55 protein-coding genes and 1 pseudogene (1 of these 56 running past the window's edge) are annotated in these 54,545 nt (G+C 70.8%); 26 read left to right on the forward strand and 30 right to left on the reverse strand.

What is annotated here, in order from left to right; genetic code table 11:
* Positions 1 to 145: 145 nt before the first annotated feature.
* On the reverse strand, positions 146 to 796 hold the full coding sequence (locus ACIBLC_RS30325) for a TetR/AcrR family transcriptional regulator (RefSeq protein ID WP_399214506.1): 651 nt from the start codon (positions 794 to 796) through the stop codon (positions 146 to 148).
* A gap of 116 nt (positions 797 to 912) precedes the next feature.
* Here ACIBLC_RS30325 and ACIBLC_RS30330 point away from each other — a divergent pair, with 116 nt between their 5' ends.
* From ACIBLC_RS30330 to ACIBLC_RS30345, 4 genes are all read left to right on the forward strand, one after another.
* A complete protein-coding gene (locus tag ACIBLC_RS30330; protein WP_399214507.1) occupies positions 913 to 1,476 on the forward strand; it encodes an NAD(P)H-dependent oxidoreductase in 564 nt (187 codons plus the stop codon).
* A 105-nt stretch (positions 1,477 to 1,581) separates the two neighbouring features.
* A complete protein-coding gene (locus ACIBLC_RS30335; protein WP_399214509.1) occupies positions 1,582 to 2,259 on the forward strand; it encodes an AIM24 family protein in 678 nt (225 codons plus the stop codon).
* Between the two features lie 131 nt (positions 2,260 to 2,390).
* Positions 2,391 to 3,290: an aminoglycoside phosphotransferase family protein gene (locus tag ACIBLC_RS30340; protein ID WP_399214510.1), complete on the forward strand. Its 900-nt coding sequence runs from the start codon at positions 2,391 to 2,393 to the stop codon at positions 3,288 to 3,290.
* Positions 3,291 to 3,330: 40 nt separating this feature from the next.
* On the forward strand, positions 3,331 to 3,957 hold the full coding sequence (locus tag ACIBLC_RS30345) for an alpha-ketoglutarate-dependent dioxygenase AlkB (protein ID WP_399214511.1): 627 nt from the start codon (positions 3,331 to 3,333) through the stop codon (positions 3,955 to 3,957).
* Between the two features lie 12 nt (positions 3,958 to 3,969).
* Here ACIBLC_RS30345 and ACIBLC_RS30350 read toward each other — a convergent pair whose 3' ends face one another.
* From ACIBLC_RS30350 to ACIBLC_RS30360, 3 genes are all read right to left on the reverse strand, one after another.
* Entirely contained in the window at positions 3,970 to 4,569 is a 600-nt protein-coding gene (locus ACIBLC_RS30350; RefSeq protein ID WP_399214672.1) for a TetR family transcriptional regulator, read from the reverse strand.
* Positions 4,566 to 6,011 carry an MFS transporter gene (locus ACIBLC_RS30355; RefSeq protein ID WP_399214512.1) on the reverse strand — a complete coding sequence of 482 codons (1,446 nt, stop codon included), beginning with the start codon at positions 6,009 to 6,011 and terminating at the stop codon, positions 4,566 to 4,568. Before ACIBLC_RS30355 ends, ACIBLC_RS30350 begins: the two co-directional genes overlap by 4 nt.
* Positions 6,012 to 6,111: 100 nt before the next feature.
* Positions 6,112 to 7,314 (reverse strand): FAD-dependent monooxygenase, encoded by a 1,203-nt coding sequence (locus ACIBLC_RS30360; RefSeq protein ID WP_399214513.1) that lies wholly within the window; start codon positions 7,312 to 7,314, stop codon positions 6,112 to 6,114.
* A gap of 325 nt (positions 7,315 to 7,639) precedes the next feature.
* On the opposite strand from ACIBLC_RS30360, the gene ACIBLC_RS30365 reads away from it, so the two are divergent.
* On the forward strand, positions 7,640 to 8,008 hold the full coding sequence (locus tag ACIBLC_RS30365; protein WP_399214514.1) for a tyrosinase cofactor: 369 nt from the start codon (positions 7,640 to 7,642) through the stop codon (positions 8,006 to 8,008).
* A gap of 33 nt (positions 8,009 to 8,041) precedes the next feature.
* Positions 8,042 to 8,866 carry a tyrosinase family protein gene (locus tag ACIBLC_RS30370; RefSeq protein ID WP_399214516.1) on the forward strand — a complete coding sequence of 275 codons (825 nt, stop codon included), beginning with the start codon at positions 8,042 to 8,044 and terminating at the stop codon, positions 8,864 to 8,866.
* A 24-nt stretch (positions 8,867 to 8,890) separates the two neighbouring features.
* Here ACIBLC_RS30370 and ACIBLC_RS30375 read toward each other — a convergent pair whose 3' ends face one another.
* From ACIBLC_RS30375 to ACIBLC_RS30385, 3 genes are all read right to left on the reverse strand, one after another.
* Positions 8,891 to 9,592, reverse strand: coding sequence for a ribonuclease H (locus ACIBLC_RS30375; protein WP_399214673.1), 702 nt, complete (start codon positions 9,590 to 9,592; stop codon positions 8,891 to 8,893).
* Between the two features lies 1 nt (position 9,593).
* Complete coding sequence (locus ACIBLC_RS30380; protein WP_399214517.1) at positions 9,594 to 10,613, reverse strand: winged helix-turn-helix domain-containing protein; 1,020 nt, start codon at positions 10,611 to 10,613, stop codon at positions 9,594 to 9,596.
* Positions 10,614 to 10,718: 105 nt separating this feature from the next.
* On the reverse strand, positions 10,719 to 11,516 hold the full coding sequence (locus ACIBLC_RS30385) for a VOC family protein (RefSeq protein ID WP_399214518.1): 798 nt from the start codon (positions 11,514 to 11,516) through the stop codon (positions 10,719 to 10,721).
* Between the two features lie 468 nt (positions 11,517 to 11,984).
* On the opposite strand from ACIBLC_RS30385, the gene ACIBLC_RS30390 reads away from it, so the two are divergent.
* Both ACIBLC_RS30390 and ACIBLC_RS30395 read left to right on the forward strand, forming a co-directional pair.
* Complete coding sequence (locus ACIBLC_RS30390; RefSeq protein WP_399214520.1) at positions 11,985 to 12,929, forward strand: SGNH/GDSL hydrolase family protein; 945 nt, start codon at positions 11,985 to 11,987, stop codon at positions 12,927 to 12,929.
* 118 nt (positions 12,930 to 13,047) lie between these two features.
* Positions 13,048 to 14,811 carry an ABC transporter ATP-binding protein gene (locus ACIBLC_RS30395; protein WP_399214521.1) on the forward strand — a complete coding sequence of 588 codons (1,764 nt, stop codon included), beginning with the start codon at positions 13,048 to 13,050 and terminating at the stop codon, positions 14,809 to 14,811.
* A 59-nt stretch (positions 14,812 to 14,870) separates the two neighbouring features.
* Here the strand turns inward: ACIBLC_RS30395 and ACIBLC_RS30400 are convergent, their stop codons facing one another.
* Entirely contained in the window at positions 14,871 to 15,353 is a 483-nt protein-coding gene (locus ACIBLC_RS30400; protein WP_399214522.1) for a VOC family protein, read from the reverse strand.
* A gap of 420 nt (positions 15,354 to 15,773) precedes the next feature.
* Between ACIBLC_RS30400 and ACIBLC_RS30405 the strand changes: the two genes are divergently transcribed.
* On the forward strand, positions 15,774 to 16,427 hold the full coding sequence (locus ACIBLC_RS30405) for an ATP-dependent Clp protease proteolytic subunit (RefSeq protein WP_399214524.1): 654 nt from the start codon (positions 15,774 to 15,776) through the stop codon (positions 16,425 to 16,427).
* Between the two features lies 1 nt (position 16,428).
* Entirely contained in the window at positions 16,429 to 17,031 is a 603-nt protein-coding gene (locus ACIBLC_RS30410) for a ClpP family protease (protein ID WP_399214525.1), read from the forward strand.
* A 69-nt stretch (positions 17,032 to 17,100) separates the two neighbouring features.
* Here ACIBLC_RS30410 and ACIBLC_RS30415 read toward each other — a convergent pair whose 3' ends face one another.
* Together ACIBLC_RS30415 and ACIBLC_RS30420 are read right to left on the reverse strand one after the other, a co-directional pair.
* Positions 17,101 to 17,556, reverse strand: a complete 456-nt coding sequence (locus ACIBLC_RS30415; RefSeq protein WP_399214527.1) for a helix-turn-helix domain-containing protein — start codon at positions 17,554 to 17,556, stop codon at positions 17,101 to 17,103.
* A 208-nt stretch (positions 17,557 to 17,764) separates the two neighbouring features.
* Complete coding sequence (locus ACIBLC_RS30420; RefSeq protein WP_399214528.1) at positions 17,765 to 19,141, reverse strand: DUF6777 domain-containing protein; 1,377 nt, start codon at positions 19,139 to 19,141, stop codon at positions 17,765 to 17,767.
* A 163-nt stretch (positions 19,142 to 19,304) separates the two neighbouring features.
* Here ACIBLC_RS30420 and ACIBLC_RS30425 point away from each other — a divergent pair, with 163 nt between their 5' ends.
* Positions 19,305 to 20,618, forward strand: coding sequence for a streptophobe family protein (locus ACIBLC_RS30425; RefSeq protein ID WP_399214529.1), 1,314 nt, complete (start codon positions 19,305 to 19,307; stop codon positions 20,616 to 20,618).
* A gap of 164 nt (positions 20,619 to 20,782) precedes the next feature.
* On the opposite strand, the gene ACIBLC_RS30430 is transcribed toward ACIBLC_RS30425, so the two are convergent.
* From ACIBLC_RS30430 to ACIBLC_RS30450, 5 genes are all read right to left on the reverse strand, one after another.
* Positions 20,783 to 22,267, reverse strand: a complete 1,485-nt coding sequence (locus ACIBLC_RS30430; RefSeq protein WP_399214530.1) for an alpha/beta hydrolase — start codon at positions 22,265 to 22,267, stop codon at positions 20,783 to 20,785.
* A 90-nt stretch (positions 22,268 to 22,357) separates the two neighbouring features.
* The gene (locus tag ACIBLC_RS30435) at positions 22,358 to 23,365 is read right to left on the reverse strand and encodes a serine/threonine-protein kinase (protein ID WP_399214532.1); all 1,008 of its coding nucleotides are present in this window, start codon (positions 23,363 to 23,365) and stop codon (positions 22,358 to 22,360) included.
* A 38-nt stretch (positions 23,366 to 23,403) separates the two neighbouring features.
* On the reverse strand, positions 23,404 to 23,979 hold the full coding sequence (locus ACIBLC_RS30440) for a hypothetical protein (protein WP_399214533.1): 576 nt from the start codon (positions 23,977 to 23,979) through the stop codon (positions 23,404 to 23,406).
* Between the two features lie 5 nt (positions 23,980 to 23,984).
* Positions 23,985 to 26,318 carry an FHA domain-containing protein gene (locus tag ACIBLC_RS30445; RefSeq protein WP_399214535.1) on the reverse strand — a complete coding sequence of 778 codons (2,334 nt, stop codon included), beginning with the start codon at positions 26,316 to 26,318 and terminating at the stop codon, positions 23,985 to 23,987.
* 115 nt (positions 26,319 to 26,433) lie between these two features.
* Positions 26,434 to 26,844: a hypothetical protein gene (locus ACIBLC_RS30450; protein WP_399214536.1), complete on the reverse strand. Its 411-nt coding sequence runs from the start codon at positions 26,842 to 26,844 to the stop codon at positions 26,434 to 26,436.
* Positions 26,845 to 27,179: 335 nt separating this feature from the next.
* Between ACIBLC_RS30450 and ACIBLC_RS30455 the strand changes: the two genes are divergently transcribed.
* Positions 27,180 to 27,560 carry a nuclear transport factor 2 family protein gene (locus tag ACIBLC_RS30455; protein ID WP_399214538.1) on the forward strand — a complete coding sequence of 127 codons (381 nt, stop codon included), beginning with the start codon at positions 27,180 to 27,182 and terminating at the stop codon, positions 27,558 to 27,560.
* Between the two features lie 73 nt (positions 27,561 to 27,633).
* Entirely contained in the window at positions 27,634 to 27,921 is a 288-nt protein-coding gene (locus tag ACIBLC_RS30460) for a DUF1905 domain-containing protein (protein WP_399214539.1), read from the forward strand.
* Positions 27,922 to 27,999: 78 nt separating this feature from the next.
* On the opposite strand, the gene ACIBLC_RS30465 is transcribed toward ACIBLC_RS30460, so the two are convergent.
* Positions 28,000 to 28,929, reverse strand: coding sequence for an AraC family transcriptional regulator (locus ACIBLC_RS30465; protein WP_399214541.1), 930 nt, complete (start codon positions 28,927 to 28,929; stop codon positions 28,000 to 28,002).
* Between the two features lie 98 nt (positions 28,930 to 29,027).
* Here ACIBLC_RS30465 and ACIBLC_RS30470 point away from each other — a divergent pair, with 98 nt between their 5' ends.
* On the forward strand, positions 29,028 to 30,026 hold the full coding sequence (locus ACIBLC_RS30470) for an oxidoreductase (RefSeq protein ID WP_399214542.1): 999 nt from the start codon (positions 29,028 to 29,030) through the stop codon (positions 30,024 to 30,026).
* On the opposite strand, the gene mgrA is transcribed toward ACIBLC_RS30470, so the two are convergent.
* Positions 30,007 to 31,005, reverse strand: a complete 999-nt coding sequence (gene mgrA, locus ACIBLC_RS30475) for an L-glyceraldehyde 3-phosphate reductase (RefSeq protein WP_399214543.1) — start codon at positions 31,003 to 31,005, stop codon at positions 30,007 to 30,009. The two genes, ACIBLC_RS30470 and mgrA, sit on opposite strands and share 20 nt — an antisense overlap.
* Positions 31,006 to 31,154: 149 nt before the next feature.
* Between mgrA and ACIBLC_RS30480 the strand changes: the two genes are divergently transcribed.
* Positions 31,155 to 32,048, forward strand: coding sequence for a LysR family transcriptional regulator (locus ACIBLC_RS30480; protein WP_399214544.1), 894 nt, complete (start codon positions 31,155 to 31,157; stop codon positions 32,046 to 32,048).
* Positions 32,049 to 32,100: 52 nt separating this feature from the next.
* The gene (locus ACIBLC_RS30485) at positions 32,101 to 32,601 is read left to right on the forward strand and encodes a DinB family protein (protein WP_399214545.1); all 501 of its coding nucleotides are present in this window, start codon (positions 32,101 to 32,103) and stop codon (positions 32,599 to 32,601) included.
* Here the strand turns inward: ACIBLC_RS30485 and ACIBLC_RS30490 are convergent.
* Complete coding sequence (locus ACIBLC_RS30490; RefSeq protein ID WP_399214546.1) at positions 32,598 to 33,668, reverse strand: adenosine deaminase; 1,071 nt, start codon at positions 33,666 to 33,668, stop codon at positions 32,598 to 32,600. The two genes, ACIBLC_RS30485 and ACIBLC_RS30490, sit on opposite strands and share 4 nt — an antisense overlap.
* 33 nt (positions 33,669 to 33,701) lie before the next feature.
* Positions 33,702 to 34,115, reverse strand: coding sequence for a VOC family protein (locus ACIBLC_RS30495; protein WP_399214547.1), 414 nt, complete (start codon positions 34,113 to 34,115; stop codon positions 33,702 to 33,704).
* Between the two features lie 258 nt (positions 34,116 to 34,373).
* Between ACIBLC_RS30495 and ACIBLC_RS30500 the strand changes: the two genes are divergently transcribed.
* The gene (locus tag ACIBLC_RS30500; RefSeq protein WP_399214548.1) at positions 34,374 to 35,084 is read left to right on the forward strand and encodes a dienelactone hydrolase family protein; all 711 of its coding nucleotides are present in this window, start codon (positions 34,374 to 34,376) and stop codon (positions 35,082 to 35,084) included.
* A 36-nt stretch (positions 35,085 to 35,120) separates the two neighbouring features.
* On the opposite strand, the gene ACIBLC_RS30505 is transcribed toward ACIBLC_RS30500, so the two are convergent.
* Both ACIBLC_RS30505 and ACIBLC_RS30510 read right to left on the reverse strand, forming a co-directional pair.
* Positions 35,121 to 36,140, reverse strand: a complete 1,020-nt coding sequence (locus ACIBLC_RS30505; RefSeq protein WP_399214549.1) for an NAD-dependent epimerase/dehydratase family protein — start codon at positions 36,138 to 36,140, stop codon at positions 35,121 to 35,123.
* Complete coding sequence (locus ACIBLC_RS30510) at positions 36,137 to 36,787, reverse strand: NAD(P)H-binding protein (RefSeq protein WP_399214550.1); 651 nt, start codon at positions 36,785 to 36,787, stop codon at positions 36,137 to 36,139. The genes ACIBLC_RS30505 and ACIBLC_RS30510 overlap by 4 nt, the downstream gene beginning before the upstream one ends.
* 124 nt (positions 36,788 to 36,911) lie before the next feature.
* On the opposite strand from ACIBLC_RS30510, the gene ACIBLC_RS30515 reads away from it, so the two are divergent.
* The gene (locus tag ACIBLC_RS30515; protein WP_399214551.1) at positions 36,912 to 37,514 is read left to right on the forward strand and encodes a TetR/AcrR family transcriptional regulator; all 603 of its coding nucleotides are present in this window, start codon (positions 36,912 to 36,914) and stop codon (positions 37,512 to 37,514) included.
* A 15-nt stretch (positions 37,515 to 37,529) separates the two neighbouring features.
* On the opposite strand, the gene ACIBLC_RS30520 is transcribed toward ACIBLC_RS30515, so the two are convergent.
* The 4 genes and pseudogenes from ACIBLC_RS30520 to ACIBLC_RS30535 all read right to left on the reverse strand — a co-directional run bounded on the left by ACIBLC_RS30520 (position 37,530) and on the right by ACIBLC_RS30535 (position 41,685).
* The gene (locus ACIBLC_RS30520; protein WP_399214552.1) at positions 37,530 to 38,435 is read right to left on the reverse strand and encodes an aldo/keto reductase; all 906 of its coding nucleotides are present in this window, start codon (positions 38,433 to 38,435) and stop codon (positions 37,530 to 37,532) included.
* A gap of 72 nt (positions 38,436 to 38,507) precedes the next feature.
* Positions 38,508 to 39,398 carry a glycoside hydrolase family 19 protein gene (locus ACIBLC_RS30525; RefSeq protein WP_399214553.1) on the reverse strand — a complete coding sequence of 297 codons (891 nt, stop codon included), beginning with the start codon at positions 39,396 to 39,398 and terminating at the stop codon, positions 38,508 to 38,510.
* Positions 39,399 to 39,748: 350 nt separating this feature from the next.
* Positions 39,749 to 41,086: pseudogene (locus ACIBLC_RS30530) on the reverse strand (aldehyde dehydrogenase family protein); the annotation flags it as partial.
* Positions 41,087 to 41,238: 152 nt separating this feature from the next.
* The gene (locus tag ACIBLC_RS30535; RefSeq protein WP_399214554.1) at positions 41,239 to 41,685 is read right to left on the reverse strand and encodes a MarR family winged helix-turn-helix transcriptional regulator; all 447 of its coding nucleotides are present in this window, start codon (positions 41,683 to 41,685) and stop codon (positions 41,239 to 41,241) included.
* A 113-nt stretch (positions 41,686 to 41,798) separates the two neighbouring features.
* On the opposite strand from ACIBLC_RS30535, the gene ACIBLC_RS30540 reads away from it, so the two are divergent.
* The 7 genes from ACIBLC_RS30540 (at position 41,799) to ACIBLC_RS30570 (ending at position 49,379) form a co-directional block, all read left to right on the forward strand.
* Positions 41,799 to 42,911 (forward strand): substrate-binding domain-containing protein, encoded by a 1,113-nt coding sequence (locus tag ACIBLC_RS30540; protein ID WP_399214555.1) that lies wholly within the window; start codon positions 41,799 to 41,801, stop codon positions 42,909 to 42,911.
* A gap of 269 nt (positions 42,912 to 43,180) precedes the next feature.
* Complete coding sequence (gene urtA / locus ACIBLC_RS30545) at positions 43,181 to 44,491, forward strand: urea ABC transporter substrate-binding protein (RefSeq protein WP_399214557.1); 1,311 nt, start codon at positions 43,181 to 43,183, stop codon at positions 44,489 to 44,491.
* 63 nt (positions 44,492 to 44,554) lie between these two features.
* Positions 44,555 to 45,451, forward strand: a complete 897-nt coding sequence (gene urtB, locus ACIBLC_RS30550; protein ID WP_399214558.1) for an urea ABC transporter permease subunit UrtB — start codon at positions 44,555 to 44,557, stop codon at positions 45,449 to 45,451.
* Entirely contained in the window at positions 45,448 to 46,596 is a 1,149-nt protein-coding gene (gene urtC, locus ACIBLC_RS30555) for an urea ABC transporter permease subunit UrtC (protein WP_399214559.1), read from the forward strand. Before urtB ends, urtC begins: the two co-directional genes overlap by 4 nt.
* Positions 46,593 to 47,459: an urea ABC transporter ATP-binding protein UrtD gene (urtD, locus tag ACIBLC_RS30560; protein WP_399214560.1), complete on the forward strand. Its 867-nt coding sequence runs from the start codon at positions 46,593 to 46,595 to the stop codon at positions 47,457 to 47,459. The genes urtC and urtD overlap by 4 nt, the downstream gene beginning before the upstream one ends.
* Positions 47,460 to 47,468: 9 nt before the next feature.
* A complete protein-coding gene (urtE, locus tag ACIBLC_RS30565) occupies positions 47,469 to 48,161 on the forward strand; it encodes an urea ABC transporter ATP-binding subunit UrtE (protein ID WP_399214674.1) in 693 nt (230 codons plus the stop codon).
* A gap of 117 nt (positions 48,162 to 48,278) precedes the next feature.
* A complete protein-coding gene (locus ACIBLC_RS30570; RefSeq protein WP_399214561.1) occupies positions 48,279 to 49,379 on the forward strand; it encodes an acyl-CoA dehydrogenase family protein in 1,101 nt (366 codons plus the stop codon).
* Here ACIBLC_RS30570 and ACIBLC_RS30575 read toward each other — a convergent pair.
* The 5 genes from ACIBLC_RS30575 to ACIBLC_RS30595 all read right to left on the reverse strand — a co-directional run bounded on the left by ACIBLC_RS30575 (position 49,369) and on the right by ACIBLC_RS30595 (position 53,741).
* Entirely contained in the window at positions 49,369 to 50,511 is a 1,143-nt protein-coding gene (locus ACIBLC_RS30575) for an LLM class flavin-dependent oxidoreductase (protein WP_399214562.1), read from the reverse strand. The genes ACIBLC_RS30570 and ACIBLC_RS30575 overlap by 11 nt on opposite strands.
* A 13-nt stretch (positions 50,512 to 50,524) precedes the next feature.
* The gene (locus tag ACIBLC_RS30580; RefSeq protein ID WP_399214563.1) at positions 50,525 to 51,709 is read right to left on the reverse strand and encodes an SfnB family sulfur acquisition oxidoreductase; all 1,185 of its coding nucleotides are present in this window, start codon (positions 51,707 to 51,709) and stop codon (positions 50,525 to 50,527) included.
* Positions 51,710 to 51,713: 4 nt separating this feature from the next.
* Positions 51,714 to 52,268 carry an NADPH-dependent FMN reductase gene (ssuE, locus tag ACIBLC_RS30585; RefSeq protein WP_399214564.1) on the reverse strand — a complete coding sequence of 185 codons (555 nt, stop codon included), beginning with the start codon at positions 52,266 to 52,268 and terminating at the stop codon, positions 51,714 to 51,716.
* An 87-nt stretch (positions 52,269 to 52,355) separates the two neighbouring features.
* The gene (gene sfnG / locus ACIBLC_RS30590; protein WP_399214565.1) at positions 52,356 to 53,474 is read right to left on the reverse strand and encodes a dimethylsulfone monooxygenase SfnG; all 1,119 of its coding nucleotides are present in this window, start codon (positions 53,472 to 53,474) and stop codon (positions 52,356 to 52,358) included.
* A gap of 183 nt (positions 53,475 to 53,657) precedes the next feature.
* The gene (locus ACIBLC_RS30595; RefSeq protein ID WP_399214675.1) at positions 53,658 to 53,741 is read right to left on the reverse strand and encodes a putative leader peptide; all 84 of its coding nucleotides are present in this window, start codon (positions 53,739 to 53,741) and stop codon (positions 53,658 to 53,660) included.
* A 137-nt stretch (positions 53,742 to 53,878) separates the two neighbouring features.
* Between ACIBLC_RS30595 and ACIBLC_RS30600 the strand changes: the two genes are divergently transcribed.
* Positions 53,879 to 54,545, forward strand: the 5' portion of a protein-coding gene (locus tag ACIBLC_RS30600; protein ID WP_399214566.1) for a LysR family transcriptional regulator. 269 nt of this gene lie beyond the right edge of the window; only the first 667 of its 936 coding nucleotides appear in the window; the start codon lies at positions 53,879 to 53,881; its stop codon lies off the right edge, out of view.

The following is a 54,545-nucleotide window of genomic DNA, read 5'->3' on the forward strand; positions in this document are numbered from 1 at the left end:
TGGGTTGGGGGGGGCCCCCGTCTGGGGGGGGTTGTGGGTGTCTCGCGGGGGGCCCGGGTTCTTGTACCGCGTCCCCCCACCCCGGGGCCCGGGGGGGGGGGGGGGGGGGCGGGCCCCCCCCCCCCCCGCCCACTGCCGTTCCGGCTCAGACCGAGCAGGTGGTCCGGTTCACCAGGTCGTGCCAGCCGGACTCCAGCCGCTCGATGGGCATACCGCACTGGCGGGTCAAGTGGTTGATCAGCGCCGGGTCCAGATACCCCATCAGGGTCTGTGCGAGCAGGTCGGTGTCCGCGGCCGGGACGGCCTGCCGGAGCAGCATGGTGACGTGCATGAGCCGGACGCGGTACGGGGCCGAGCTGAAGCGGCGACTGGCGTCCGGTTCGGCGGCGAGATACAGGTCGAGCTGCTCGGACGCCTGCCGCAGGGTGGCGCAGCCGAAGGCGTGCAGACGCTCCACCGGTGAGGCGCCGGGGCCCAGCGGCGGCGGACCGCTCAGGAACCCGGCCTGGAAACGCTGTTCGGTGTGGTCGAGGAGCGCCATCAACAGCCCGGTGCGGTCGCCGAACCGCCGGAAGACGGTCCCCTTGCCCACCGCCGCCGCACAGGCGACGGCCTCCATCGTCACATTGGCCACCCCGTGCTCCTCCACCAGCCGGGTGGCGGCCTCCAGCAGACGCGCGCGGTTACGCGCGGCGTCCGCGCGGAGCTGTGGCGCGTCCCGGGGGGCGAGCTCCATCAGGACCGGCTCGTCGGACGGATCCTGTCGCTTCGGAAAGGGCGGCAGCGGGGTCGACATGAAGCCAGCGTAACGGCACGGGAGGACAACTGGACCGCGGTCCACTTCGGTGATACAACTTTAAACGGACCTCGGTCCGCTTTATTGCAGCAATGTTTCAGCTTCGGGAGTTATCCATGTCCGTACACATCCTCGCGCTCGTCGGCAGCCTGCGTGCCGGCTCCCACAACCGCCAGCTCGCCGAGGCGGCCGTCAAGCTCGCGCCCGAGGGCGCGGAGGTGGAGCTTTTCGAGGGCCTGGCCGAGATCCCCTTCTACAACGAGGACATCGACGTCGAGGGCGACGTGCCCGCCGCCGCGGCCCGGCTGCGCGAGGCCGCGGCCCGCACCGACGCGTTCCTGCTCTTCTCGCCGGAGTACAACGGCACCATCCCGGCCGTGCTGAAGAACGCCATCGACTGGCTGTCCCGTCCCTACGGCGCCAGCGGCTTCAGCGGTAAGCCGACCGTCGTCGTCGGCACCGCGTACGGCCAGTTCGGCGGCGTGTGGGCGCAGGACGAGGCCCGCAAGGCGGTGGGCATCGCCGGCGGCACCGTCCTCGAGGACGTCAAGCTCTCCGTCCCCGGCTCCGTGGTCCGCTTCGCCGAGATCCACCCGGTCGACGACGCCGAGGTCGCGGGGCAGCTCACCGAGGTCATCGGCCGTCTCTTCGGTCACGTCAGCGCGCCCAGCGCCGCCTGACAACTCCATGAGGGGCCGGTCCGGGTTGACCCGGGCCGGCCCCTCATGTCGTTCCAGGTCGCACGGATCCTGGCGGAACGCCACCCTCCGGGACAGGATGCCCGCATGAAGGGTGATCTCTTTTCCAGTGACCACATGGTGCAGCCCGCCTACGCGCCGGGCATGACCATCCAGAACACCAAGTCGATCAAGTACGCCGTGAACGGCGACATGTTCGCGCGCCAGGGGGCGATGATCGCCTATCGGGGGAACCTCCAGTTCGAGCGCAAGGGCCAGGGGGTCGGCGGCCTGCTCAAGCGGGCCGTCACCGGCGAGGGGCTGCCGCTGATGACCGTCCGCGGCCAGGGCGAGGCCTGGTTCGCGCACGAGGCGCAGAGCTGTTTCATCGTCGACATCGAGCCGGGTGACGTGTTCACCGTCAACGGGCGCAATGTGCTGTGCTTCGACGCCTCGGTGTCCTACGAGATAAAGACCGTGAAGGGCGCGGGCATGTCCGGCGGCGGCCTCTTCAACAGCGTCTTCACCGGACAGGGCAGAATCGGCCTGATCTGCGAGGGAAGTCCGCTGGTCATTCCCGTCTCGCCGCAGCAGCCGGTGTTCGTCGACACGGACGCCATCGTCGGCTGGACCGCCAACCTGCACACCTCCCTGCACCGTTCGCAGTCGATCGGCTCGATGATCCGCGGCGGCTCCGGTGAGGCCGTGCAGCTCAAGCTGGAGGGCGAGGGGTATGTCGTCGTACGGCCCAGCGAGGTGACACCGCAGAAGGCGCAGCAGCACTGAGACCGGGATCGCGAAGGGTGCCCCGCCGCGGCGGGGCACCCTCGTGTCCGCCCGGTTTCCCGTTGTTGCGGCGGGCCCGAACCGGCATCAGGATGCCCGGAGTCGATCTCCGCGACCGGAAGCAGGCACTGATGTCCGCAGGCCCGATGCACGCCCATGAAGCGCCGATCGACGAGGCGCTCGTACGGGAGTTGCTGGCCGCACAGTTCCCGGTCTGGGCGGACCTGCCGCTCAAGCGCGTCACGTCGGCCGGGACCGTCAACGCCCTCTACCGGCTCGGCGACGACATGGCCGTACGCCTCCCCCGCATCCCCGAGGGCGCCGGTGACGTGGAGAAGGAACGGCGGTGGCTGCCGCTCCTCGCCCCGCTGCTCCCGCTGCCCATCCCCGAGATCCTCGCCACCGGTGTCCCCGGCGCGGGGTACCCGTGGCCCTGGAGTGTGCTCCGCTGGCTGGAGGGCGAACTTCCGGTACCTGGCGGCCTCACCGACGCGGACCGGCTCGCCACCGACCTCGGCCTGTTCGTCGCCGCGCTGCGAGGGGCCGACCTGCCTGAAGGACCACCCGCCTACCGGGGCGGACCGCTGGCGTCAGCGGACGCCGACACGCGCTCCGCGCTCGGCGGACTGGACGGCCTGATCGACACCTCCGCGGCCACGACGGCCTGGGAGGCGGCACTGGTGGCCCCTGTCTGGACCGGTCCCCCGGTCTGGCTCCACTCCGACCTGATGCCCATGAACCTCCTCACCCGCCGGGGCCGCCTCAGCGCCGTCCTCGACTTCGGCACCCTCGGCACCGGCGACCCGGCCTGCGACCTCATCCCCGCCTGGAACCTCCTCCCCGCGGCGTCGCGACCCTCCTTCCGGCACGCCGCGGGCGCCGACGACGACTCCTGGGCACGCGGCCGCGGCTGGGCCCTGTCGATGGCCCTGAACCAGCTCCCGTACTACCGCACCACCAACCCCGTGATGGCCGCGAACGCCGAGCACGTGATCCGCGAGGTCCTCGCCGATCCCGGACGCAGGGTCTAACGTATGGAACAGGTATTCGATTACGGAGTACGCTGCACACATGTCCACGCACCTCCAGGGCTCGCTCTTCGACCAGACCGACGAACTGCGCCTCACCCCGTTGCAGGGGACGCGCCGGACCGCACTGGGCGACGGCGCCTGGATCGACCTGCTGCCCGGGTGGCTCACCGGGGCCGACGCCCTTTTCGCGCGGCTCGTCGCCGAAGTGCCGTGGCGTGCCGAGCGGCGCCAGATGTACGAGCAGGTGGTGGACGTACCGAGACTGCTCGCGTACTACGGCGCCGGCGCCCCGCTGCCGCATCCGGTCCTCGACAGGGCGCGGGACACGCTCTCCGCCCACTACGCCGAGGAGCTCGGTGAGCCGTTCAGCACGGCCGGGCTCTGCTACTACCGCGACGGCCGCGACAGCGTGGCCTGGCACGGGGACCGGATCGGGCGGGGCGCCCGCGAGGACACCATGGTCGCGATCCTCTCCGTGGGCGCGCCGCGTGATCTGCTGCTGCGCCCGCGCCGCGGCGGAGAGGTCGTGCGGCGCCCGCTCGGGCACGGCGACCTGATCGTGATGGGCGGCTCCTGCCAGCGCACCTGGGAACACGCCGTCCCCAAGTCGGCGCGCGCGGCGGGGCCACGGATCAGCGTGCAGTTCCGCCCGCACGGGGTGAACTGAGCCGTCGGTTCCTCACCCGGGGCGGGTCAGGTGGGCCTGCACCGTCGGGCCGTACCGGTCGACGATGTCCTCGATCGCGGTCGCGCGCAGACTGGTGCCGCGGGCGATGCCGTACATGACACCGAGGCCGAGCAGCGTGCTGACGGTGAGTTCGGCGCGCAGGCCGGCGTCGGGGCCGGTGAGGCGTTCGGCGAGGCGATCGCTGACCTGGGTGCGGAAGTTGGCGCGCAGTATGTCGCCCTGTTCGCCCTGGAGCGGGGCGAAGACAATGCGCAGGACGGGATCGGCGCCGCGCTCGGTCTGGCCGATCAGCAGGTGGCGGACCATGTGCCGGCCGAGGTCCTCCAGCGGCGCGTCCAGCAGCGCGGCGGCATCGGTCTCGAAGGACATGACGCGTGCGAAGAGTGCGTCCTTGTTGCCGAAGTACTTCAGGATCAGCGGCGGGCTCACCCCCGCCCGGTCGGCGACCGCCTTGAGTGTGATGTCCGCGTGGGCGCGGCGGGCCAGCAGATGGCGGGCCGCGCGGAGGATGGCCGCCTTCGTCGCCTCGGCGTCGCGGCGCGGCGAGCCGGTGACCGCAAGAACGGGGGGCGGGGTGGTCACGGTGGTCAGGCTCCTTCCAGTGCCTCGTCGCGGGTCGCCGCCGTACGGCCGGGGGACTGTCCGGTGTCGTGGGAGGCGGGGTCGGCGGGAATGGCGAGCGCGGCGGCGCAGGCCACCAGAGCGACGGTACCCGCCATGGCGAAGGCCAGGAGATAGCCGTGCAGCGTCGCTGTGGAGACGCCGCCGACGAGGCTGGTGTGGTGGACGAGTACGGCGGCCACGGCGGCGCTGCACACGGCCTGGCCGATGGTCCGCATCAGGACGTTGACGCCGTTGGCGGAGGCGGTCTGCCCGGCGGGGACGGCACGGATGATGAGGGTGGGCAGGGCCGAGTAGGCGAAGGTCGTTCCGGTCGACACGACCGTGGCGCCCAGGATGATCACCCACAGGTCGCGGCTGTCCGCGATGCGCACGACGTAGCCGAGGGCGATGATCGCGGCGCCGATGGCCAGCGTCACTCGGGGGCCCCGGGACACCGAGATGCGCGCCGAGACGGGCGAGAGCAGCAGCATCGTCACCCCGCTGGGCAGCAGGCACAGACCGGTCGCCACGATCGACAGCCCGAGCCCGTAGCCGGTGGCCTCGGGCGCCTGTACGAGCTGTGCCGTGACGAGTGTGTTGGCGTAGAAGGCGAAGCCGGTCAGGAGCGCGGCCACATGCGGCAGCGCGACCCGTGGGCGGGTGGCCAGCCTCAGGTCGACCAGCGGCCGTTCGGCGTGCAGCTGCTGCGTCCACCACAGGGCCAGGACGACCACGCAGACCGCGAACAGCCCCAGGATCCTGGGGCTGCCCCAACCCCACTGGCCGCCCTGCGACACGCCCAGGAGCAGTGAGACGAGACCCGCGGCCAGCCCCACGGCGCCCAGCGTGTCGAAACGGCCCGGCTCGCGGACCGGCGACTCGCGCACCGCCCACCAGGCGACGGCGAGAGCGGCGGCACCGAGCGCGGTGGTCACCCAGAACATGACGTGCCAGTTGGCGTACTGGACGATCAGCGCGGCGAGCGGCAGGCCGAGGGCGGCGCCGATGCCCAGGGTGGAGCTCATCATCGCGACGGCCGAACCCGTGCGCTCCGGCGGCAGCTCGTCGCGCAGGATGCTGATCGACAGCGGTACGACGGCGGCAGCCGCGCCCTGGAGCGCCCGCGCCGCGATCAGTACGCCGATGTCGGAGGTGAGGGCGCACACGAGCGAGCCGAGCGTCATCAGCCCGAAGGCGATCAGCAGCACGCGCCGCTTGCCGTACATGTCTCCCGCCCGGCCCAGCACGGGAGTGAGCACCGCGCCGGACAGCAGGGTCGCCGTCACCATCCAGGAGACCGTGCCCGCGGAGGCACCCGTCAGTCGTGGCAGGTCCGGCAGCAGCGGCACGACCACCGTCTGCGTGACCGCCATGAGGATCCCGCCGAACGCCAGCACGGGGACCGTCAATCGTTCACGCAGGGCCGCCACAAGTACTCCAGAAGTCCATGAAAAATGGGTGAATAGCAATTCACTCTAGTTAGTGAATTGCTATTCACCCAAGGAAACAAAGGAAAATATTGGCAAACGGCTACCGGTGGGAGCGGGCCTGCACGGTACGGGCCAGCCGGGGTCCCAGCCAGCGCTTGAACCGGCGAAGCGCTTCGAGCTGCCCGGCCGCGCGGTCGATCCGGTAGTAGAGCTGCGGCGGGATGTACGGCAGCAGCGGCGAGTGACGCTGGCCGAGCAGGGCGAACATCTGCGCCGGCGGGAGGTGGATGTAGCGCGGGAGGTTCTCGTACCACTGGGCACTGTGGCGGGCCGCGCTCTGGATCGACAGGAGTGCGGCCCTGCGCTCGCGCTCGTAGTGGGCCAGGGCCGCGTCCAGGTCCGGGATCTCGCGCAGCGCCCCGGCGAGCGACAGGGCGTCCTCCAGGGCGAGGGTGGTACCCGCGCCGATCGAGTAGTGCGTGGTGTGGGCCGCGTCGCCGATCAGGACCAGGTTGCCGCGGCGCCAGGTCCGGTTGGTCAGCGTGCGGAAGTTCAGCCACTGAGCGCTGCCGTCGCGCTGCGACCGCCCGATCAGCCCGTGTCCGTCCAGGAGGTCGGCGAACAGTTTCTCGAGCAGCGCCAGACCGTCACCCTCGCTCGCGGTGTCGAGCCCCAGGCCGGTCCAGGTCTCGGGGGAACACTCGACGACGCAGGTGCTGTGCTCCCCGCTGAACGCGTAGGCGTAGCACCAGATCCAGCCGTGCCCGGTCTCCACGAAGGAGAAGGTGAAGGAGTCGAAGACCTTGGTGGTGCCGAGCCAGAGATAGGTGTTGCGGCCCAGCTTGACGTCGCTGCCGAAGTGATCGGCATGACGCTCGCGCAGCGCGCTGTTGACCCCGTCGCCCGCGACGACGAGATCGGCGTCGGGCAGCAGGTCGGCGGTCACCTCGTGCTCGAACTCGACGCGCACGCCGAGGGATTCGGCCCGTTCGGCGAGCAGGTCCAGGAGCCGGCGGCGGCCGATGCCGAACCCCTCGTCGCCGGGGTGCACGGTCGCGTGCCCGCCCACCTGGGCGACCCCCTCGCTCCAGCGGACGGAGTTCTCACTGACGGCGAGCGCGGACTCGGGGTCCCCCTCGCGGAGCTTGTCGAGCAGTCCCGCCCAGTACGTGACACCCCAGCCGTAGGTCGACCCGGCCGGATTCCGTTCGTAGACGGTGATGTCGTGGGACGGGTCCTGGCGCTTCATCAGGATCGAGAAGTACAGGCCTGCAGGTCCGCCGCCGACGCACGCGATCTTCACGCGCACTCCCTTTGTTGCACAGAGCGGTCAATTGACTGCGAAGCGTAACAGTGGACTTCGCGTCGGCTTGCGCTCGTGAGCCGCGCCACTCGATGACGGGCAACTCCGCAAGATCATCGGCAGCAGGCTCCCCGACGGAAGGAATTCCGCCTTCCGGTGAAGCGGGACGACCCTTCACAGCAAGATCATCTTTGTTCAATCTTGCATGACATTTACTCAATTGTCCGGATCACGCCCAACCGGCGTTCATCGATTTCTCCCACTCTCCGACGAACCGATAGGCATACCGAGTCGTTCAACAGAGCCCGACACAGAAGGACTTCGTATGCCAGAACTCACCCGTCGCCGCGCCCTCGGCGCGGCGGCCACGCTGGCCGCCGCGGCCGCGTCCCAGCCCCTCACCGCTCCCACGGCTTCCGCCGCCGGACACGACCACGGCATGCCCGAGGCCTTCGACGAGGTCTACCGGGGCCGTCGCATCGCGGGCCGTCCGGCCGGCGGGAGCGGGCACCATCACGGCGCCGGGTACGCCGTGTTCATCGACGGCGTGGAACTGCACGTGATGCGGAACGCCGACGGCAGCTGGATCAGCGTCGTCAGCCACTACGACCCGGTCGCCACCCCGCGCGCCGCCGCCCGCGCCGCGGTCGTGGAACTGCAAGGGGCCCCGCTCGTCCCGTTCGACGCCAACTGACCCGCCCCGCAAGCAGACCGTGGAGTCCCGCACATGACCGTACGCAAGAACCAGGCGAGCCTGACCTCCGAGGAGAAGCGGCGTTTCACCGACGCGCTGGTGGGGCTCAAACGCAGTGGCCGTTACGACGACTTCGTCACGACGCACAACGCCTTCATACTCGGCGACACCGACAACGGCGAGCGGACGGGCCACCGTTCACCGTCCTTCCTGCCCTGGCACCGCAGATTCCTCATCGAGTTCGAGCAGGCACTCCAGTCCCTCGACTCCGCCGTCGCGCTGCCGTACTGGGACTGGAGCACCGACCGCTCGGCCCGCGCGGCCCTGTGGGCGCCCGACTTCCTCGGCGGCACCGGGCGCAGCCGGGACGGCCAGGTGATGGACGGCCCCTTCGCGGCCTCGGCAGGCGACTGGCCGATCAACGTGCGCGTCGACAGCCGTACCTACCTGCGCAGGTCGCTGGGCGGGAGCACCCGGGAGCTTCCCACCCCGGCCGAGGTGGAGTCCGTGCTCGCGATGACGACGTACGACATGGCGCCGTGGAACAGTTCCTCGGACGGCTTCCGCAACCACCTCGAAGGCTGGCGGGGCGTCAACCTGCACAACCGCGTCCATGTCTGGGTGGGCGGCCAGATGGCCACCGGAGTCTCCCCCAACGACCCGGTGTTCTGGCTCCACCACGCCTATATAGACAAGCTGTGGGCCGAGTGGCAGCGCCGGCACCCCGGCTCCGGGTATCTGCCGATCAGCGGGACCCCGGACGTCGTCGACCTCGACGAGACCATGAAGCCGTGGAACGACATGCGGCCCGCGGAACTGCTGGACCACACGGCGCACTACACGTTCGACACCGCCTGACGATCCGGGTCCGGGATCCGAGGGCTACGCGTCCGCGGGCTGGGCCGCGGCGCAGTCGGGGTGTCCCCAGCCGGAGCCGTTCTTGCTGATGGGCTCGCCCGCCGCGTAGGAGCGGCCGCACAGGCAGCGGCCGGGGAACTTCGCCTTGATCGTGCGGGCGGGGCCGCCCTGCCGTGCGGTCTTCGCGGGGGCACGCCGACGGGCGGCGGCCGGGACGGCGTCGGGAGCGGCCGGCGGCTGCGGGGACCCGAGGTCGCTGCCCGCGGGCTCCTGGACGATCGCCGCCTGGCTCGCCGCGCGGTCCGCGAAGTCGTTCAGGCGGTCGCCGTCGACCTGGTGCGCGGGAACGTAGCGGAACTCCACGGTGCGGCCGGCGAGGAGCTCGTCGATGCGGGCGACCAGTTCCTGGTTGGCGACGGGCTTCCCCGAGGCCGTCTTCCAGCCCTTGCGCTTCCAGCCGGGCAGCCAGGTGGTGACCGCCTTCATCGCGTACTGGGAGTCCATCCGGATCTCCAGCGGGACGTCCGGGGCGATCGCCGTCAACAGGCGCTCCAGCGCGGTGAGTTCGGCGACGTTGTTCGTCGCCGTACCCAGCGGGCCCGCCTCCCATCGGGTGGGGATCTCGTCCCCGTCGGCCACGACCCAGGCCCATCCGGCGGGTCCCGGGTTCCCCTTCGAGGCTCCGTCACAGGCGGCCACAACGCGTTCAGGCATGGCCCCGATGATGTCACGGTCCGACGGCTGCTCCCGTACCGGGTCGAAGGCCGCTGTCGCCCCCGAGGAGCCGCTGGCCCAGCGCGGTGGCCGTGTGCAGGACGCACTTGCCCTCACGACGGCTGGCCACGAGTCCCCCGTCGCGCAGCACGCCGATCTGGTAGCTGGCGCTGGGCAGCGCGATCCCCACGGCCGCGGCGACCTCGGAGGTGGTCCGGGCGTGCCGGCCCGCCACCTCGGCCAGTACGGCGCAGCGGGTGCGGCCAAGGAGCCGTACCAGGCCGTCGTCCGCGGCGCGCGCGACGGTGAGGGGTGCCTTGCCGACCGGGTAGACGAGTACCGGATCGAGGCCGGGGTCGGCGAGCGCGGTCGGCCGGCGCCAGCAGAAGAACGAGGGGACGAGGAGCAGGCCGCGTCCCTCCAGATGGAGATCGCGCTCGATCGGGTACTCCACCTCGAGCACGGGCGGATTCCAGCGCGCCAGGGGACGCAGCCCGTCCAGGAGTGCCTGGGTGCCTCCGTCGAGGAGATCACGGGAGCGCAGGTCCACGTCGTTCGCGACCGCCGTGCGGATGTGCGGCCAGTACGGCTCCAGCAGGGCGCGGAAGTAGATCCCGAGAGCGTTAGCCAGGGATCTCAGCGAGTCGCCGCCCGGCCTGCCGAGCGAGCCGGCCCAGTCCGGGACGGGCCGGGAGTCGGCCAGCCGGGTCAGGTCGCGCACCAGCCGGGTGCGCGGGGTGTGCCGCAACTGGTCGAGGCCGGCCGGCAGACCGCCGCCGGTGACCGGCGGCGTGAGGAAGTCCGGGATGTAGCCCGCCGCGGGAATCAGCGTCCGCAGCGGGCGCAGCGCACGGCTCGCGACCGCGTCCCCGGAGAGCCGTTCGCGGGCCGCGCGCCGCCAGTGGCCGAAGTCGAGCGGCCCTTGCCCGGTGTCCAGCCGGCAGACGCTGCAGACCAGTTCCCACAGCGGATCCGGTTGCCGTGCCACACGGATGTTCTGGAGATCGTGCGACGTGAAGTGAATGCGGAGCATGCGGTCACTCGCGATTCTTGTGGGGGGTCGGTCACCCGGAGGTGCGGTAGCCACAAGAAGGGACGAGCAACGGCGTCCGCACGGTTGCTCACACGAACGGCGATTTCAGGACACGTCGGTCAACTTGGGCATGTCGCCTTCGGTCGTGGTGAGGTCGATGACGGAGAACGACGCGCCCTGCGGGTCGGTCACCGCCGCGAACCGGCCGAACGGGCTGCTCATGGGGCCGAAGCGCAGCACGGCGCCGAGCTCGGTCGCCTTCGCCACCGCGGCGTCGCAGTCCTCGACGGTGAAGTACACGTTGACGTAGCTGGGGACCTCTGGCGGGAAGTCGTCCGTCATCTTCATCCGGCCCAGGACCGCGTCCTCGCCGACGTCGAAGATCCTGAAGTCGTACTCGGAATCCTCCATCTGCTTCGCACGGAACGGGAAGACGGCGGGGAGGAACGCGTCGGTCTTCCCGGGCTCGCGGGTGAAGACCTCGGCCCACGCGTACGCGCCGGGCACCGAGGTGGCTTCGAAGCCCTCGTGAACGCCCGCCTGCCAGACGCCGAAGACGGCGCCGCTGGGCTCGCTGGCCAGGGTCATCGTGCCGAAGTCACCGACCCGCATCGGGTCCATCAGGACCGTGCCGCCGTTGTCCCGGATCTTCTGGGCGGTGGCCGCGGCGTCGGGCGAGGCGAAGTACAGACACCAGGCGGACTGACCCTCCTGCCCGGGCATCGGCGGGACGACGGCGGCCACCGCCTTGCCGTCCTTGTACGCCTGCGTGTAGTTGCCGAACTCGCTGGACGACTCGCCGAACGTCCAGCCGAGCACGTCACCGTAGAAGCTCTTGGCTCCCTCGACATCGCTGAACATCGCGTCCGCCCAGCAGGGCGTTCCCTCAGGTTGTACGGCCATGACGTCGACCTTCTCCGGTTGGGTGTCTGGTTCCGGGTTTCACGCTAGTCAGCCCCGGCCCGGGTCGCGCGCCGAGAGGGATGTTCCGGATGAAAACGGACAGCGGGCGGTGGCGGTCGGCGCGACCGTGCACGTACTGACGCGGCGGGCCCGGCGGCCGGCGCTGGACCTCGGCGCGGCGTCGCCCGCGGGGCCCAGGGGGAGCCCTCCGCGCCGCTGGACAGCGCGATCCTGTTCGCTCCGGCCGGTGACCTGGTCCCGGTGGCCCTGCGGGCGCTCGACCGGGGCGGGGTGCTGTCGGTCGCCGGGATCCATCCGAGCGACACGCCGCCGACCGGGGTGCGGGCCCGCCTCGCCCGTGCGCGGATGGACCCAGGCGTGCGCGGTGATGGAGGTGGGTGTCTTCCGCCGCGCGTCCGGCTGTGCTTGCCTGGGGGCTCTTTCGGTGGGCGGGACGGGAGTTGCCGAATGCGCGAACGGTGGATCGTGGGTGCGCTGTTGGCCGGGCTGCTGCTCGGCGCGTGCGGCGACCCGGCCTCGGACACCGCCGCGCCACCACCCGCTCGCGCGACGCCCGAGGCCTCGGGCGCACCGACCTCGACGACGCGGCAGCGGCCCGCTGCCTCCCCGGACGCCACCGGCGCCAAGGGCTCCCCCGCGAAGGCGCCCACCAAGGCCCCCACGGTGCTCTACCTCGGGGACTCGCTCGCCATGGAGAACCAGGACGTGCTCGGGAATCTGCTGCGCGACCGGCTGGACGCCCGGTACACGAGCGCCCCGTATGCGGGCACCACCCTGTGCGACTACCTGGAAGGCACCGCGGAACCCTCCCTCGTGCCGCCCGCGGACAAGGCCGCCGCTCTCGTGCGCTCACTGCGGCCGGACTTCGTGGTGCTCCAGTTCTGGGGCAACTCCTGGGGCTACACGCCGTGCATGGACGGCATCACGTACGACAGGGCGAGGAAGACGTACCTCGCGCGGTACGAGTCCGACATGACGCGCCTGGCCGGGCAGATCACGGGTGCGGGCGGCGCGCGGGCGCCGAGAATCGTGTGGGTGCTCCAGGGCCCCGACGCGGTCACCCCCGACCGGGTGCGCGCCGTCAACGCACTGTACGAGGAACGAGCGAGCGCCTCCGGCGAGTTGGCCGCCGACGCCGGGCGGACCGTGAGCCCGGTGTCGGCACGCGGCACCTGGGTCCAGTACCTGCCGTGCACGGCGTACGAGCACGAGCATCCCGCCTACTGCACCCAGCCGGACCGCGACCGCACCGCCCTGCACCGCGACGACGACTCTCTTCACTTCTGCCTGGCTCCCATGACGTCCAGGCCGAAGCCGTGCCCGGTCCGCTCACCCGGGATCCTGCGCCTCACGCGTGAGATCACCCGGGTGATCGCCGGGCAGGTCGGCTGACGGTCCCCCGCTCGCCTCGCCCTCCCCCGACAGCTCCTCGGCCTGTTGGGTGTACTCAAGTACCGGATGGGCAGTAAGCGCTTGCCCATCACCTGGCCACCGAGGAGGACCAACGCCGATGGCGTCGTCCGAAAGACCGCTCGACCATCGCTACCGGGGCGAGCACCCGATACGCACCCTCATCTACCTGTTCCGCGCCGACCGTCGGCGGCTCGCCGTGGCGTTCCTCGTCTTCACCGTCAAGCACAGTCCGGTCTGGCTGCTGCCGCTCATCACCGCGTCCATCATCGACACCGTCGTCCAGCACCAACCGGTCGGCCGGGTGTGGCTGAGCGCCGGGGTCATCCTCTTCATCCTGCTGGTCAACATCCCCCTGCACCTGCTGTACGTACGCCTGCTCTACGGCAGCGTGCGCCGCATGGGCACCGATCTGCGGTCGGCCCTCTGCACGCGGATGCAGCAACTGTCCATCGGCTACCACTCGCGGGTCAGCGCGGGCGTGCTCCAGGCCAAGGTCGTCCGGGATGTGGAGACCGTCGAGCAGGGCGTGCAGCAGACCGCCGAGAACGGGCTCGGCGCCCTCACCGTACTGACCGGCGGCCTGGTCATCATCGCCATCCGCACACCGGAGTTCCTGCCCGTCTTCCTCCTCGTCGTGCCGGTCGCAGCCCTGCTCGTGGCGCGGCTGCGGTCCCGACTGCGCTCCCACAACGAGCACTTCCGGCACGAGGTCGAGCATCTCTCCACACGGGTGACCGAGATGACCCGGCTCATCTCCGTCACACGGGCGCACGGTCTCGAGGGCAAGGCACTGTGCCGCATGGACGGCACGCTGCGGCAGGTGCTCAGCTCGGGGCTGCGCCTGGACCTCCTCAACGGGCGGTTCGCCTCGCTGGCCTGGGTGTTCCTGAACGTCGTCGGCGTACTCTTCCTCACCGGCGCGGCGCTGGTGTCGTACTACGGGTACTGGGGTGTCACGCCCGGCGACGTCGTCATGCTCAGCGCCTTCCTGACGACGCTCACCAACTCCACGACGACGCTCGCGGCACTGGCGCCGGTGATCACGAAGGGCTTGGAGTCCGTGCGGTCCATCGGCGAGGTCCTCCAGGCGCCCGAACTGGAGGACAACGAGGGGAAGTCGGAGGTGACGTCGGTGCGCGGTTCCGTCACCTTCGAGGGGGTGGGGCACGCGTACGACGAGAACCGGCCCGCTGTACGGGACTTCAGCCTGACCGTCTCCCCCGGCGAGACCGTCGCCCTGGTCGGCGCGTCGGGGGCCGGGAAGTCCACGGTGCTCAATCTCGTGATCGGCTTCATCCGTCCGACCTCGGGCCGGCTGCTGCTCGACGGCACGGACATGGCCACCCTCGACCTGCGCACCTACCGGCGTTTCGTCTCCGTCGTGCCGCAGGAGTCGATCCTCTTCGACGGCACGGTCCGGGAGAACGTCGCGTACGGCATGGACGACGCCGGGGACGCGGCGGTGCGTGAGGCGTTGCGGGACGCGAACGCGCTGGAGTTCGTGGACCGGCTGCCGCAGGGGCTCGACACCGTGGTGGGCGAGCACGGCGCACGGCTCTCCGGGGGACAGCGGCAGCGGCTCGCGATCGCGCGGGCGCTGATCCGCGATCCCCGGGTACTCATCCTGGACGAGGCGACCTCCGCGCTGGACACCCGCTCGGAGGCTCTCGTCCAGCAGGCCCTTGCCCGGCTGCTGCACGGACGTACCACGTTCGTGGTGGCACACCGGCTGTCGACCATCCGTGGCGCGGACCGCATTGTCGTGATGGGGGACGGGATGATCCAGGAGATCGGCACGCACGAGGAGTTGTTGCGGCGGGGCGGCGCGTACACGGCTCTGCACAGCGGTCAGCTCGCCTGAGCGCCGGACGGGCAGGCGGGCCGGGCGCTGTGCAGAACCGCGAGCGGGTCGCCGGTCCGCTACTCGCCCGCGTACGCCTTCTCCAGCGCCGCGACGTCGAGCTTGCCCATCTTGAGCATCGCCTGGGTCGCGCGGGACGCCTTCTCGGGGTCCGGGTCCATGACCATGTCGATGAGCTTCGCCGGGACCACCTGCCAGGAGAGGCCGAACTTGTCCTTGAGCCAGCCGCACGGGCCTGCTTCGCCGCCGCCCTCGATGAGCTTGTTCCAGTAGAAGTCCACCTCGTCCTGGTCCGCGCAGTCGATCTGGAAGGAGATGGCCTCGTCGAACTTGAACTGCGGGCCTCCGTTCAGGGCGACGAACTTCTGGCCGTTGGCCACGAACTCGACGGTCAGCACGGAATCGGCGGGGCCGGGCCCCGCCTGCGTGTAGCGGCTGATCCGGCCGAGCTCGGAGTTCTTGAAGACCGAGACGTAGTAGTGCGCGGCCTCCTCGGCCTGACCGTCGAACCACAGACAGGTGGTGAATCCATCGGCGGGCATGAGTACCTCCTCGGGCGGGGAAACGTCGTCACTTCTGTCGACCGATCCTCGCCCGGAAACTCATCGGTGGCGCGGCGGGGGCGGGGTTGGCGTCGCGGGACCGTCAGCGCGACCGTCGACGCCCGCCCGTCGATCCTCGTGGCGCAGGGGCGGTCCCGCGCTCCTGCCGGGCACGGGCGGCGGCTGGTCGCGTCCGTGCGGCCCGTCCTCCGTTCGCTCCGTGAAGCCGGCTGAGCCGGGACGGCCGAGCGCGGGCGACAGCCCGGACCACGCCACTTCCGGCCCGTCCCCTGCCCGGTCGTCTCCTTCCGCTCTGCCCACAGCGAATCTGCTGTCGGCCAAGAACCCCGACCTCATGGCGCCCTCGGTCCGAGAGTGGAGATCGCGGCGACGGAAGCCGCGCCACGACGAGGAGGACCGATGACGCCACTCATGACCGGTTGGAACCCGGGCCGCGCACCGCGGGCCGAGGAGGGCGACACCCCCGCTACCCGCTTCGACGACCATCTGGCCGCGCAGTTGCTCGCGCAGCGGATCGTCCTGCTCGGCACGCAGGTCGACGAGGTCTCCGCGAACCGCGTCTGCGCCCAACTGCTCCTGCTGTCCGCGGAGGACTCGCGGACCGACATCAGCCTCTACATCAACAGCCCGGGCGGATCGGTGACCGCGGGCCTGGCGATCTACGACACGATGACGCTGATCCCGAACGACGTCTCCACGCTCGCCATGGGATTCGCGGCGAGCATGGGGCAGTTCCTCCTCAGCGTCGGCGCGCACGGAAAACGCTTCGCGCTGCCGAACGCGCGGATCATGATGCACCAGCCCTCGGCCGGTATCGGCGGAACCACCGCGGACATCGAGATCCAGGCGCAGAACCTGGAGTTCACGAAGCAGGCAATCGAGCGGATCACCGCGGAGCACACCGGCCAGAGCGAGGAGACGATCTCCCGCGACGGCGACCGCGACCGCTGGTTCACGGCCGAACAGGCGAAGGACTACGGCATGGTCGACCGGGTCGTGGAGTCGCTCGACGACGTCCGGCCGGCCGCGTCACGACGACGGATGGGGCTCTGACATGGGTGGGTACACGATTCCGAACGTGGTCGAACGGACCCCGCAGGGCGAACGCTCCTACGACGTCTTCAGCCGGCTGCTGTCCGAGCGGATCATCTTCCTCGGCACGGAGATCGACGACGGGGTCGCCAACGTCGTCATCGCGCAGCTCCTCCATCTGGAGTCGTCGAGCCCGGAGAACGAGATCGCGATCTACATCAACTCGCCCGGGGGATCGTTCACTTCACTGATGGCGATCTACGACACGATGACCTTCGTCCAGGCGCCGATCTCGACGTTCTGCGTCGGACAGGCGGCCTCCACGGCGGCGGTGCTGCTCGCCGGCGGCGATCCCGGACGGCGGTTCGTGCTGGAGCACGCGCGCGTGCTGCTCGGGCAGCCGGCGAGCGGCGGACGGCAGGGGACGGTCTCGGACCTCGCCCTCCAGGCCAGGGAGATGCTCCGCATCCGCTCGCAGGTCGAGGAGGTCCTCTCGCGGCACACGCGTCACGACGTCACGACGCTGCGCGCGGACATGGACCGCGACAAGATCTTCACGGCGCGGGAGGCCGTGGCGTACGGGCTCGCGGACGAGGTGCTGAGCCGGCGGCTCGCGCTGGTCTGAGGCCCGGGCGACCACGACCGGCCGCCGCGGGCCGGTCGGCCCTCTCCGTCTCGTGCCCGGTCGTCGGCGTCAGGCGGCGAGGCACATGCCGTCGTACCGCGAGGTGCTGGTGGCGCGGTTCCGTCCGTGCCTGACCTGGGCGACTCGCGTGAGCTCGTCCTGGGCGAGCGAGAGCAGGTCGCCCAGGCCCAGGCCGAGGGCCCGGGCGGCGGCCGCGAGGACTTCGGACGAGGCCTCTTTGCGGCCGCGCTCCAGCTCCGAGAGGTACGGCATGGAGATCCGGGCGGCGTCGGCCACGTCCTTGAGCGTGCGCTCCTGGGCGAGCCGCTCGCGCCGCAGAACGTCACCCACGAGGTCGCGCCACAGCGGCTCCCGCTGCGCGGGGGCCGGCGGCGTCCGGCGGGGCGCGAGGACCGGACGGGGCCGCTGCGGCACCCGCGCCGGTGCTGAGGCCGGTGCCGGGGCCGGCGTCGCCGCCGGGCGCAGAGGGATGACACGGGCTTCGTTCGGCGCTTGGTTGCTCACCCCTTCAGCCTAGAAGCGCTGGGCCGCGGGGGAAGGCACCTGCGTTCCGCTCTCGGTGGAATCGCTCGTCGGCCGTACGCCTGCCCGCGGTGAAGTCCGGAGCCGGTAGCCCCGGCGGATCAGCGACCCCGGAGCGGAGCGTCGCGCCCCGCCCGACTCGGCTACTGCCTTACCCGCCCGTCGAATCCGTTCACGCATCGACTTGCTTTCAGAGCCCCGGGGAGGACGACCCCGGCGCGCTGGAGAGGGAGGAGGCTTCCGTCACCGAAGTGGTCGTCGTCTCCGTCGTCGTGTCGGAGGACGCCGGGTCGGGTGACGAGGCGGAGTCCGAAGCCGTCGTCGGAGGCTCGGAGGACGGGGACTCGGACTCGGATTCCGATTCGGACTCCGACGGTGCGGACGAGGACGACGAGGGCGACGAGGAGGACGGCGCCGGGGAGGTGGACGGACACAGGCTCGGGCTCGGCGTCGTACCGGGAGGTGAGGAGACGCACGGCGACTGGGAGTTCGGTGTCGAGGACGAGACGCTCGCCGACGGGAAGGGCAGGTGCTCCGGCGGGCGCGTCTTCTCGTCGCGGTCACCGGTGTCGCCCTTGTGCCGGGCGATCCACTCGTCGTTGTCGGGGTCGAAGATGACGAACACGTTGATGACCGTCGTCGAGGGCGCGACCACCACGACGTTCTGCGTCCGGTAGGACGGCCACGAGTCGCCGGTCGGCTTGGGGGTGGTCTTCTGCGGGACCGGCTCTCCGAGCGGGTTGCCGCAGGCGCAGCGCACCCGGGGCACTCCGTGGTCGTCGACGAGAACGGCGGTGCCCGCCTGGAGGACCGCCTGGTAGCTGGTGGCGGCGCCGTCGCGGTAGCCGTGGTTGGTGACCCGGGTGTCATAGCCCAGTTGCACCGGGGTGAGGGCCCGCAGATAGCCGGGGATCTGGGATGTCCGCAGGCCCACGACCGAGGCGAACGCGTTGTTCCTCGCCGGGTCCTTCTGGAGGAATCCGATCTGCTTCTCCACGTCGCAACTGGAGACGTTGCGGGTGCCGCCGTACAGGCCGGGGGCCGAACCGTCCACACCCCGCGTCACGTTGGCGGATTCCGACGCCGTGGAGGTGGAGGGTGCCTCGGACGGGGTGGAGCTGTCGTTCGCCGTCGACTCCGTGAACGGGTCGGGTCCCGACTTGCTCGCGGCCTGGAGGAAGACCTCACCGCCGCTCGCGGACGTGTCGCTGCCGCCGTTGTCGCGGGTGAAGACCAGGCCGAGGACCACGGCGGCGACCACGACACCGGTGATGAGCGCGACGCGGGGTGCGGATTTCCACCAGGGCCGGTCCGGACCGCTGCCCTTCCCGTCCGGTCCTCCCGGCCCGGAGGGTCCAGCCGGTCCGGGGGGACCTCCGCCGCTGGAGGACCCACCCGTGCCTCCCCCGCCGGCATCCCTTCCGCCCGCCCCGCTCGGCGGTCCCGAGGGCGCGTGGCCGCTGGGCTGGGCCGGACTCGGCTCGGACGGACCCGGCTGGGACGGGCCCGACAAGGGGCCCGAAGGCGGGCCGGTGGGGCGGCCGGAGGACGGCGGTTCGACGCTCACGAGCTCTTCTTCCCGGTGTAGGAATCCCGCGGACTTCAAACACTTTGTGCCACTTTCCTGCACAACGAGCCCATTGTGTGCTCCGGTCCCGTACCGTCCGCAAGCCGACGCGGTCGGCCCCTCCCGGCGGGCGGACCGTGTCGGCGCTGCTTAGCGTGACAACGTGAGCACCAAGACACCGTCCGAACAGGCAGTTGTCCGCCCCGGTGGCCGGACGGCCGACCGCCACGGCTGGATCCAGGCCGTCCTGGCGGTGCTGGCCGGGCTGATCGTCATGGGGGTGGTCGCCGCGCTCGGGCTGTGGGCGGCCGGTGCCGCGGACCTGCCCGACAACGCGTTCTGGCGGGTGGTCGCGGCCACCGTCGTCACGGCCGTCGGGGGCACCATCGAGCTCTCGGGCGACGCCGGAGCGATCGCGGACACGCGGGCGGGCCTGACGGTGATTCCCCTGTCGGTCACCCTCGCGGGGGCTCTGGTCATCGCCGCCGGATTCCTGCGGCCACTGCGCCACCGGGCCGTCGCCGGAGCCACCGAACTGGCCGGATGGGCCGCCCGCATCGCCCTCCTGTGGCTGCTGGCCCTGATCGGCGTCGCGCTCCTCGCCCGGCAGGACTTCCGCATCTCCCTCGGGGACGGAACCATCGGCGACATCGGCGACCTGTTCGGCGCCTCACCCAAGGTGGGTTTCACGACCGACGTGCCCCTGACGCTCGTCTTCGGCGTGCTGTGGCTCGCGGGCGTCCTCGTGCTCGCCCTGCTGGTCTCCCGCGGCGCCCCGCTGCCGCCCCGGCTGCTGCGCTTCCAGGAGTCGGTACGTCCGGCCGCGTACGCCATGGTCGCGCTGCTGCTCGCGTACGTCGTCCTGGGCGTCGTCATCGCCCTGGTGACCGCGGTGACGCGAGGCCACGCCACCGAGACGTTCGCCGTGGTCCTCCTCGGTCTGCCCAACCTCGTCTGGCTCGCCTTCACGCTGGGGCTCGGTGCCACCTGGACCGGACGGGTGGACGGGCCCTTCGGGCTGCCGATGCCGGATCTGCTCGGCCAGGTGCTGCGTACGCCGGACATCTCCTCGCTCAACCTGCGCACCCTCGCCGAATACGACGGCAGGGTGTGGTGGCTGCTGGTCGTCGACGCCGTGCTGCTCCTGGCGGCGGCGTTCCTGATGGCCGCCCGCTCACCGGCCCGGATGCGGCTGTGGCAGCACGCCGTGCACATGGCGGTCGCCCTCGCGCTGACCGTGCTCATGATCTGCCTCGTCGGCCGGATCTCCGCGCACTACGGGCTGTCCCTTCTCGGCATCGGCGACCTCGGCGACGGTCTGAGCGGTGAGCTCTTCCTGCGGCCCGAGGTGTGGACGGCGCTCGGGTTCGCCGTGCTGTGGGGGCTGGTCACCGGGTTCCTCGGCGGTCTGCTGGCGAAGCGCGTCCACCGACGGGGCAGGGTCGGCGCCGAGGAGCCCGGAGTCCGGGCCGGCTAAGGGGTGTCGTTCGGATAGCCCGGATCAGGCCGCGGCGTCCGGTGCGGTGCGGTGCGTCGCGAGGCGGAGCGTCATCCGCGTACTGGGCGTACTCGGGTGACGCGACAACGCGGCGAGGTGCCGTGCCAGGCGCCGCGGACCCGGGCCGATCCGAACGGCACCTTCTAGGCGCAGTAGGTGTCCCGGCCCGGGCGCTCCCCCGTGGCCAGGTAGTGCGAGACGGTCCGGTCGCCGCACTCGTTGCCGTTGGCGAGGTAGGCGTCGTGGCCGGTGGCGTTGACGGTGACCATGGTGGCGCGCCTGCCCAGGGCGTGACGGAGCTTGAGGGCGCCGCTGAGCGGGGTGGCGACATCGCGTTCGTTCTGGACGAGCAGGATGTTGGAGGGGCCGCGGCCGGTGATGCGTACCGGGGGCTCCTTCGGCGGGAACGGCCAGGCGGCGCAGACCATCGCGTTCCTGGGCATCCCCGCGGTCAGCGGGTACTTCGCCCGGCTCCGGGCGACTCCCTCCTCGTACCCGGCGGCGTCCCTGGGCCAGGCGATGTCGTTGCAGAGGGTCCCGGCGCCGACCGCGGTGACGTTCTGCAGCACCTCCTCGGGCGGCGAGGAGGGCGCCGGCGGTACGGTGCCCCGCTGCGCGGCGAGGATCAGCTTGGCCAGGCCCGGGAATCCGCTGGGGGCGTAGAGGCTGTCCAGCATGGTCTGGCGCAGCACGTTGCCGTTCAGCTCCTGCGGGTTCGCACCGGGCCAGGGGATCGGGTCGCGGTCGAGCTTCGCGGCGAGGTTCAGGAAGAGCGGCCGTACCTCGTCCGCCGTGTCGGCCAGCCGGTCCGGGTTTCCGGGCGCCGAGGACCACTCGGCGAACTCGGGGAAGGTGTCCTCGACGCCCTTCTCGTGACCGGCGAGCCAGGCGCGGGCGACCCGGGTGGGGTCGGGGTCGTCGTTGCTGTCCAGCACGATGCGGTCGGTGCGCTGTGGGAACAACTGGCTGTAGACGGCGCCGACATACGTTCCGTACGAGACACCCCAGGCGGACAGTTCGCGTTCGCCGAGCGCCGCTCGGACGCGGTCGATGTCGCGGGCGTTGTCGGCGGTACTGATGTGCTGGATCAGCTCGCCGCCATTGCGCGCGCAGGTGTCCGACAGTCGTTGTGCGGTGGTCAGGTTCTCGGTGATCGATCCGTCGGGGGCGGGCCAGGGGCGCAGTTTCGAGGTGGCGAGGTCGCTGTGGTCGAGGCCGCAGCTGACGGGGGTGGAGCGGCCGACTCCGCGGGGGTCGAACCCGATCAGGTCGTAGGCGTCGCGCACCTCCTTAGGCAGCTTCTGCCCTTTGCCCGAGGGGTTGTTGAGGCTGGAGCCGCCGGGGCCGCCGGGGATCAGCAGGAGAACACCGCGCCGCGCCCGTGGGTTCTCGCTGGGGATCCTGGATACGGCGATGCCGATCTTCCGGCCCCCGGGGTCGGCGTGGTCGAGCGGCACCTCGACGGTCGCGCACTGTTGTCGCGGATCGAGGCCGCTTCCCTCGCACTTGGCCCAGTCGAGCGGTTCGGGGGCACCGGCGGTCGATGCCGACGCGGTGAGCGGTGCGGTGAGACCGAGTACGAAGGCGGAGGCTGCGAGCAGGGCGGCGTTTCGCTTGGTCTTCGTCATGCGGACGAGCTTCGCCGATCTCCTCCCGCCGTCACATCCTGCCAACCGGCCTGTACGCAGGGGGGTTTGCCCCAGCGGACGCGGAGCCGCTCATCGGGCCGGGAACATCGGACGGGCCCAGACCGGCGGCTCCGGGGGCGGGCCGAACTCGGGGGCGCCGACAGCCCGCCCGTCCACCCGGGTCGGCGCGTGGCCGGCTGCCGCGGCACCGGTCGCGGCGACCCGCAGCGCCGCGACGAAGGCGAGGCAGGAGTCGTACCGGCCGTCGGGGCTCTTCGCCAGCGCCTTCGCGAGGACGTCGTCGACGGGGGCGGCGATGTCGGGCCGCTTCTCGGTCAACGGCGGCGGCTCGTCGTACTGGTGGGCCCACAGCAGCGCCATGTCGTCGTCGCGCTGGAAGGGCGGTTTCCCCGCCATCGTCTCGTAGACGACGCAGGCGAGGCTGTAGACGTCGCACCGGCCGTCCACCGGCTTGCCCGAGATCTGCTCGGGGGCCACGTAGTCGAGCGTGCCGACGAACTGGCCGACGCTCGTGAACCCGGTGAGCGACAGCGACTTCTTCGTCAGGCCGAAGTCGGTGAGGTACACGTGCTCGGGGTGGTCGCTGTCGGTGCCCTGGGCCACCAGGATGTTGCCGGGTTTCACGTCCCGGTGCACCAGACCGTGGTCGTGGGCAGCGTCGAGCGCGGAGGCGACCTGGACAGCGATCCGGGTGGCCACCTTGACCGGCAACGGGCCCTCGCGGTCGAGCAGATGTCGCAGGTCGCGCCCCGCGACGTACCGCATGGCGATGTAGAGGACGCCGTCCGTCTCGCCCGCCTCGAAGACCGGCACGATGTTCGGGTGGTCGATCGCGGCGGCCACCCGGGACTCATGGGTGAAGCGGCCGCGGAAGGTGTCGTTGCGGGCCAGCTCCGGCGCGAGCAGTTTGAGGGCGACGGTCCGGTCCAGCCGAAGGTCCTTGGCCCGGTAGACGACGGCCATGCCGCCGCGGCCGATCTCCCGCTCGATCCGGTAGCCGGCGATCCGCCGGCCGATCAGGTCGGACGGACGCCCGGAGAAGAGACTGGTGTCGTGGCGCCCGCCGTCGTCGTCCATGAGCCCTCACTCCGGTCGTCCAGGTCCTCCGCGGGCACTCAGCCACGCCGGCCGTCTTCGTCGTACGTCACCACCCGCGTGGGTTCACGGCCCACCGGAGCCTCTTCCCGTACGGGCTCCGAGACCGCCGCCGGACCCTGCCCGGTGGCGTACGTGCTCAGCCGCGTCCCGTCGCAGTACACCCACCGCTCGTGCTCGCCGTCGTACAGCCAGAGGGACTCGCCGTCGACGACCACGCCGATCCGCTGCCCCTGCGTACGGCCGCGGAAGGCCTGCCCGTCGAGCCGCCCGGCGGCGAGATCCTCGGCGGCGCTCCGATAACCGGAGAGCGCCTCCTCCACGCGGGCGAGGAGCGGTCGCGGATCCGCTGTCCGCGTGAGCGGGCTGCCCGCGGCGGGCGGTACCTGCGGTACGGCGATCAGCAGGCGGGCGTCGACCCAGGCCGACCAGCCGTTGGCGCACAGGGCCCGGCCCCAGTCACCGGCCCTTTCGATCAGCTGAACCGGCAGCAGCGCGTCGAGCGGCACCGCGGGCCGGGAGGAATCCGGGGTCTCCCAGGCGGACAGGCCGTCCCGTGGGATCACGTGGGTGGGGCGGAATTCGGGTGTCGTCATCGCACCTACTTCCGCATGACGGCGGGTTCGTGCCGCCGCAGCAGGCGGATCACCACGAACCCGAAGACGACCGACAGCACGACCATCATCCCCATGTTGATCAGCCAGACGCCGGCCTCGTGACGGAACAGCGGGTCGCCTGTCAGGTCCCCGGGGACGATCCGGGACAGCTCGATGGTCGAGGCCATCGCGCCCAGGGCCCAGCGCGAGGGAACCAGCCAGGACAGCTGCTCGATGCCGGGCACACCGTTGAGTTTCAGCAGCGCGCCGCAGAAGACCACCTGGACGATGGCCAGCAGCACCAGCAGCGGCATGGTGACCTCCTCCTTGCGCACCATCGCGGAGACGAGCAGGCCGAGCATCATCGCGGTGAAGGCGAGCAGCGCGACGGCCAGGGTGATCTCGACGAGCGGCGGCATGAGGACGCCCTCTCCGCCGGGTGAGCCGAGATCGACGCCGAACAGACCGACGAGGGTCAGCACGACGGCCTGGAGCACGGTGATGGTGCCGAGCACCACCACCTTGGACATCAGGTACGCCGATCTGGACAGGCCGACAGCCCGCTCGCGCTGGTAGATGACCCGCTCCTTCACCAGTTCGCGCACGGCGTTGGCGGCGCCCGTCAGAACTCCGCCGACACACAGGATGAGCAGCGCGTTCATCGCCGTCTCCTGCGTCAGCCTGCTGCCGGCCAGCGCCCGGGCCATCGCGCCCATCACGAACGGCAGCGCGATCATGATGATGAGGAAGGTCCGGTCGGCGCTGAGGGCGGCCACGTAGCGGCGGACCAGGGTGCTGAGCTGGGCGCCCCAGCTCTGGGGCTTTGGCGGTGGTCCGACGCCTGCCGGCGGAGCGGCCTGCGCCTGATACGGCTGGGAGACGGAGTTGTCGATGTACTGGCGGTGGAAGGGCGACGTCCGGTAGTCCCCCGCCCAGTCCCGGTCGTGGTCCCGCTCGAAGTCCTCGAAGGCCTCGGGCCACTGCTCGTAGCCGAAGAACGCGAGAGCGTCCTCGGGCGGTCCGTAGTAGGCGACCTTTCCGCCGGGCGCGAGCACGAGGAGCCGGTCGCAGACGTCCAGGCTGAGCACGCTGTGGGTGACCACGATGACCGTACGGCCGTCGTCGGCGAGGCCGCGCAGCATGTGCATGACCGAGCGGTCCATGCCGGGGTCGAGGCCCGACGTCGGTTCGTCGAGGAACAGCAGCGACGGCTTGGTCAGCAGTTCGAGGGCCACGCTGACCCGTTTGCGCTGGCCGCCGGAGAGGCTGTGGATGGCCTGGTCGGCGCGCTGCTCCAGGCCCAGCTCGCCGATCACCTCGTCGACCCTGGCCCGGCGCTCCGCCTTCGCGGTGTCCTGCGGGAAGCGCAGTTCGGCGGCGTAGGTGAGGGCTTTTCGCACGGTGAGCTGCGCGTGCAGGATGTCGTCCTGCGGGACGAGTCCGATGCGCTGGCGCAGTTCGGCGTAGTCGCGGTAGAGGTCACGGCCGTCGTACAGGACCGTGCCGAGGTCGGCGGGGCGCTGGCCGGTCAGGGCGTTCAGCAGAGTGGACTTTCCCGCGCCGCTCGGGCCCACGACGGCGAGCAGACATTTCTCGCCGACCGGAAATGACACCTCGTCCAGAAGCGTCTTACGGCCGTGGTCGACGGAGACCGTGAGGTCCTGCACGTCGAGGGAGACCTCGCCGGTGTCGACGTACTCCCGGAGCTGGTCTCCGACAAGACAGAAAGCGGAGTGACCTATGCCCACGATGTCACCGGGAGTAACCACCGCGCGGTCGACGGGCTGGCCGTTCAGGAACGTTCCGTTGTGGCTGCCGAGGTCGACGATCTCGTACGTCCCGTCCGGTCCCGCCCGTAGCTCCGCGTGCTGTCGGGAGACGATCAGGTCGTCGATGACCAGGTCGTTGTCGCCGCCGCGGCCGATGCGGACGGTGCGGGCCGGGAGCGGACGCACGCTGGTCGGCTGCCGGAAGGTGCCGGTGGCCGCGGGCAGGGAGGGGGCCGAAGGACGCTCTGGAGGCCGGTCGACGAGTACCGCCCTGGGGCCGTCCGAGGGGTTCCCGAAGCGTATGACGCTGCCCGGCCCGACGCCCCACTCATGGACGCGCCGGCCGTCGGCGTACGTGCCGTTCGTGCTGTTCTCGTCCTCGATCGTCCAGTGGTCGGCCTCGGGACGCAGTACCGCGTGGTGCCAGGAGACCCGGGCGTCGTCGATGACGACATCGCTCAACGGGTCGCGGCCTACGTGGTAGTCGCGACTGGGACTCATCACCGTGGAGCCCGCCTCGGTTTCGAGTACGAGTTCGGGCGCACCGGGCACGACTGGCCGCTCTGCCATGTCTGAATTCTAGCTATTCGCCCATAAATTCGCCTGGCGGACGCTCTCGTCGGCACGCGCCCGACGGGCGCGGGGGCCGGGGCGGGCGATGCGGCGGGGCCGGCGAACGCGGGGGTCAGGCCGCCGAGGTGCCGAGCACGGCGGCGGTCCGCTGCATACGGCGCGCGTCCACGGACTCGGCCATCAACTCGTACTCGGTGGTGTCGTCGTTGGTGGCGATACGCACCAGCTTTCCGGCGGCCAACTCCTCGGCGACCAGCTCCTGTTGCATCGAGTCGCCGCACCAGGCACGCAGCACGGTCGGGACGTCGGGGACGGTCGACCCCACCGGCGCGATCGAGTTCGGCGGGAAGGTCGGATCCTCGGGCTGCGGGTCCAGCCGCTCGGCCATCCACGCGGCACGGTCCCGCATCCACCACAGGGCCAGCGCCAGGGTGGGCGCGCGATACGTCCCGAGGGGTACGCCGACGCGCTGACCGCCGCATATTCCGTAGGCGGTGACATAGCACAGGAATTCGTCGTGCACGATCGCTCCCCCATCGCGGCGCTCGCTGCCGGTAGTGCCTCACTTTCCCTGCGGCTCGTCTGCGGTGCATGATGGCGCTGTACGGGCTTGGCTGAATTGCCCTTGTTTTGAGTATCGCCACTCCTGACACTCTGTCACCACGCCATTCCAGCCAGTCTCCTGGCATATTCGGCGACGCGTTTGGCCGAAACACGGCGGGCCTCCCTTACCTCGGAGGTAATCGACGCCTCCGAGGGCCTCCGGGCATGGTTGCGGTACCGGATCCCAGCGGCGCACCACCCACTGGATCCGGGCCCCGACCAGCACGAACCCATCTCGATGGAGGCTGAGCAACCATGTCCGCAAGCAACGACCGCTATGAGAGTGCCGTCACCCGTTATTTCGAGGCCTGGAACGCCGGTGAGCCCGACGCGCTCGCGAAGGCCGTCGCCACCGCGTGGGCCGTGGGCGGCAGTTACACCGATCCGCTGGCCGAGGTCCGCGGCCACGAGCAGCTCGCCGCCGTGATCGCCGCGGCGCACGAGCAGTTCCCGGGCTTCGCCTTCCGCCTCACGGGCTCGGTCGACGGACACCACGACATCGCCCGCTTCGGCTGGGAGCTGGTCCACGAGTCGGACGGTTCGGCGCCCGTCGCCGGATTCGACGTGATCACTCTCGACGACGAGGACCGCATCCGGAGCGTGCACGGGTTCCTGGACCGCGTCCCGGCCCAGTGACCGCCGCTCCGCGATGAGTTTCCCGGCTCACGGTGGTCTCTTCAACAGGACACCGACGGAGAGCGAGGACCCCATGAGCACCGTGAGCAAGGTGGACGCGCGTTTCACCGCCGTCCTGCGGAAGCGTCCCGGAGCCGGCGGCTGGACCTACGTCACATGGCCCGAGTCCGTCGCGTTCTTCGGGACCCGCGGACTGGTCAAGGTCAGCGGCACGATCAACGGCCGTCCTTTCCGCAGTTCCTTCATGGCACTGGGAGACGGCACCCACATGCTGCCGGTGAAGGCCGAGGTGCGCCGAGCGATCGGGAAGGAGGAGGGCGGGACGGTGACGGTGCACCTGGAGGAGCGGCTCCACGGGTGACGCGGCCCCCGGCTCGGGTCGGGGACGTACGGGTCGGGTCGGGTCGATGACGTACGGCTCAGCACGTGGCCGTTCCGCTCACGTCGTGGCCGCCGCACGGGCCGCGTCGCGGTAGCGCTTCGGGGCGATGCCGGTCGTGCGCTTGAAGGCGTTGCTGAACGCGCTCTCCGAGGTGTACCCGACCCGCTGGGCGAGCGCCGACACCGACGACTCGCCGTCCCGCAGGGCACGCCGGGCCAGGCTCATCCGCCAGTCGAGCAGATAGGTCAGGGGCGGTACGCCGGCCACGGCCCGGAAACGCTCGGCGAAGGTGGTCCGCGACATCGCCGCCGCCCTGGCGAGCTCCTCCAGCTGCCAGGGGCGGCCCGGCTCGGCGTGCATCAGGCGCAGGGCGGGGGCGATGCGTTCGTCGGCGAGAGCCCTCAGCCGTCCCGCCGGAAGCGCGTCGGCGTCCGCGAGGTAGGCGCGCAGGACCTGGACGAACATCAGCTGGGCGAGCTGGTCGGACGCGAAGTCGGCCCCTGCGTGGCCGGCGGTCAGCTCATGGACGAGCTGGTCGAGCAGCCAGCTCAGCACGGGGGCCTCGTCGGCCCCGGCGCGGACATGCATCAGCGGGGGCAGCGCGTGCAGCAGCAACTCCTCGCCGGAGCGCCCCAGCTCGACATGACCGCCGACAGAGACGACGTCCGCGCCCTCGCCGAGCCGGACCATGGGTCCGGCCGCGTCGGCGAAGAGCGTCGACGCGTCGGCCGGCTCCAGTGCCGGATCGCTGGAGATCACGAAGGGGCGGCTGCCGTCGAAGACGGCCACATCCCCGGCCTCCAGCAGCACGGCCTCCGGGGAATCGTCGAGGGCCACCCAGAACCGCCCCCGGACCACCGCGGTGATCTTGAGCATGCCGGGCCTCTGGAAGCGAAGGGCCCAGTCGCCGCCCGCGGTGAATCCACCGGAGATGACGCACCGGGCGTCGGTGAGGGCGAGGGTGTCGGACAGCGGATCGGCAGGCATACCCGTACTATCGCGCAAGTAATACGGACTATCAAGCATTCATCGTCCGGATCTTCGGTCGTACGGTGGCGGTACAGCCACTGAAGGAGACCCGAGCCATGACCACCGTCCAAGAACCCCTGCACTCCGGCTTCGGCGCCGCGTCCACCGCCGAGGACGTCATCAAGGGCATCGACCTGACCGGCAAGGTCGCCGTCGTCACCGGAGGCTATTCCGGCATCGGCCTGGAGACCGCGCGCGTACTGCGGTCGGCGGGCGCCGAAGTCGTCGTACCGGCGCGCGACACCGACAGGGCGCGGGCCGCACTGAAGGGGGTGGACGGCGTGGAGGTCGAGACGATGGATCTGCTCGACCCCGCCTCCGTCGACGCCTTCGCCGAGCGCTTTCTCGCCTCCGGCCGGCCGCTGCACATCCTCGTGAACAGCGCGGGCATCATGGCGACTCCGCTGACGCGCGACGCACGGGGCTACGAGGCACAGTTCGCCACCAACCACCTCGGCCACTTCCAGCTCGTCGCCCGGCTGCGGCCGGCGCTGCGTCGCGCGGGCGGCGCCCGGGTCGTCTCGGTGTCGTCCTGGGGGCACCGCTTCTCCCCCGTCGTGTTCGACGACCCGCACTTCGAGCGCCGCGAGTACGACCGCTGGGCCGCCTACGGCCAGTCCAAGACGGCCAACATCCTCTTCGCGGTCGGGCTGGACGCCCGGGCGAAGGCCGACGGGGTGCGGGCCTTCTCCCTCCACCCGGGAAGCATCGTCGAGACCAACCTGAAGAAGTACCTCGCCGAGGAGGACCTCAAGGCCGTCGGCGTGCTCGACGAAGACGGGCGCCCGGTGCTGGACCCGGAGCGCCAGCTCAAGACCGTCGAACACGGAGCGGCCACCGGCGTCTGGTGCGCCACCAGCCCCCTGCTCGACTCCATGGGCGGCCTGTACTGCGAGAACAGCGACGTCGCACCCCCGATGTCACTGGAGGAGGGACGCGACTGGACCCTCATGAACAGGTCCTGGAACGCGGGCGTGCTGCCCTACGCCGTCGACCCCGAGGCGGCCGACCGGCTCTGGGAGCTCAGCGAGCGCCTCACTGACCGGCCGGCTTGATGATCGCGTCGATCCGGGCCAGCTCCTCCGGGTCGAAGTCCAGGGCGCGGGTGGCCGTCACGCTGTCCTCCAGCTGCCGGGTGCTGCTCGCGCCGATGAGCGCGGAGGTCACCCGGCCGCCGCGCAGCACCCATGCCAGCGCGAGCTGGGCCAGGGACTGGCCGCGGGACTTCGCGACCTCGTCGAGGGCGCGCAGCTGTCGTACGAGATCCTCGGTGAGCGTGTCCGCGGTCAGGAACGGGCTGTCGCCGGCGGCCCGCGAGCCCTCCGGGATCCCGTCGAGGTAGCGGCTGGTCAGCAGCCCCTGGTCGAGCGGCGAGTAGGCGATCGAGCCGACCTTCAGCTCGTCCAGGGTGTCCAGGAGCCCTTCCTCGGCGCGGCGGTCGAGCATCGAGTAGCGCGGCTGGTGGATGAGGAGCGGGGTGCCCAGTTCGCCCAGGATGCGGGCGGCCTCGCGGGTCTGCTCCGGCGAGTAGTTGGAGACGCCGACGTACAGCGCCTTGCCCTGCTGGACAGCCGAGTGCAGGGCGCCCATCGTCTCCTCGAGGGGAGTCTCCGGGTCCGGGCGGTGCGAGTAGAAGATGTCCACGTGGTCGAGGCCCATGCGACCCAGGCTCTGGTCCAGCGAGGACAGCACGTACTTGCGCGAACCCCATTCGCCGTACGGGCCCGGCCACATCAGGTAGCCCGCCTTGGTGGAGATGACCAGCTCGTCGCGGTAGGGCCCGAAGTCCGCCTTCAGGGCTTCCCCGAGGGCGGACTCGGCGGCGCCGGGCGGCGGGCCGTAGTTGTTCGCCAGGTCGAAGTGGGTGACGCCGAGGTCGAAGGCACGGCGCAGGATCGCGCGCTGGGTCTCCGCCGGCCGGTCGGGGCCGAAGTTGTGCCACAGGCCGAGCGACAGCGCGGGGAGCTTCAGGCCGCTGCGTCCGGTGCGCCGGTAGGGCATGTCCGCGTAACGGTCGGTGTGTGCGGTGTACAACGTGGACTCCTGAGATGCCGGGAAAATCAGGTCTCCACTCTCGCGCGCGTCCGGGGCAGCGGTCCAACGGGAGAATCGGATGAGATTCAGCGCCGGTGCTTCTCAATCGGCGATGACGGTCTCCCGGGCGGCGGCTACCCTTGCGCCTCATGGAACTGCGCCATCTCCAGCATTTCGTCGCGGTCGCCGAGGACCAGCATTTCACCCGGGCGGCCGAGCGGCTGATGGTGTCGCAGTCCGGCCTGTCGTCCTCGATCCGCGCCCTGGAACGGGAGCTTCAGGCCCCGTTGTTCGTCCGCACCACCCGACGCGTCACCCTCACGGCGGCCGGCCGGGCCCTGCTGGTCGAGGCGGAGCGGATCCTGGCCCAGGTCCGCTCGGCCCACGACGCCGTGGCCGCGGTGCAGGGCGTGCTGCGCGGCTCGCTCACCCTCGGCGCCGAACAGTGCATCGCAGGCGTGCACGTGGCCACGCTCCTCGCCGCGTTCCGCCGCCGCCACCCGGACGTCGAGATCTGTCTGCGGCAGGCGGGATCCGGGGCGCTGGCCGAGGAGGTCGCCGCCGGGCGGCTCGACCTGGCCTTCGCCGTGCGGACCCAGGCGGACACCGACCAGCTGCGTTCGGTGCCGCTGACCAGCGAGCCGATGACCGTGCTCTGCCATCCGACGCACCGGCTGGCGACCGCCGCGGTACTCGCGCCCGAGGAGCTGGGCGGCGAGGACTTCGTCGACTTCCATCCGGACTGGGGACCGCGCCTCACCACCGACGCGGCCTTCGCCGCGGCGGGCGTCCACCGGACGGTGACCCTCGAGGTCAACGACGTGCACAGTCTCCTCGAGCTCGTCCAGGAGGGCCTCGGAATCGCCGTCGTGCCACGGCACTTCAGCGTCAAGCGCGAGGCCGGCGGTCTCACCGCCCTCCCCTTCAAGGGCGTCAAGGAGGCGTCGTACGAGACCGTCGCCATGCTGCCGCCTCCGGACGCCACCAGTCCGGCCGCGCGGGCGCTGATGATCCTGCTCGACGCCCCGGACGAGAGGGTCTGACGACTCCCGGGAGTCCCGCGCGCGCGGGACCTGGATGAGCGATGGTGGACACATGCATGCGAAGGACATCCTCATCGACGCGTACAGCCGTATCCAGGAAGAGGTCCATGCCTCGGTCGAAGGGCTGCCACCGGACGGCCTCAACACCCCTCCCGCCGTCGGCGCCAACTCGATCTCCTGGCTGGTCTGGCATCTCACCCGCGTCCAGGACGACCATGTCGCCGACGTGGCCGAGCTCGAACAGGTCTGGCTCGCCCAGGGCTGGGCCGACCGCTTCGCGCTGGGCCTCCCCGATCGGGACACCGGGTACGGGCACACGCCCGAGCAGGTCGCCCAGGTCCGGGTGGACTCTGGCGACCTGCTGCTGGGCTACTACGACGCCGTGCACGAACAGACGCTCGGGTTCGTCCGCGAGCTGGGCGCCAAGGACCTGGAGCGCGTCGTGGACGAGCGCTGGGACCCGCCGGTCACCCTGGGCGCGCGCCTGGTGAGCGTCCTGGCCGACGATCTCCAGCACGTCGGCCAGGCGGCGTACGCGCGCGGGCTCACCTAGAGCGCGGCCTCGTAGCCGGGCAGGACCACGTCGCGGATGAGGGCGTTGCGCTCGTCGAACGGGATGAAGGCGCTCTTGAGGGCGTTCACGGTGACCGTACGCAGGTCCCGCACCGTCCAGCCCGCCTCCTCGACCAGGAGCGCCATCTCGCGGGTCATCGTCGTACCCGACACCAGACGGTTGTCGGTGTTGAGGGTGACCCGGAAGCCGAGGTCACGCAGCGCGGTGATGGGGTGGTCGGCGATGGAGGCCGCCGCGCCGGTCTGAAGGTTGGACGTCGGGCACATCTCGAGGGCGATACGGCGGTCGCGGACCGTGCCCGCGACGCGGCCCAGCTTGCCGTCGACGATGTCCTCGGTGATGCGGACGCCGTGGCCGATGCGCTGGGCGCCGCAGACCTGGAGGGCCTGGTGGATGCTGGGCAGGCCGTGGGCCTCACCGGCGTGGATCGTGAAAGGAACGTTCGCGCGGCGCAGGTGCTCGAAGGCGGCGAGGTGGTCGGCGGGCGGGAAGCCGTCCTCGGCCCCGGCGATGTCGAAGCCGACGACGCCGCCGTCCCGGAACGCCACCGCGAGGTCCGCGATCTCCCGGGTCCGGTCGAACATCCGCATCCCGCACAGCAGCGTGCCGACGCGGACGGGCGTGCCGGCGGCGGCCGCCTTCGCCATGCCCGCCGCCAGACCCTCCTGCACGGTCTCGACGACCTCGGGCAGGTTCAGCCCGCCGTTCAGCATCAGCTCGGGCGCGTACCGGACCTCGCCGTAGACCACACCGTCGGCGGCCAGGTCGAGAACGTACTCCTCGGCGGTGCGCAGCAGTCCCTCGCGGCTCTGCATCACCGCGAGGGTGTGCTCGAAGGTGGCTATGTAGCGCACCAGGTCACCGGAGTTGGCGGCCTCGAAGTACCAGGCCGCGAGGGCGTCCGGGTCGGTGGTGGGCAGCGGGTGGCCGACCGACTCCGCGAGCTCCACGAGGGTGGCGGGGCGCAGGCCGCCGTCGAGGTGGTCGTGCAGGACGGCCTTGGGGAGCCGGCGGATGGTGTCGATGTCGATACGGGGCGCGGTCATGCGTGGGTTTCCTCGGCAGGTCGGTTCGATGGGTCAGGCGTCGGGGGCGGGCTGGAGCAGGTCCCAGCGGTTGCCGTACAGGTCCTGGAAGACGACGACCGAGCCGTACGGTTCGTGGCGCGGCTCCTCCAGGAAGGTCACGCCCGCGGCGCGCATCCGGTCGTAATCGCGGGCGAAGTCGTCGGTGTGCAGGAAGAAGCCCACGCGCCCGCCGGTCTGGTCGCCGACCCGCGCGCGCTGCGCCTCGTCCTTGGCAAGGCCGAGCACCAGCCCGGTGCCGTGGCCTTCCGTTCCCTGTCCGTGCGGGCCCGGCTCGACGACGACCCAGCGGGAGCCGTCCGGCCGCGGCGTGTCCTCGACGAGCCGGAAGCCGAGGGCTCCGGTGTAGAAGCGGATCGCCTCGTCGTAGTCGTCGACCACAAGGGTGACCAGGGCGACGCGTCTCATCAGGGTCCCTCCGCGAGCTCCGGGGTTATACGTAACACGTAGCGTACGGCATTTCGTGTGCGGCATTTCGACGGGACCTCGGGGCGAAGCGGGCGGGACCCTTCGTGTTCGCGCCCGGGGCGGGGCGGTCCGGGCGGGGCGGCCGGTCCCGGCGGGCCGGGAGAGGGCGTCTCAGGTGGCCGTGGCATGGTGGAGATCGACTCGGGGCCGGTCCCGCCGTGCCCCCACCCGACGCTGTCCCCACAGGAGTTGAGTGCCATGTCCGAGCTGCCGAAGTCGACCGGAACCCCCGCCCGTCAGAACGTGACGTTCGCCAGCGCCGGGGCCACCGCGCACGGCTATCTGGCGCTGCCGCCGTCCGGGCAGGGGCCCGGCGTCATCGTCATCCAGGAGTGGTGGGGTCTGACCGATCACATCGCGGACGTCGCGGACCGGCTGGCGGCGGAGGGTTTCGTGGCTCTCGCGCCCGACCTGTACGGCGGCAGCGTCGCCCACGACAGCGACGAGGCGCTGCGGATGATGAAGGAGCTGCCGGTGTCGCGGGGAGTGGAACTGCTCTCCGGCGCGGTCGACCACCTCCTCGGGCTGCCCGAGGTGACCTCCGCCACGGTGGGCTCGGTCGGTTTCTGCATGGGCGGCGGCTTCGTCCTGTACCTGGCCGCGGCTGACCCGCGGGTCACCGCGGCGGTGCCGTTCTACGGCGTCATCCGTGGCGAGCTGCCCGATTTCTCGGGCCTCAGGGCGCAGGTGCAGGGCCACTACGGCGAACTCGACACGAGCATTCCCAAGGAGAGCCTGGACGAGCTGAGCGAGGCGATCGAGCAGCAGTCCGGCATCACCCCGGACCTGCGCCTGTACCCCGCCCAGCACGCCTTCTTCAACGACGGCCGTCCGGGCGTGTACGACCCCGAGGCCGCCGCACAGGCCTGGCAGAGCACGGTGGCCTTCCTGCGCGAGCAGTTGGGCTGAGTCCCCGGGAGGCCGCCCCGCCGCACGACGGTGGACCTACACCACCTGGTGGGCGGCGAGACTCCGCGCGCAGTCGGCGAGGGTCTCGGCGGCGGGGCGCGGCTGCCAGGACAGGGTCCGCCGCGCCTTGTCGGCGGAGTGCAGGTGCTTGCGCCCCAGGTACGGCGCGACCGCGCGAACGCCGGGGTCGAAGCGCGCCAGCAGACGGACCGCGAAGTCGGGGAGTTTGCGCGTGGGCACCTTCCCCGCCGCGTCACCGAGCGCGCCGCGCAGCTCCTGGGCGATCTCGGACATCCAGAGGAAATCGCCGACCGCGATGAACCGCTGCCCCGCCGCCTGGGGTGAGGTCATGGCGCGTACGTGGATGTCGGCGAGGTCGCGCACGTCGACGACCTCGAAGCCGATCCGGGGGGTTCCGGGCATCCGCCCGCTCAGCAGCCGCTCGATGACCTGCACCGAGCCCCGGTTCGCGGCGTCGAGCAGCGGACCGAAGACCGCTCCCGGCAGCACCGTGGCCAGTGTCGTCGGCCCCTCGTGATCCCGCATGTGGTTCCAGGCCGCCTGTTCCGCGACGGCCTTCGACTTCCGGTAGGCGGTCAGGGTCGGGTCGTCGGTGTCGGTCCAGCGCGTTTCGTCGCTGACGCTGTCGGGGGTCGCCAGGGGCGGGTTCGCGGCGGCGCACGCGGACGTCATGACCACCCGCCGTACTCCCGCGTCCGTCGCGGCGCGCAGCACCCGCAGGGCACCGTCCCGGGCCGGAGCGATCAGCGCGTCCGGGTCCTTGGGCGCGTCCGCACCCAGCGGCGAGGCCACGTGCAGGACGTACTCGCACCCCTCGACCGCCTCCGCCCAGCCCTCGTCCGACGTCAGGTCCGCGACGGCGAAGCTCAGGCGGCCCGCCGGGTCCACGGCGCTGGAAACGGCTGTCAGTACGGCTTCCTCGCGGGACGCGCCGCGCACCGTGGTGCGCACGTCGTAGCCCTGTTCCAGCAGTTCGACGATGCACCAGCCGGCGACGAATCCGGTGCCGCCGGTCACCAGGACGGTCCCACTCATGACGCCACCTCCGCCCGGGGCAGGGCACCGAGGCTGTTGATCCGCGTGGTGTCGAGAACGCGCGGCCCCCGCCCCTTGAGTCTCGCCACCGCGAGCATGGCCCGGCCGAGTGTGTCGGTCGTGGTCATGTGCCGCGGGAAGACGCGCCGCAGCAGGCGGTAGGAGCGGGTTCCGGGGCGGGCGCCCCGCCGGGGCCTGATGTAGCCCGGCCGGAAGGCGTACGCGTGGAACGGCATGGCCAGCAGTGCGTCCTCCGTCCGGCCCTTCACCCGCGCCCACATCGTCCCGCTCGCGCTGTCGGCGCCGGCTCCCGAGACGTAGACGAAGGTCAGGCCGCCGTTCAGCGGCAGCAGCTCGCGGGCCGCCGCGAGGGCGTAGTCGTGGGTGACCCGGGTGTACTCGGCCTCCGTGAGTCCGGACGACGGGGCGCCCAGGCAGAAGAAGCAGGCGTCGGCGCCGTCGAAGGAGGCGGCCGCGCCGGTGAGGTCGGTGAAGTCCGCGTGCACGACCTCGTGGAGTTTGGGGTGGCGGGTGGCGAGCGGGCGCCGGACGACCGCGGTGACGCTCTCGACGCCGTCGTCGTCCAGGCACGCACGCAACACCCCGTGCCCGACCATGCCGCTCGCCCCGAAGAGAACGACCTTCATGTACGTACCCGCCTTCGCCCACGTATGCTCGACAAGACCGGAGAGGTCTCCGGATCGCTCTCGACAGTAACGGAGAGGTCTCCGGTACGCAAGCGATACCCGGTGGAAGGATGGAGGGCCCAGCATGGCCGAGCAGCGGAACGAGCCCGTTCGGGCGGACGCGCGGCAGAACCGCGCCCGCATCATCGAGGTCGCACGCGACGCGTTCACGGCCGCCGGCCACGCCTCGCTCAACTCCATCGCCAAGAAGGCCGGCGTCGGCCCGGGGACGCTCTACCGGCACTTCCCCACCCGCGAGTCGCTCATCCTGGCGGTCTACCGCCACGAGGTCGACCAACTGGCCGGTTACGCCCCGGAGTTGCTCAAGGACCACCCTCCCCTGGAGGCACTGCGCCTGTGGTTCGACCGGCTCGCCTACTACGGGCGGATCAAGCACGGCGTGTCCGACGTGCTGCACTCCCTGACCGACGACGCCCTCGAGGGGGAGATCTACGGGGCCGTCATCGGCGCCGTCACCCTGTTGCTGCGCGCCTGCGAGGAGGACGGCTGCATCCGTCCCGGCGTCGACCCCGACGACGTACTCCTGATGCTCGGATTCCTGTGGCGGACCGGCCCCGGCGAGGAGGGGAAGGCGCGGGTGGCACGCCTCCTGGACCTGGTCATCGACGGCTTGCGGCTCGGAGCGCCGGGCACACCTGAGGCGGGTGCGCGGGGGGCCGAATCCTGAACAGCGGCTTCGTGCTCACTCCCCTCGCGTGTGGCGCGCGTCGAGGCGGGCCGTTTCGCCGTCGGTGAGCCGGAGCGCGCCCGCGGCCACGTTCTCCGTGAGGTGGTCCGGGTTCCCGGTGCCGGGGATGGCGAGGACGTGCGCGCCCTGGCGCAGGGTCCAGGCGAGCCGGACCTGCGCGGGGGTCGCCCCGTGCGCACGCGCGACGGCGGCGACCTCGTCGTCCGCGGTCCCGCTCGCGCCCCGCGCGCCCCCCTTGCCCGCGATGGCGAAGAACGGCACGAACGCGATGCCCTGTTCGCCGCAGGCCCGCAGCACGGCGTCCGTCTCGGGGTCCGGGAAATCGAGGCCGTACTGGTTCTCCACGCTCACCACCGGCGCGATGGCCTGCGCCTCGGCGAGGTGCCTGGACTCGATCCCGGAAACGCCGAGGTGCCGGATCAGGCCGGCGTCCCGCATTTCGGCCAGCGCGCCGAAGTGCTCGGCGATGGAGCCCTGCCGCATCCGGCGGAGGTACACGACGTCGAGGTGCTCGCGGCCGAGCTGGCGCAGGTTCTCCTCGACCTGGCCGCGCAGTTGGTCCGGCCTGGCGGCGGTGCCCCACTCCCCCGAGTACTCGCGGTGCGGCCCCACCTTCGTGGCGATGACCAGGCCTTCCGGGTAAGGGGCGAGCGCGCTGTTGATCAATTCGTTCGCGGAACGCAGCGAGGAGAAGTAGAAGGCGGCGGTGTCGATGTGGTTGACGCCGAGCTCGATCGCCTGCCGCAGCACGGCGATCGAGCGTGCACGGTCGCTCGGCACTCCCTGGTGGAAGGCCGCGCTGCCCGTCAGCCGCATCGCACCGAATCCGACGCGGTTGACGGGGAGATCTCCGAGTTTCCATGTGCCCGCGGCTGCCGCGGTGATCTGCTCTGAGGTCATCGCGGCAGCTTCGCACAGGATCCGCCGGGACGGGTACGAGGTCCGGGGCCCCTCATACGGACACGGCCGAGGTCAGCAGTAGAGGTTGGCGCCGGGGGTGACGCCGAGGATGCCGGTGATGCGGTTGTAGGCGTCGACGCGGCTCTGGACCTGCGCGGGGTTGCGGCCGTCGCATTCCAGGGAGCCGTTGATGGAGCGGATGGTCTGGCCGAAGCCCGCGCCGTTGACCATGGCGTTGTGCGGGGTCATGGTGCCGGGCCCGGACTGGGTGTTCCAGTACCAGAGGCCGGTCTTCCAGGCCACCGAGGAGTCGTTCTGCACGAGCCAGGGGTTGTTGAGGAGGTCGATGCCGAGCGCGTCACCGGCGGCCTTGTAGTTGAAGTTCCAGCTGAGCTGGATGGGGCCGCGGCCGTAGTAGGCGGCCTGGCCGGCCGGGCAGCCGTAGGACTGGCTCCAGTCGCAGTAGTGCGGGTAGTTGGCCGTGTTCTGCTCCACGATGTGGACCAGTCCGCCGGTCTCGTGGTTCACGTTGGCCAGGAAGGCCGCGGCCTCCTGCTTCTTCACCGTGTCGCTGCCCGTCTTGGCGAAGGCCGGGTAGGCGCTGAGCGCGGCGGTCAGCCCGCTGTAGGAGTAGAAGGAGTTCCGGCCCGGGAACATCTGGTTGAACTGCGCCTCCGTCACGACGAAGTCGCCGACAGGGTTGCCGGGGCCGCTGTCGCAGGCGTACGGCTCCCAGAACCAGGTGCTGATGGTGGGGTCGTAGCCCGGGTTGTCGTGCTCGGCTATGTAGGCCTTGCCGTCGGTGTAGCGGACGACGTTGCCGGTGACGTACGCCTTGCCGGCCACCCAGCTCGGGTAGCTCGAACAGGCCGCGGCGGAAGCGCTCGTGGCCGGCAGTAGCGCCGGTGCGGCGGTTCCGATGATGACAGCGGCCATGATCGCGGAGATGCGGCGCCTCGACACAGGATCAACTCCTCTTCGGAGCACGGCCGCGCCCGGCCAAGGGCAGAGCTGAGCAGACCCTTGTACGCACGCGCCGGTTGGGCCGGACACGGCGTCGGGGGCGGCCGTGGTGGGGGGTGTGGAAGCACACTCAACCGCTTTGGTCTGTACCAGTCAAGGGTGTAGACCAATCAGATCCGACAACGTTGGCAGTGAACTGGCTGACGTCGGGCGACATTTGAGGCCACCCCGGTACCCGACTCGGTACCGGGATGCTCCGGACACCTGCGGACAGGTGCACAAGGCGGTGGCCCGGGCCGGTTGTGCACCGGCCCGGGCCACCGCCCGCGTCCTCCGTCACGCTTCCCGCGTCAGGCGAGCGGCTTCTCCAGCACCGCCTTGCGGTGGCTGAACGTCTCGATCGAGTAGCGCCCGTGGTAGCTGCCCATGCCGCTCTCGCCGACCCCGCCGAACGGCAGGTCGGAGACGGTCAGATGTGCGAGCGGCAGACCGAAGCCGAGACCGCCGGAGGAGGTCTCGGCGGCGAGCCGCCGCCGGGTGGTGTCCGAGTCCGTGAAGACGTACAGGGCCAGCGGCTTGTCGCGGTCGTTGATGAAGCCGATGGCCTCGTCGAGGTCCGCCGCCGTGACGATCGGCAGGATCGGACCGAAGATCTCCTCCGCCATGACCGGCGACTTGGGGTCGACGTCGGCCAGGACGGTCGGCGCGATGTACTTGACGGCGCGGTCGCTGTCGCCGCCGGTGACGGCGCGGCCGGAGTCGAGCAGCGAGCTGAGCCGGTCGAAGTGCCGTTCGTTGACGATCCGCCCGAAGTCGGTGGACGTCTTCGGCTCGGCACCGAAGACCGCCTCGACCGCCCGGACGAGCTCGGGCTCCAGCGCACGCGCGGTCTCGGGGTCGGTCAGGACGTAGTCGGGTGCGACGCAGGTCTGCCCGGCGTTGAGGAACTTCCCGCGGACGAGTCGGTCGGCGACGACGGCAAGGTCGGTGCCGCGGTCGACGAACGCCGGGGACTTGCCGCCCAGTTCGAGGGCGACGGGAGTGAGGTGCTCGGCGGCGGCGCGCATCACGATGCGGCCGACCGTGCCGTTGCCGGTGTAGAAGATCTGGTCGAAGCGCTCGGCCAGCAGGGCCGTGGTCTCCGGGACGGCACCCTCGACGACCGCGACCGCGTCGGTGTCGAGGTACCGCGGCAGCAGCCGGGCCAGGATCGCCGAGGTGGCGGGAGCCAGTTCGCTGGGCTTCGCCACCACCGCGTTGCCGGCGGCGAGGGCGCCGAGCAGCGGGGTGAGCAGGAGCTGCACCGGGTAGTTCCAGGGCGCGATGACCAGGACGACACCCAGCGGGTCGTACTGCGTCCAGGCCGTCGCGTCGTCACCGAGGTACTCCGGGACCGGGGCGGACTCGGGGCGCAGCCAGGCGTCGAGGTGGTCCAGGGTGTGGTCGATCTCGCGCACGGTGAAGTTGATCTCGGTGCGGAAGGACTCCGTGGAGCTCTTGCCGAGGTCCGCGTGGAGGGCGGCGGCGATGTCCTCGCCGTGCGTGGTGAGCAGCTCGCGCAGCCGGCGGAGCTGGGTCGTACGCCATTCGACGGGCTTGGTGCGGCCGGAGCGGAAGGTGGCGCGCAGCCGGGAGACGACGTCGGCGGGCTGCTCGGGGGTGGAGTGGTTCACAGTGCCTCGCTGGTCTGGCGCGGACGGGTGGGGCCATCGCGCGGCGTACTCGGTAGCTGGACGTCAAGCGGAACGTACAGCTGGATGTATATACCAACCTTTCACCTGCCCAAATAAATTCCGGGCATGCGAGAACACCCTCCGCGACCATAGCGATACGGAGAGCGTCAGAGGGCGGTCTCGGTGTCCGCCCCGTCGAGCGTGTCCGCCAGGCGTCCCAGCAGGGCCCGCAGCAGTTCGTCGTCGGCGTCGCTGAGCACCGGCCACCCCGCGCGGACCGCACGGTCCAGGCGTCGCCAGTACGTCTGTCCGCGCGGGGTGAGGTGGGCGAGGATGCGGCGCCGGTCGGCCGGATCGACCCGGCGGTGGACGAGGTTCTGGTCGACGAGCTGGTCGACCAGCTTGGTCAGAGTCGGGGGCGGCAGGAAGGCGGCCTCGGCTATCGCCGTCATGTGATGCCCCTGGCCGTCGCCGAGCAGGGCGAGCACCCGCCACGCGTCGAGCGAGCAGCCGTCCTCGTCGAGCACGCTCTGCAGCCGCCGCGCGGCCAGCCGCTCGGCCCGCGTCAGGAGGTGCGCCAGATCCTGGGCCTGACGCGGAGTTGGGGTGGGCATCCTGCTCCCTACGGTCCGTCCCGCGGATCATGCCGGACAGGCCCTGGATCCCGGGGCTGTACATGGTATGAGACAGACTGGAGTTCACCGGGCGGACCCGGAATCATGACGCCATGTTCCGGCACGATCCGCCTCCGCCCGACTGGTTCACGGCAGACGACTCCGTGTTCCGGGTGGCGCTCGTCTTCCCCATGCAGGGCTCGGCGGGAATCTTCGGACCGACCTGCGAACTGTGCGCGCAGCTGGCCGCCGAGGAGGTCAACCGCGCGGGCGGCGTCCTCGGCAGGGAACTGCGGCTGCTGCCCGTCGACGGTGGCAGCGGACCACGCGAAGTCGCCGACCACGTCGAGGCGTTGGTCGACCTGGGAGTCGTGCAGGGCGTCACGGGCTGGCACATCTCCTCGGTGCGGCAGGCACTGGCGCCGAGGATCGCGCATCGGGTGCCGTACGTCTACACGGCGCTGTACGAGGGCGGGGAGAACACCGCGGGCGTGTTCCTGACCAGCGAGACTCCTCGCGACCAACTGCGTCCCGCGATGGCCCTGTTGACCCATGAACGCGGGGTGCGGCGCTGGTTCGTGGTGGGCAACGACTATGTGTGGCCCCGCCGTACGGCGCGGGCCGCGCACGCCTACGCGCGGGAGGCCGGCGGCAGGATCCAGGGAGAGGTGTATCTCCCCCTGGGCACACACGACTTCGACGCCGTACTGCGGCGCGTCGAGCGGTCGGACGCCGACGGTGTGCTCATGCTGCTCGTCGGCAGCGACGCGGTCCGCTTCAACCGGGCGTTCGCGGCGGCCGGCCTCGACGCGCGCTGTCTGCGGCTGAGCACGCTGATGGACGAGAACATGCTGATGGCGAGCGGACCGACGGCCACCGTCGACCTCTACAGCACCGCCGGGTTCTTCGCCTCGCTGGCGAACCAGGACACCCTCGACTTCCACGGCCGGTACGCCGGACGGTTCGGCATCGAGGCGCCGACGCTGGGGAGCCTGGGCGAATCCTGTTACGAGGGCGTGCTGTTGCTGGCCGCGCTGATCGGGCAGGCCAGGACCCTCGACGTGTCGGCGATCGGGGCGGCGGCCGAGTCGGTGTCGTACGAGGGCCCGCGCGGGTTGCTTCACCTGCGGGGCGGCCACGTCCGCCAGCGCATCTACCTGGCGCGGGCGGACGGTGTCGGCTTCGACGTGGTCGCCCAGCTCGGCCTTCACGGTTCCCACCCTTGACATGACCGCGCCCGCGCCAAGATACTTCCCACAGGAAGTAACCAGAATGCCTCGGGCGAATTGTGAATTCACATGTCGAATTCCGCCCCGGGCATTTTTTGTTGTCCCGTGAACGCCCCCCGAATGCCCCGCTATTGCCCCATGAGGGCTCCATGAGAGCGGGAAGATACGGCTGGGAAAGTGTACTGAAACGCCTTGGAAACAGGGTGACTTGAGGCTGTGGACCGCACTTCATGAGGTCGTCTCCTCCACAGCCCGAGGGGGTTCTTTTGTCCAGCGGTTCAAGCGGTTCCATCGGTTCCACTGGTTCCATCGGTTCAAGCGTTTCCATCGGTTCCCGTATCTCCCGACGCCGGTTCGTGGCCGGCGCCGCCGCGCTCACGGCCGTCGTCGCACTCTCCGCGTGCGGCGCGAAGACCGACGCGGCCGGTACGTCCGACAAGGCCGCGCAGGCGGACGTGAGCGGCGACACCGTCAAGGTCGGACTGCTCAACTCGCTGTCCGGCACGATGGCGATCAGCGAGGTGACCGTGCGCGACTCGCTGAAGCTGGCGATCGAGGAGATCAACGCCTCGGGCGGAGTGCTCGGCAAGAAGATCAAGCCGGTCAGCGAGGACGGCGCCTCGGACTGGCCGACGTTCGCCGAGAAGGCGCAGAAGCTGATCTCGCAGGACCGGGTCGCGGCCACCTTCGGCTGCTGGACCTCCGCGAGCCGCAAGGCCGTCAAGCCGGTCTTCGAGAAGAACAAGTCGCTGCTGTTCTACCCCGTGCAGTACGAGGGGCTCGAGGAGTCCCCGTACATCTTCTACACGGGAGCGACCACCAACCAGCAGATCATCCCGGCGCTCGACTACCTCAAGAGCCAGGGCAAGAAGAAGATCTACCTGGTCGGCAGCGACTACGTCTTCCCGCGCACCGCCAACAAGGAGATCAAGGCGTACGCCGAGGCCAACGGTATGACCGTGCTGGGCGAGGACTACGCGCCGCTGGGCTCCACGGAGTTCAGCACGATCGCCAACAAGGTGAAGGCGTCGAAGGCGGACGCGGTCTTCAACACCCTCAACGGTGACTCGAACGTCGCCTTCTTCAAGGAGTACAAGTCCTCGGGCCTGACCGCCAAGGGCATGCCGGTCGTCTCGGTGTCGATCGCCGAGGAGGAGGTCAAGTCGATCGGGGCGCAGTACCTGGAGGGCCAGTTGACGGCCTGGAACTACTACCAGACGACTCCGGGCGCGGCGAACACCAAGTTCGTGAAGGCGTACAAGGACAAGTACGGCCAGGACAAACCGACCAGTGACCCGATGGAGGCCGCCTACACCTCGGTCTACCTGTGGAAGGCGATGGTAGAGAAGGCGAAGTCGTTCGACCCCGAGAAGGTCAAGGCCGCCTCTGACGGCATCACCTTCGACGCGCCCGAGGGCAAGGTCACCGTGGACGGCGCCAGTCAGCACATCTACAAGACCGCCCGCATCGGCAGGATCGGCGGCGACGGACTGATCGAGCAGGTCTGGGACTCCGGCGAACCGATCAAGCCGGACCCCTTCCTCAAGGGCTACGACTGGGCCGCCGGCCTCTCCTGATCACCCGCGCGCGGGGGCCCTTCGTGAAGCGGCCCCCGCGTCCCGCCTCCCCGGAGTCGCCGCATGACCGTGATCCTCGGGCAGATGTTCACCGGCGTCAGCATCGGTGCCGTTCTGCTGCTCATCGCGCTCGGCCTCTCGCTCACCTTCGGCCAGATGAATGTCATCAACATGGCCCACGGCGAGTTCATCATGGCCGGCGCCTACACCACCTTTGTCCTGCAGAAGTCCATTTCCAGCGCGGGGTTTTCGCTGTTGGTCGCGCTTCCCGTCGCCTTTCTCGTGTCGGGGGCACTCGGCGCGCTCCTTGAATGGCTGCTCATTCGCCGCCTTTACCTCAGGCCACTCGACACACTTCTCGTCACATGGGGCGTCTCCCTGATGCTCCAACAACTCGCCCGTGACATTTTCGGCGCCCCGAATGTGCAGACCCGGGCGCCCGACGTCCTCACCGGGAACATCACCGTCATCGGCGGCGACGACCCGCTCACATTCGCCAACAGCCGCCTGTTCATTCTCGGGCTGGCGCTCGCGGCGGTCCTCGCGCTGTCCCTGACGCTGCGGCTGACGCCGCTCGGGCGGCGCATCCGCGCCGTCGTGCAGAACCGGGACCTGGCCGAGGTCTCCGGCATCTCCACCGGACGCGTCGACCGCACCGCGTTCTTCATCGGGTCCGGGCTCGCCGGAGTCGCCGGGGTGGCCCTGACCCTGGTGGGTCCGATCGGGCCCACGATGGGCACCAACGTCATCATCGACGCCTTCCTGGTGATCGTGGTCGGCGGCATCGGACAGCTCAAGGGCACGGTGATCGTCGCCTTCGTGCTGGGCGTCCTCCAGTCCGTGCTGGAGTACTCCACCACCGTCAGCGTCGCCAAGGTGCTGGTCCTGGTGGGCATCGTCGCGTTCCTCCAGTGGCGGCCCCAGGGGCTGTACACGCTGCGTACGAGGAGTCTCGTATGACCACCACTCCCCCGGCGCCGAAGCAACTCGCCCGCTTCAAGGGCCGGTTCGCCGCCGCGCGTCTGGCGGCCGGGTTCGCCGTGGGTGCCGCCGTGCTCTTCGCCGTGGCCCCGCTCGCGCTGTCCGACTTCCGGCTCGGGCTGCTCGCCAAGTACCTGTGCACCGCGATGGTCGCCGTGGGCATCTGTCTGGCCTGGGGCCGCGGCGGTCTGCTGACGCTCGGCCAGGGTGTCTTCTTCGGGCTCGGCGGCTACGCGATGGCCATGCATCTGAAGATCGCGGACGCGGGTCCCGGCAACCTCCCCGACTTCATGCAGCTGTACGGCACCGCCACCGAACTCCCCTGGTGGTGGCAGCCGTTCGCGAACCCGGTCTTCGCGCTGGCGGCGACCGTCCTGCTGCCGATGGGCGTAGCGGCGATCCTCGGGTCGTTCATCTTCCGGCGCCGGGTGAAGGGCGCGTACTTCGCCATTCTCAGCCAGGCCCTCGCCGCCGCCTTCGCCATCTGGCTGATCGGCCAGCAGGCCACCACCGGCGGCACCAACGGACTCACCGACATCCAGGGCTTCTTCGGCTACGACCTCGACGACCCGGTCAACCAGCGGATGGTGTACTTCGTCATCGCGGCGGCCCTGCTCCTCCTGATCGCCCTCGCCCGTCAGCTGATCCACAGCAGATACGGCGAACTCCTGGTGGCCGTACGGGACTCCGAGGAGCGGGTGCGTTTCCTCGGGTACAACCCGGCGAACGTGAAGCTCGTCGCGTACGTCGTGGCGGCCGGCATGGCCGGGCTCGCGGGCGCGCTGTTCGTGCCCGCGGTCGGGATCATCTCGCCCGCGCTGATCGGGATCGTGCCGTCCATCGAGCTGGTCATCGGCGCCGCGGTCGGCGGCCGGGCGATCCTGGTGGGCGCGGTGCTCGGCGCCGTCGGGGTCGCCTGGGCCAAGACGGCGCTGTCGGAGGAGTTCCCGGCGGCCTGGACCTACTTCCAGGGCCTGCTGTTCATCGTGGCGCTGGCCTTCCTGCCGGGCGGTCTCGCCTCGCTGGTGGGGATCGTACGGCGGCGGCGCCGAACCTCTCCGCCGGCCGACGATCAACGGCTCGACGAGAAGGCGCCCGTCCTTCCTGTGGGAGAAGCGGTATGAGTGAGCTCGAGGGTCTTGAGATACGGCAACTGCGCGTTTCCTTCGACGGGTTCACCGCCGTGGACGGCGTCGACCTCGATGTGCGCCCGGGCGATCTGCGTTTCCTCATCGGGCCGAACGGCGCCGGCAAGACCACCCTGGTCGACGCCGTCACCGGACTGGTGAAGGCAAGGGGATCGGTGCGCTTCGGAGGCGAGGACATCCTCGGGCGCAGCGTGCACCGGATCGCCCGCTCGGGAATCGGCCGGACCTTCCAGACCGCCACGGTCTTCGACGAGTTGACGGTCCTTCAGAACCTGGACATCGCGGCGGGCGCGGGCCGGGGCATGCTGACGATGCTGCGCCGCCGCAAAACGGTGCCGGAGCCAGTCGCCCACGCACTGGAGACCGTGGGACTGACGGAACTCGCCGACAACCAGGCCGGGACGCTCGCACACGGTCAGAAGCAGTGGCTGGAGATCGGGATGCTGCTCGTCCAGGACGTACGGCTGCTGCTGCTCGACGAACCGGTGGCAGGCATGAGCCACGACGAACGGCAGGCCACCGGTGAGCTGTTGGAGCTCATCAGCCAGGAGAGGACCGTCGTCGTCATCGAGCACGACATGGACTTCATGCGCTCCTTCGCCCGCAGCGTCAGTGTGCTGCACGCGGGCAAGGTGCTGAGCGAGGGGACGGTGGCCGAGGTGCAGGCGGATCCGAAGGTGCAGGAGGTGTATCTCGGGCACGCGGCGGACACGCCGACCGCCGAGCCTCCGATCGGTGAGGCTCCACCCGGCGGGACAACGGCCGGCGCGGCCGAGGTTCCGGCCGATGGGGCTCCCCTTGGCGAGGCCTCCGCGGGCGTCGCCGTACAGGAGGCGTGAGCGGACATGATGCTGGAGATCGACAACGTACGCGTCGGCTACCACCGAAGCTCGGTCCTGCACGGGGTCTCCGTCGAGGTACCGCACGACGGCGTGGCGGCGGTGCTGGGACACAACGGCGCCGGCAAGAGCACCCTCCTTCGAACGGCCGTCGGGCTGCTCACCCCGCAGAGCGGCGCCGTCCGTCTCGACGGCGAGGACATCACCCGCCGCAGGCCCCACGAGCGGGTGGCCCGCGGTATGGCCTACGTGCCCCAGGGGCAGCAGGCCTTCCCGCACCTCACGACGGCGGAGAACCTCCAGTTGGTCGCCGACGGGCGACCGCGCGGCAGGGCGGCGGTCGCCGAGGCACTGGACCTCTTCCCGGCGCTTCGCGCCCTCTCGGGCCGGCGCGCCGGGCTGCTCTCCGGCGGGCAGCGACAGCAACTCGCCATCGCCCGCGCCCTGGTGACGGGCCCTCGGCTGCTCCTCCTCGACGAGCCGACGGAGGGCATCCAGCCCTCGGTGGTGGTCGAGATCGAGGAGACGATCCTCGCCCTCGCCGCACGCGGCGGCCTCTCGGTCCTCCTGGTGGAGCAGCACGTCGGCTTCGCGATGCGGGCGGCGCAGCGGTACTACGTCCTGGAGGCCGGCCGGGTCACGTCCGCGGGCGAGGGCGGACTGGAGGCGGAGCGGTCGGTGCGGGAGGCGCTCAGCGTGTGAGGGGGCAGCTCCGCGAGTGAACGCGCGCACTCGACCGGTCGAGGCCCGGGTTCCCGGTGCTCCCCGCGTGGAAGGTTGAATCGGCACCGGACACCTCGACACCGGGAGATTCCTCCGATGAGCACCGCACCGCATCCCCTCGTCACCAGCGCCCGCCGCCTCGCCGCCGAGGTGCTGGCGCCACAGGCGGAGCGCGTGGACCAGGAAGGTGTGCCCGCGAGCAGTGTCGAGGCGGTCAAACGGTCCGGGCTGCTGGGGGTGAGCGCCCCGGTGGAGTACGGCGGGTCGGCGGCGCCCGCCTCGGTGGCCCGGGAGACCGCCGAGATCCTGGCCGGGGCGTGCTGCTCGACCTGGTTCGTGCAGACCCAGCACCATACGCCGGTGCAGACCCTCGCCAAGTCCCGACTCCCTGTACGCGAGCGGCTGTTGGGGCCGCTCGCGCGCGGGGAGCTGCTGTCGGGGGTGGCGTACGCCCAGTTGCGTGCCTATCCGCGCGTCCCGGTCAGGGTCACGCGCGAGCGCGGCGGCCGGCGCTTCGACGGCATGGTTCCCTGGTACACCGGCTGGGGGCTCAACGACGTCATGCTGCTGGCCGGAGTGACGGAGGAGGGCGAGGCGCTGTTCGCGTTCACCGAGGCGCGCGAGCAGCCCGGGATGCGCCCGTCACCGCCGATGCGGCTCGCCGCGCTCACCGCATCCCGGACGGTCTCCCTGGAGCTGGACGGGCTGTGGCTGCCCGAGGACGCGGTGGCCCTGCGTACCCCCTACGAGACCTGGGCGGCAACCGACCGGCCGAAGAACACCAACGCCTCACCGGCCGTCTTCGGCGTCGCCGCGTCCGCGCTCGGCCTGCTGGAGTCGTCCGACGGCGGTCCCGCCGCGAAGGAGACCGCTCGCGTCCTGCGCGGCCGCCTGGACGAGGTCAGGCGGCAGGCGTACGAGCTGGCCGACCATCCGGTGCCGACCGAGCGCGTCGACGAGCGGCTGGTGGTCAAGACGCGGTCCTACGACGTCATGCGCGCGGCCACGACCGCGGCGGTCGTGGCCGGTGGCGGACGCTCCATCGGCCTGGACAGCCCGGCGCAGCGGCTGGCGCGCGAGGGGATGTTCCTGCTGGTGCAGGGGCAGACGGCCGAGGTGCGCACGGCACACCTCGGTTCGCTCGGGTCACCCGGTTCGCTCGGGTCACCTGGTTCGCTGGGTCCGCTCAGCTCGTGAACGGCACCTGCGACGCCGGAGCGGCCGGCTTCGCGAACGGGTGCCGCCACAGGCCCCGCGCCGCCAGCCGTGGCAGGACACCCTCGCCGAACCAGTACGCCTCCTCCAGGTGCGGATAGCCGGAGAAGACGAACTCGTCGATGCCGAGGCGGTGGTACTCGGCGATGCGTTCTGCGACCTCGTCGTGGCTGCCGACCAGGGCGGTGCCCGCGCCGCCGCGGACCAGGCCGATCCCGGCCCACAGGTTGGGGTGGATCTCCAGTCCGTCGCGGCTGCCGCCGTGCAGCGCGAGCATCCGCCGCTGCCCCTCGGACTCGCTGCGCGCGAGTCCGGCCTGTACGGACTTCACGGTCTCCGGGTCGAAGCCGTCGAGGAGTTTGTGCGCCTCGGCCCAGGCCTGTTCGGAGGTGTCGCGGGTGATGACATGGAGCCGGATCCCGAACCGGACGCTCCGGCCCTCCTTCTCGGCGAGGCCGCGCACCCACGCGATCTTCTCGGCGACCTGGGCGGGCGGCTCGCCCCAGGTGAGGTAGACGTCCACGTGGCGGGCGGCGATCTCACCGGCGATGGGCGAGGAGCCGCCGAAGTAGATCTCGGGGACCGGGTCGGGTACGCGGGCCAGCCTGGCGTCCTCGACGTGGAGGTGTTCGCCAGACAGGTCGACGGTTCCGCCCGCCCACAGTTCCTTGACGATCTGGAGGAATTCGCCGGTACGGCGGTATCGGGCGTCCTTGTCGAGGAAGTCGCCGTAGGCGCGCTGCTCGTGGCTCTCACCGCCGGTCACCACGTTGAGCAGCAGCCGTCCGCCGGTCTGCCGCTGGAATGTGGAGGCCATCTGGGCGGCGAGCGTGGGTGAGACGAAGCCGGGGCGGAAGGCCACCAGGAACTTGAGCCGTTCGGTGTTCTGGCTGACCATCGCGGTGGTCAGCCAGGCGTCCTCGCACCAGGCGCCGGTGGGCGTGAGCGCTCCGACGAAGCCCAGCTCCTCGGCGGCCCGGGCGATCTGGCTCAGATAGGCGACCGTCGGCGGCCGGTCACGTCCCGAGACGGTGGCCGGGGTGCCGTGTCCGCCGCCGACGACATGCCGGCTGTCGCCGTTGGTGGGCAGGAACCAGTGGAAGGTGAGGGACACGTGGGGTCTCCGTTCAGAGCAGGCCGTGCCGAGGGGGCTTCGTGCCGTTGAGTACGTAACGGCCGATGTGCTGGATCTTCCAGCGCGCCGGGTCGTGCAGGGTGTGGGTCCGGGCGTCGCGCCAGTGCCGGTGCAGGTTCAGGGCGTTGAGAGCCGAGCGGGTACCGGACACCTCGAAGAGCGAGCTCGCCACCTCCACGGCGGTGGCGGCGGTGTGCACCTTCGCGGCGGCGACCGCGATCGACGCCTCGGCGGCCGAGTCCTCGGTCAGGTCCGCGCCGGCCGCGTCCACCGCGCGGGCCGCCGCGCCGAGCAGTGCCTCGGACGCCCGCACCTGGATGGCGAGTTCACCGAAGCGCTGGATGAGCAGCGGATCCTCGGCGGCGGTGTCGACGCCGCTCTCGAACCAGGGCCGGCTCTTGGTGCGGACGAACTCGACGGCCTGGGCGAGCGCGCCCGCGGCGATCCCCGCGTCGATGGCGGCGTGCAGCAACTGTGCTACGGCGCCGTGGAGTTGAGGTCCCTGGAAGGTGAGGTGGTGCGGGACGACACGGTCGGCGGGGACGGTCACGGCGTCGAGGCGGACGGTGCCGCTGGCCGTCGTACGCTGCCCCATGCCGTCCCAGTCGTCGACGACCGTGACCCCGTCGGCGTCCCGTGGGACGTACGCGACGTGCAGGTTGTCGTCCTCGGCGCGGGCGAGGACGGGGATCCAGTCGGCGAAGAGCGCGCCGGTGGAGTAATGCTTGACGCCGTTCAGGACGTACGAGCCGCCCGGGCCCGGTTCCAGCCGGGTGCGGATGTCCTGGACGTGCTTGGTGCCCGCTTCCGACTGGGCGTTGCCGAAGCGGCGCCCGGCGAGCACCTCGGCGAAGAAGAACTCCTGCTGCTGCGAGGTGCCCTGACGGCGGATCACGTTGACGTACACGAAGTGGTTCTGCGGGATCTGGGCGAGGCTGGCGTCTGCGGCGGCCAGCAGCCGGAAGACCTCGGCGAGGGTCTCCTGGCGTACGTCCGCGCCGCCGTACGCGGCCGGCACGGTGACGGCGAGCAGCCCGGAGGCGGACAGCCGGTCCAACTCCTCCCGTGGCAGCCGTCGTTCGGAGTCGCGCGCCGCGGCGCCGGTACGGAACTGGTCGGCGAGCACGGCGGCGACGGCCAGGGCCTCGACGTCGTCGGAGATCACTTTGGCGGTCATGAGGTCAGCCTGCCGCAGCCAGCAGTGACGTGCGGCCCAGCGCGACGGAGAACTGGTCGACCACCTGGGCCAGCGCCTCGGCGGCCCCCGGCGCCACGGTGATGCCGCCGTCCTCGCCGGCACGGATGTCCTTGTCGAGGGTGAACCAGCCCTGGACTATGTGCGCGGCGCCCATGGAGTTGAGGACCGGGCGCAGCGCGTAGTCGAGCGCGAGGACGTGTGCGGTGCTGCCTCCGGTGACCAGCGGCAGCACGGTCTTTCCGGTGAGGGCGTACTGCGGGAGCAGGTCGAGCAGGGCTTTCAGTACGCCGGAGTAGGCGGCCTTGTAGACGGGGGTGCCGATGACGACGCCGTCGGCGCGGGCGAACAGCGCGGTCGCCTCGACGATGGCGGGGTGCGTGAAGTCGGCGCCCAGCAGGGCCTCCGCCGGGATGGTGCGGACGTCGAGCGGGATGACCTCGTGGCCCTGCGCGGCCAGCCGGGTGTCCAGGTGGCGCAGGAGCTTGGCGGTACGGGAGGAGACGGAGGGACTGCCGGAGACGGAAAGGACGGTGGCCATGGGCCCTCTTTCTGCGGAGCGGGGCGCCTCCCGGCGGAGGCGCGCCCGTCGGACGGTCAGGAGTGCCGGTCGGGTCCCGGCGGGTGGTCAGGCGTGGAGGGCCACTGACTCGGCCGCCGAATCGGGCAGTTGGGCTTCCAGTTCACGTACGAGGGGCAGCACCCGGCGGCCGAAGTACTCCACTTCCTCGTGGTAGTGCAGGAAGCCGAGGAGGAGCAGGTCCACGCCGAGACGCTTGTAGGCGACGATCCGCTCGGCGATCTGCTCCGGGGTGCCGATCAGCCCCGTACGGAATCCGTCGTTGTACTGGACGAGGTCCTCGAAGCTGGAGTCCTGCCACATGCCCTTGCCGTCGGCCGTGGACTGCCCCGCCTGCTTCACGGCAGCGCCGAATCCCTCCACAGCCTCGTTGTCGGCCTTGGCGACGATCTCGCGGAGCGTGTCGCGGGCCTCGGCCTCGGTGTCGCGGGCGATCAGGAAGCCGTTGAGGCCGAACCCGGGCGCCTTGCGGCCGGCTTCGGTCGCGGACTTGTGGACGTCCGCGAGCTGTTCGGTGACGCCGTCGAAGTCCTTGCCGTTGGAGAAGTACCAGTCGGAGACCCGTCCCGCCATGGCGCGGGCGGCGCTGGAGTTGCCGCCCTGGAAGATCTCCGGGTGCGGCCGCTCGGGGGTGTTGAGGGGCTTTGGCTTCAGCGTGAAGTCCCTCAACCGGTAGAAGTCACCAGCGAGTTCGGTGTGGTCCTCGGTCCAGATCTGCCGCAGGGCGCGGATGAACTCCTCGGAGCGGCGGTAGCGCTCGTCGTGCTCCAGCCAGGGCTCGCCGAGAGCCGTGAACTCGCCCTTGAACCAGCCGCTCACGACGTTGACCGCGAACCTGCCGTTGGACAGGTGGTCGGCGGTGGCGCCGAGCTTGGCGAGGACACCCGGGTGCCACAGGCCCGGGTGGACGGCGGCGATGACCTTCAGACGCTCGGTGGCGAGGAGCAGCGCGAGGCTGAAGCTGGTCGACTCGTGCTGGAACTCCGCGCCGTAGCTGGCCATGTAGCGGACCTGGCTGAGCGCGTAGTCGAAGCCGTTGTTCTCGGCGAGTACTGCGAGTTCGCGGTTGTACTCGTAACCCCAGTCGGTGCGCTGCTCGATCTTGCTGGTGACCAGGCCGCCGCTGACGTTGGGGACCCAGTAGGCGAAGCGGACGGGTTCTGTCACGGACACAGAGAACTCCCGGTTTTCTGTACGAGGGCATGACGAATTACGGGCCCGGCTTTTCCATGGGAATGCGGGCATTGAAAGGGGGACCGACGAGGGCCTCAGAACACCGAGCTGAGCCGTGCGGGAGAATTCACCGCCGGCGGGCCGGCCTGTGCAAAGGGGACCCTACCGTCGGGATCGTCAGGCTTCGCGACAACAGAAGGAACTGGAGACACGCGCGAGGTCGACATGGCGTCGCCGCGTGAGGTCCGGTTGCGTCTTCATGTCGTCGATCGTCGCAGCCCCCCGTCCGGACCGTCAAGGAACAGCCGGCCGGTCTCGCATCCCGGACCGCTGAATTTCACGAAGGTGTGACAGGGAAACCCTTGAACGCTGCGGACCGGGGACAGGATTCTGCCGATGTGCGAATAGAGCAGCTGGAATACATCGCGGCGGTCACCCGGCTCGGTTCACTGCGCCGGGCGGCCGAGGAACTCCACCTGTCGCAGCCCGCGCTCAGCGAGACCGTACGGAATCTGGAGCGCGAACTCGGCGTCGAACTGCTGGAACGCAAAAGGACCGGGGCGAGGATGAGCGCCGAGGGGCGCGACCTGCTGCCGCACATCATCAACGTGCTGGACGCGGTCGACCGGCTGCGGGGCGCGGCGGGCGAACAGCACCGGATCAGCCGGATGGTCCGCGTCGGCACGGTGAACGCGGCGACCGTGCCGTTGCTCATCCCGACGGTCCGGGAGTTCCGCACGACGCATCCGCTGACACAGGTGGAGGTGGTCGGCACCCAGCAGTCGGACATCCACCGGGCCCTGTCGGAGGGCGGCCTCGACCTGGGGCTGGTGAACCATCTCGACGGCGACGACCTGCCCGCCGACTTCGAGACCACCGAACTGCTGCGCGGGCGGCCGGTGTTGTGCGTACGTCCGGACAGTCCCCTCGCCGCGCTCAGCACGGTCTCGGTGTCGGACCTCCTCGACGAGCGGGAGCCGCTGATCGCCATGCGCACCGGATACGTCATGCACCGCTACGTCCACCGGCTCCTGGAGGGGAACGTACCGGCCTTCTCGTACTCCA

This window comes from Streptomyces sp. NPDC050535 (assembly GCF_044457665.1).
Lineage (GTDB): Bacteria > Actinomycetota > Actinomycetes > Streptomycetales > Streptomycetaceae > Streptomyces.

Bases quoted from the DNA above. Each gene is read 5' to 3' on its own strand.
- ACIBLC_RS30325 (WP_399214506.1), bottom strand. From the start codon at position 796: ATGTCGACCCCGCTGCCGCCCTTTCCGAAGCGACAGGATCCGTCCGAC.
- ACIBLC_RS30330 (WP_399214507.1), top strand. From the start codon at position 913: ATGTCCGTACACATCCTCGCGCTCGTCGGCAGCCTGCGTGCCGGCTCC.
- ACIBLC_RS30335 (WP_399214509.1), top strand. From the start codon at position 1,582: ATGAAGGGTGATCTCTTTTCCAGTGACCACATGGTGCAGCCCGCCTAC.
- ACIBLC_RS30340 (WP_399214510.1), top strand. From the start codon at position 2,391: ATGTCCGCAGGCCCGATGCACGCCCATGAAGCGCCGATCGACGAGGCG.
- ACIBLC_RS30345 (WP_399214511.1), top strand. From the start codon at position 3,331: ATGTCCACGCACCTCCAGGGCTCGCTCTTCGACCAGACCGACGAACTG.
- ACIBLC_RS30365 (WP_399214514.1), top strand. From the start codon at position 7,640: ATGCCAGAACTCACCCGTCGCCGCGCCCTCGGCGCGGCGGCCACGCTG.
- ACIBLC_RS30370 (WP_399214516.1), top strand. From the start codon at position 8,042: ATGACCGTACGCAAGAACCAGGCGAGCCTGACCTCCGAGGAGAAGCGG.
- ACIBLC_RS30380 (WP_399214517.1), bottom strand. From the start codon at position 10,613: ATGCTCCGCATTCACTTCACGTCGCACGATCTCCAGAACATCCGTGTG.
- ACIBLC_RS30385 (WP_399214518.1), bottom strand. From the start codon at position 11,516: ATGGCCGTACAACCTGAGGGAACGCCCTGCTGGGCGGACGCGATGTTC.
- ACIBLC_RS30390 (WP_399214520.1), top strand. From the start codon at position 11,985: ATGCGCGAACGGTGGATCGTGGGTGCGCTGTTGGCCGGGCTGCTGCTC.
- ACIBLC_RS30395 (WP_399214521.1), top strand. From the start codon at position 13,048: ATGGCGTCGTCCGAAAGACCGCTCGACCATCGCTACCGGGGCGAGCAC.
- ACIBLC_RS30400 (WP_399214522.1), bottom strand. From the start codon at position 15,353: ATGCCCGCCGATGGATTCACCACCTGTCTGTGGTTCGACGGTCAGGCC.
- ACIBLC_RS30405 (WP_399214524.1), top strand. From the start codon at position 15,774: ATGACGCCACTCATGACCGGTTGGAACCCGGGCCGCGCACCGCGGGCC.
- ACIBLC_RS30410 (WP_399214525.1), top strand. From the start codon at position 16,429: ATGGGTGGGTACACGATTCCGAACGTGGTCGAACGGACCCCGCAGGGC.
- ACIBLC_RS30430 (WP_399214530.1), bottom strand. From the start codon at position 22,267: ATGACGAAGACCAAGCGAAACGCCGCCCTGCTCGCAGCCTCCGCCTTC.
- ACIBLC_RS30435 (WP_399214532.1), bottom strand. From the start codon at position 23,365: ATGGACGACGACGGCGGGCGCCACGACACCAGTCTCTTCTCCGGGCGT.
- ACIBLC_RS30440 (WP_399214533.1), bottom strand. From the start codon at position 23,979: ATGACGACACCCGAATTCCGCCCCACCCACGTGATCCCACGGGACGGC.
- ACIBLC_RS30445 (WP_399214535.1), bottom strand. From the start codon at position 26,318: ATGGCAGAGCGGCCAGTCGTGCCCGGTGCGCCCGAACTCGTACTCGAA.
- ACIBLC_RS30455 (WP_399214538.1), top strand. From the start codon at position 27,180: ATGTCCGCAAGCAACGACCGCTATGAGAGTGCCGTCACCCGTTATTTC.
- ACIBLC_RS30460 (WP_399214539.1), top strand. From the start codon at position 27,634: ATGAGCACCGTGAGCAAGGTGGACGCGCGTTTCACCGCCGTCCTGCGG.
- ACIBLC_RS30465 (WP_399214541.1), bottom strand. From the start codon at position 28,929: ATGCCTGCCGATCCGCTGTCCGACACCCTCGCCCTCACCGACGCCCGG.
- ACIBLC_RS30470 (WP_399214542.1), top strand. From the start codon at position 29,028: ATGACCACCGTCCAAGAACCCCTGCACTCCGGCTTCGGCGCCGCGTCC.
- ACIBLC_RS30480 (WP_399214544.1), top strand. From the start codon at position 31,155: ATGGAACTGCGCCATCTCCAGCATTTCGTCGCGGTCGCCGAGGACCAG.
- ACIBLC_RS30485 (WP_399214545.1), top strand. From the start codon at position 32,101: ATGCATGCGAAGGACATCCTCATCGACGCGTACAGCCGTATCCAGGAA.
- ACIBLC_RS30490 (WP_399214546.1), bottom strand. From the start codon at position 33,668: ATGACCGCGCCCCGTATCGACATCGACACCATCCGCCGGCTCCCCAAG.
- ACIBLC_RS30495 (WP_399214547.1), bottom strand. From the start codon at position 34,115: ATGAGACGCGTCGCCCTGGTCACCCTTGTGGTCGACGACTACGACGAG.
- ACIBLC_RS30500 (WP_399214548.1), top strand. From the start codon at position 34,374: ATGTCCGAGCTGCCGAAGTCGACCGGAACCCCCGCCCGTCAGAACGTG.
- ACIBLC_RS30505 (WP_399214549.1), bottom strand. From the start codon at position 36,140: ATGAGTGGGACCGTCCTGGTGACCGGCGGCACCGGATTCGTCGCCGGC.
- ACIBLC_RS30510 (WP_399214550.1), bottom strand. From the start codon at position 36,787: ATGAAGGTCGTTCTCTTCGGGGCGAGCGGCATGGTCGGGCACGGGGTG.
- ACIBLC_RS30515 (WP_399214551.1), top strand. From the start codon at position 36,912: ATGGCCGAGCAGCGGAACGAGCCCGTTCGGGCGGACGCGCGGCAGAAC.
- ACIBLC_RS30520 (WP_399214552.1), bottom strand. From the start codon at position 38,435: ATGACCTCAGAGCAGATCACCGCGGCAGCCGCGGGCACATGGAAACTC.
- ACIBLC_RS30535 (WP_399214554.1), bottom strand. From the start codon at position 41,685: ATGCCCACCCCAACTCCGCGTCAGGCCCAGGATCTGGCGCACCTCCTG.
- ACIBLC_RS30540 (WP_399214555.1), top strand. From the start codon at position 41,799: ATGTTCCGGCACGATCCGCCTCCGCCCGACTGGTTCACGGCAGACGAC.
- urtB (WP_399214558.1), top strand. From the start codon at position 44,555: ATGACCGTGATCCTCGGGCAGATGTTCACCGGCGTCAGCATCGGTGCC.
- urtC (WP_399214559.1), top strand. From the start codon at position 45,448: ATGACCACCACTCCCCCGGCGCCGAAGCAACTCGCCCGCTTCAAGGGC.
- urtD (WP_399214560.1), top strand. From the start codon at position 46,593: ATGAGTGAGCTCGAGGGTCTTGAGATACGGCAACTGCGCGTTTCCTTC.
- urtE (WP_399214674.1), top strand. From the start codon at position 47,469: ATGCTGGAGATCGACAACGTACGCGTCGGCTACCACCGAAGCTCGGTC.
- ACIBLC_RS30570 (WP_399214561.1), top strand. From the start codon at position 48,279: ATGAGCACCGCACCGCATCCCCTCGTCACCAGCGCCCGCCGCCTCGCC.
- ACIBLC_RS30580 (WP_399214563.1), bottom strand. From the start codon at position 51,709: ATGACCGCCAAAGTGATCTCCGACGACGTCGAGGCCCTGGCCGTCGCC.
- ssuE (WP_399214564.1), bottom strand. From the start codon at position 52,268: ATGGCCACCGTCCTTTCCGTCTCCGGCAGTCCCTCCGTCTCCTCCCGT.
- ACIBLC_RS30595 (WP_399214675.1), bottom strand. From the start codon at position 53,741: ATGAAGACGCAACCGGACCTCACGCGGCGACGCCATGTCGACCTCGCG.